Below are 57,671 nucleotides of genomic sequence, written 5' to 3' on the forward strand. Positions count from 1 at the left end.
CCAGCTTTTTCTTCTAATGCTTCATATACTTTTTCTAAAGATGTAATAATTGTTTTTCGTTTTGGATTTGTATTAACAAAATTAATAGCAGCTTCAATTTTTGGCAGCATACTTCCCGCAGCAAATTGCTGTTCCTCAATATATTCTTCTAATTTATTCACTGTTATATGTTCTAATTTTTTTTGATTCGGTTGATTATAATTTACATATACATTATCAACTGCAGTTAAAATTACGAGCGTATCTGCATCTACTAATTCGGCTAATTTTTGCGCAGCGAAATCTTTATCGATAACCGCTTCAGTTCCTTTTAACCCTTCTTCAGAATCAATTACTGGAATTCCACCACCGCCAACAGCTATCACTATATTTCCATCTTCAACCAAAGAATTAATCACTTTATGTTCATGAATACTTACAGGCTTCGGTGATGGAACAACACGTCTCCACCCTCTACCAGCATCTTCTTTAAACAATGCTTTTGTTTCTTCCATTAACCTTCTGGCTTCTTCTTCTGTGTAAAAAGGGCCAATCGGTTTAGTTGGATTTTTAAATGCCTCATCTTTTTTATCCACAACAACGCGTGTTATAACCGTTGCCACGTCTTTTTTTATATTCCGTTTTTTCAATGCCTTTTCAATCGCATTTTCCATCCAATATCCAATCATCCCTTGGCTCATTGCTCCACAAGTATCTAATGGCATTGCAGGTGTCTTTTCCGTTTCTGCAGCTTTTTGCTGTAATAAAATATTCCCCACTTGTGGGCCATTCCCATGCGCAATTACTATATCTACATCATTTTCCATTATTTTCACAAGTTGTTCTGCTGTTTTTTCCAATGCTTCTTGCTGCGCTCCCGCAGTAGCTTTTCCAGACTGTATCGCATTTCCCCCTAGTGCAACTACAATTTTTCTTCGTGCCATATTTCAGCCCTCCAGTTGATTTCGCTTTCACAGCGCTTTATAAAGTAATACCGCCTGTAATTAATCCATAAATCGCAAAGAATGCTAAAGCACCAATTGCTATCGATGATGCTAATTCCACTCGAGTAAATATTTGCTTCGAACTCTTTTGCTTTTGAACATTGTAAAAAATAAAAATACCTGGTGCATATAAAGTCATTGTTAATAATAAATACTCTAAACCAGCTGCATAAACTAACCACACGCCATAAATACTTGCTATCAAGCCAATTATTATATTTTTATTTCGATCTGCTTCTTCAGACTTTAAGCTATGCTTCAGTTGATAAAATGCTGAAAAAGCATATGGGATTAAAATAGCTGAAGATGCTAAAGAGAATGCAAAGTTATACGCCTGATCAGAAACGACGAAAGTTAACAAGAACATTTGAATTAAACTATTTGTTATCCATAATGAATTTACTGGAGCCTTATTTTTATTTTCTTTTGCGAACCATTTTGGAAATACTCCATCTTTAGCCGCTAAATATGGAATTTCAGAAGCGAGCAAAGTCCACCCTAACCAAGCACCTAATACAGAGATGACTAAACCTAAATTAATAAAGATAGCACCCCATTTTCCAACAACACTTTCAAATAAATAAGCCATAGCCGGATTTTTCAAACCAGCAATATCTGCTTGCTGCATAAGTCCAAGAGACAATAATGTGATTAAAATGTAAATAATGAGTGTACCTATTAAGCCAATAACCGTTGCTTTCCCTACATCACTTCTATTTTTTGCTCGACTAGATAAAACAACAGCCCCTTCTACTCCAATGAATACCCATAAAGTTACAAGCATCGTACTTTTAACTTGGCTGCCCACTGCTCCCCATGAAAAAGAACCAGTTTGCCCCCAAAATCCATCTAGGAACGTATCAATATGAAACGCTAAGATTCCTATGACAATAAATACAAATACAGGTACTAATTTCGCGATTGTAGTTACTAAATTCACAAGTGCTGCTGATTGAACTCCACGTAAAATTAACATGTGAACACACCATAATAATACGCTTGCACCAATAATGGATGCTACATTTTGACCACCTTCAAAGATTGGAAAGAAATATCCTAATGAAGAAAACAATAATGTGCCGTAAGCTACATTACCAAGCCAAGCAGATAGCCAGTATCCCCATGCACTATTAAATCCCATAAATTTACCAAAACCTGCTTTTGCATAGCTAAAAATACCACCATCTAAATCTGGCCGTTTTACAGTTAGATTTTGAAAAGATAATCCAAGTGCAATCATCCCAATTCCTGTTATAACCCAACCAATAATAATGGCACCAGCACCAGCACCTTTTGCCATATCACTTGCTAAATTAAATGCTCCACCGCCAATCATAGACCCAACTACAAGAGCCGTTAATGTAAACAACCCTAATTTCTTATCTTCACCCATTCCACTCACCTCTCTTTAATTGCAATAACAATACAAAAGCAATAGTGAATGATAGTGTCTAAAGGAGGAGAAAGAAGAAAGGAAGACTCCCTTTCTTCTTTACTCCATGTTTCCTAAAGTAGCTGCCATAACCGCTTTAATTGTATGCATTCTATTTTCAGCTTGATCAAATACTTTTGAATGTTTACTGCGGAATACTTCGTCAGTTACCTCCATTTCTTTCAACCCATATTTCTCATAAACTTCTTCGCCATACATCGTTTCAACATCATGAAATGCAGGTAAACAATGTAAGAAAATCACGTTTTCATTCCCTGTTTTTTTAATCATTTTCATATTTACTTGATAAGGTTTCAATAACTCGACACGCTCAGCAAATTTTTCTTCTTCCCCCATAGAAACCCATACATCTGTATAAATTACATCTGCATTCGCAACAGCTTCTTCCACATCACTTGTTATCATTACCTGTTCATTATATTTTTTTGCTAAATCAATTACTTCTTGTGCAGGCCATAAAGATTCCGGTGTACAAATACGTACATCCATTCCAACGATTGCTCCACCAACTAGTAAACTATTAGCAACATTATTTCGTCCATCCCCAACGTAGACGAGCTTCACATTTTTTAATTTCCCTACATGTTCTCTAATTGTTAATAAATCTGCTAGTGTTTGTGTTGGATGCCACATATCTGTTAATCCATTCCAAACCGGCACACCAGAATTTTGTGCTAAAGATTCTACAGTTTCATGATTAAATCCACGAAATTCAATTCCGTCAAACATACGCCCTAACACTTTTGCTGTATCCTCTACGGATTCTTTTTTCCCAAGCTGGATATCACCTTTCCCTAAATATTCAGGGTTCGCACCTAAATCTGTACATGCTACTGTAAATGCACAACGCGTACGAGTAGAGGTTTTTTCAAATAAGAGTGCTACATTTTTACCTTCTAAATAATGATGTGGGACACCATTTTTCTTTTTTTCTTTTAATTCTGCTGCTAAATCTAGAAAATATAACAATTCTTCTTGTGTAAAATCTTTTTCTGCTAGAAAGCTTCTTCCTTTTAAATTTGGTCTAGTCATTAACATACTTCATCCCTACTTTCTCCGTTATTTATACTAAATATCTTTACGAACAATTGGCATACTCATGCAACGTGGACCCCCACGACCACGAGATAATTCCGAACTTAGTACCTCAATCACTTCTATTCCGTGTTCCCGTAATAACGTATTGGATACATAGTTGCGATCATATGTAACAACTACACCTGGCGCGATTGCTAATGTGTTCGAGCCATCATTCCATTGTTCACGAGCAGAAGCAATTACATCTCCCCCTCCACATGGAATAAGAACTAATTCACTTAAGCCTAATACTTCTTTTAATGCTTCCATTAAAGAAGTACGATGTGTAATTTTAAGAGTTTCCTCATCTGGACCTTTTTCTAAAATATAAATATTCATATTTCCTTTTGGCCCTTGAATGGCTGGGTGAATTGTAAACTTGTCATAATCAACCATTGTAAATACTGTATCTAAATGCATAAATGCTCGGCATTTTGGAATTTCTATTGCTAACACTTTCTTAATTTTATTTTGTCGGCTAAAGAGATTTTTAGCTAAACGTTCAATTGCTTTAGCTGAAGTACGGACAGATACTCCAATTGCAATTGTTTCTTCATTTAAAATTAGCTCATCGCCACCTTCAATTGGAAACTTATAATCACGATCTAGCCAAATTGGCACATTGTGACTTGAAAATCTTGGATGATATTTAATAATGTACTCCATGAATAATGATTCACGTCTACGCGCCGGCTCTCTCATCTTATTTATCGTTAAGCCATCGCCCATGCTAGCTGCTGGATCACGAGTAAAATATAAATTAGGCATAGGATCTAAGTAAAACGGATAATGATCTTCCATTAATTCGTATAAATGTGTCTTCTTACTTGTTTCAATTTCGCTTTTACGTACACCACCCATAATTTTTTGAATTAATTCTTCATTTGAAAAGGAAAGTAAATATTCTTTTAAAGTTTGATGTGCAACATTTACGTCAGCTTGTCCTTCTTTTAAAATACGATCAACAAATTCTTCTCGAAGTTTTTTATCTACTAACGCCTCAGCAGTTAATTTTTCTAAATAAAGAACTTCAACACCCCGATTGCGTAAAGTTTGTGCAAAATAATCATGCTCTTTTTGAATAATTGGTAAGTATGGAATATCGTCAAATAATAATTGCTGCAAATAATCTGGTGTTAAGTTTTCCACTTCTTTACCAGGTCGTTTTAATAAAACCGTTTGTAATTCCCCAATTTCTGAAGTAACATGTATCGGATGCTTCATTTGTTGTACCTCCTTTTAAATATGTTTGATGTCTTACAAGTACATAATAAATGCTACGCACTTTCACCCTTGTGAAATCATCCACATTATCATTGTGAAATATTAAACAAGTTATTTTTTTAAAATCATATTAATTTGTATTTTTATAACACTCCATCCCGATTTTTTAATAAAAAATACATATATTACGCATATATGTTGCATATTTAACTTCCGTATTTACAAAAAAATCCTGTTTTTAATAAAAATTAAAAACAGGATTTTGCATCTAAATAATTAAATTTAACCTTTCTTCTAAAATCTCCCTATCTGATTTCGACTGAGAAATTATAAGGCATGTATCATTTCCACATATACATCCTATTTTTTCTTTCCAATCTAACTCATCAAATAAAACACCAATAACATGTGCATTTCCAGGTAATGTTTTAATAACCATTAATTGTTCTACACAATCAATTTTCACAACAACCTCTCGTAATTTTTTCTTTAACTTTATATCAGTTTGTAAATGTTCTTCTGAGAAAATTTTATATATCATCAATCCTTCTTGAGAAGGTACCTTCGTTAAGTTTAACTCACGAATATCTCGAGAAACCGTAGCTTGTGTTACTAATACATCTTTTTTTGCTAACAATTCTACTAATCTTTCTTGCTTCTCTATTTCATACTCTTTTACAAATTGTTTAATTAATCGTTGTCTTTTTTCTTTTTTCATAAAAGACACCCCTTTTAATATTATAGCTCGCTATAATTTTCATCCGAAAGGGACAGAAAAGAATGTTGCGGAAACGTTCATAGTTTATATCTTTTAACTATAGATATTAAATCTAGTTAAAAAAAGAGAAGAACAGCATTCTGTTCTTCTCTTTTACATTGAAAATCGTTCAATTGTTTGTTTTAAGTCCGTTGCTTGCTTTTCTAAATCCTTTAACAATTGATCGATTACTACCATATTTTTAGATTGTTGCAACGTCACACGTGCTACTTCTTGTGAACCAGCTGACGTTTCTTCAGCAATTGCTGCTACGGCCTTTGTTTGTGCTCCTGTTTGATGAATGTGGCTCACTTGTTCATTCATATAACTACTAATTTGCTTCGTTGCATCGGCTACTTCCATAACACTTGATGACATTTCTTTTAAAATTAATTCCGTAGCTTCCCCACGTTTCGCCTCTTCTTTAGCTATTTTCACTTGTTCTGTCATTTTCATTGCAACTTGTTGTACTTCCTCTTGCATGTTTCGTAATAACTGCGATATGTTTCTTGCAGAATGATCACTTTCATCAGCAAGTTTCCGTACTTCTTCCGCAACAACCGCAAAGCCTCTTCCATGCTCTCCAGCACGAGCTGCCTCAATAGAAGCATTCAGTGCTAATAAATTCGTTTGACTAGCAATCTCACTCACAACAGATACAATGTGTTCTACTTGTTTCATTCTTTCCTCTAACTTCTGTACATTTTGCATTGAATCTTCATTTTCTTTCGCCAATGTTTGAATACCTTGAATTAAAGACGTAAAGACACGAGTACTATGCCCTAAAGCTTGAACCATTTCTGAAGACAACTCATCAGACTGTTTCGCTTTCTCTTCTACTTCACTTGCAATAGAAGTTGTTGTATCAACAGCAGAAACAATCGCTTGAATTGATGCCGCTGATTGCTCAGCGCCAGAAGAAATCTCTGCAAGTGTTTCAGAAACACCTTGTGCTTGTTTCGTTGCTTCACCTGTTTGTTTTCTAATTTGCTGTACTTGATTGTTTGTATACGAAAATGTTGTATCAATATTTTTTACCATGCCCCTTAAGTTCCCTAGCATCATATTAAATGCAACACTTAAAGATTTAATTTCATCATCAGTCTTCGGTAACGGAACATCTTCTCGAATGTCTCCTTCAGCCGCTTTTCTCGCCGCCTCCTCTAACTTTCGAAGCGGTTTAATTAAAAATACGGCTGCTCCATATGCTAAAATTCCAGACCATACTACCCCTAATAACATAACGATAATATTATATACAGTTTGACTTACATAACTTTGAAAATAATCATATACCACATAAATAAAAAATATGCTTGTTGAATATGTAATTAAAGCTAAAACTGTAGTGAATAGCATAAGTTGTGTACGTAAGCCAAAGGAAAATGTCTTCCTTTCTTTTCCCATCTCTTCTTTCCCCCTTTTTATAAGCAATATAAGTACTACCTATATATTATTATCCATATTTTCATTATAGAAAGATATAGAGATTTTAAAAATCATTATTCCCTTGAATATCAAATCACCCAAAAAAAATAAAGGATTCTGACAATTTATGACTAATAACAGAAATAAGGGGCAACATTTGTAAAATATATTTTTGACTGGGGGTTTTGTATGATTCAGGTTCGAAATCTAGTAAAATCATTCGGGTCACTTGATGTTTTAAAAGGAATTGATTTAAAAGTAAATGAAAAAGAAGTTGTTGTTTTAATTGGTGCCAGTGGTTCCGGTAAAAGTACATTACTTCGCTGTCTTAACTTTTTAGAAATGTACGATGAAGGTGAAATTCACTTACAAGGTGAACGAATTAATCCAAAGCATTCAAATTTAAACAAAGTCCGTGAAAATGTCGGTATGGTTTTTCAGCACTTTAACCTCTTTCCCCATATGACCTCACTAGAAAACATCATAGAAGCACCTATTCATGTAAAAAAATTAGAAGCAGCAAATGCAAAGGAAATCGGAAATCAACTTTTACAAAAAGTCGGTCTACAAGATAAAGCAGATGTAACTCCCCACCTCCTGTCAGGTGGCCAAAAACAGCGTATTGCTATTGCACGAGCTCTTGCTATGAATCCTAAAATTATGCTATTTGATGAACCTACCTCAGCCTTAGACCCTGAACTTGTTGGAGAAGTATTGCAAGTTATGAAAGAACTTGCTGAAGAAGGAATGACCATGGTTATCGTTACTCATGAAATGAATTTCGCAAGAGATGTAGCTGATCGCGTCATATTTATGGATGACGGAAAGATTGTAGAGGACGCTCCGCCAGCACAATTCTTTTCAGCTCCATCACATGAACGAGCAAAACAATTTTTACGCAACGTTTTATAATGTAACTTCTGTTTCAAATGAAAAGAAATACATTCATACGGTGCACAACTAATTGTCCAAATAAAATATCTCAGTAACATACTTAAAACCATCCGTATGATCAATATATAGGAGGGGTTTTATGAAAAGAAAACTATTAACCATTGTTGCGAGTATTACATTATGTACATCCTTCATACTAGGAGCCTGTAGTAAGGAAAGTGCTACTACTTCTTCAAATGGTGAAAAAGAATTTCGTTATGCGATGAGTGGCTTATATAAACCTTTTAACTATAAAGAAAATGACGGAAAGCTTGCCGGTTTTGATGTGGAAATTGGTGAGGCACTTGCGAAAAAAATGAATATGAAACCGACTCCTATTACAAATCCATGGGAAACGCTAATCCAAGGTCTCAAAGCGAAAAAGTATGATGTAATACTGGGCAGTATGGCAATTACAGAAGAACGCTTAAAAGCTGTTAATTTCTCAAATCCTTATTATCGTTCTGGTGCCCAAATTTTTGTAGCTAAAAAGAATACATCTATCTCTTCTCCAGAAGATTTGAAAGGTAAGAAAATTGGTGTTGTAAAAGCTAGTACCTTTAAAGACCTTGTTGCAAAACATACAGATCAAATTACAGAATACGATAGCGATATTACTGCACTTATGGACTTAGAGCCTGGACGTATTGACGCAGTAATCACAGATCAAATGGTTGGTTTGCGCATGATCAAAGAAGGTAAATCAAATATAAAAGAAGCTGGAAAACCATTAAACCTTGATGAAATGGGAATTGCTATTCGTAAAGATGATAAAGAAATGGTTGAAAAAGTAAATAAAGCTTTAGATGAAATCATTAAAGATGGTACGTATGAAAAGATTAGTAAAAAATGGTTTGGGCGTAATATTCTTGGTGAAGAGGAAAAAACAAAGTAAATTAGCTAGTTAAATGTTTCATAAATTATGCCCCACTTTTTATCCCGCTATTTATGGGCAGTAAAACTCCCAATTGGTGTGGGCTAATAATCAGTGGGGTATTTCATTCCCTACCAAAATCCATACAATATGAGGTGACACATATGTTTGAAATTTTTATGTCTACTTATCCCACACTCTTAAAGGCTACTATTGTCACACTACAATTAACACTAACATCCCTATTACTCGGTTCACTAATTGGATTACTATTCGCTTTTTTTCGAATCTCTAACAATAAAGTTTTAAATAGTATTGCTCATGTATATATCGCCATTATTCGTGGTACACCTTTAATTGTTCAAATCGCCATTCTCTATTTCGGTATTACATCTATTATTGTTTTCACCCCTTTTTGGGCAGGAGCAATTGCTTTAGCAATCCATAACGGTGCATATATTACTGAAATTTTCCGCGGATCCATCCAATCTGTTGACCGTGGACAATTAGAAGCTGCTCGCTCTCTAGGTATGCCGTATCCTTTAGCGATGCGCCGCATCGTATTACCGCAAGCGTTTCGTCAATCTCTTCCTCCTTTAGGAAATCAGTTTATTATTGGATTAAAAGATTCTTCACTTGTTGCTTACGTAGGAATGTCCGAATTATGGGGATCAGGTTTATCTATTGCTGCAGGTAACTTCCAACAATTAGATACATATATAATCGTTGGTTTATATTATCTCGTGCTTGTTCTCCTATTCACTTACCTTGTTAACCTTTTGGAAAAACGACTACAACGAAAAGAAACAAATTCAGTTCAAGTTAGTGCAAAGAATAAAAAAGAAGTCTCTTTATAAGAAAAAGCAAGCCAGAGATGGCTTGCTTTTTCACTGCAAAAATATATTAATTTTTATTGATTTGCTTTTTTAATGCTCTCTTCTTCCTCTATATGTTCCTCGCGATATGAAATATTATGAGGATCTAGTCCATTTCCTAAAGAACCATAGAAATGCTCTCTATGCGGATCCACTAATTCACTTCCTTGATAATACACACGTGGTGTATTCCATAGTGCTGCCAAAGCTTTTGTCATTGGCATCTCATGATAGCGTTCCGGCCACATTTCTTTAATTTTCTCTTTTACTAACGGATAGTATTTAGAGCTCATAGCAGGGAACAAATGATGTTCTGTATGATATGAGAAATTGAAATGTAAAACGTCTACCCAGCGCGGCACTGTTACTGATAAACAGTTTGCTAACGGATCATTTACTGGCACAATTGGATTTAAGCGGTGATTTGTTGCGATATACGCCATTACAATAAAGTTAGCAATTAACAACGGAATCACATATGCAAATAACCATTTTCCAGGTCCCATAATAAACAATAAACTAATCCAAACTGTCCAAGGCAAAAGAAGTTGAAGCCATACAGATTTTTGATTGGATGACTTAAATTCTTTTATGAAATGAAAGAACATTCGAGTCGAATGCAATGTAAATTGAATTGTTAGTGACAGAAAACTAAAGAATGAACGTACATGAAGAGGCATACGATATACCCAGCTCAAAAACTTACTCTTCTTAAGCTTCTCAAGTGTCGGCCATGCATCTGGATCATTCTCTTCATGTTGTGTATGAACGTGATGCGTTGCATTATGCCACTTTCTCCAAAGTTTAGGACCTGTTGATAACGGCATAAATGCAATCGCTCCTAAGAAATCACGAAGCCACGCCTTTCTCACAACAGTTCCATGTAAAATTTCATGCCCTAAAAACCCAAGTGAAGCAAAACATAATCCAAGAACAATCGCAATTCCTAGATTTGCCCACACATTCAATTCAAATACACCAATTGCTATTAACCCCGCCAATGCCACAAGCAAATAAGCCAGTCCACCAAACAAACGAGTAGGAACTGGTTTAAATGCTTTTTTCGGCAAATGTGGTGATACACGTGCTGCATACCACCCAAACGTATGAAGCTCCTTCATCCTTTTGCCCCTTTCTTATGCCGCGCCTTGCGCAACTTACATATATCAATTCTTGCTTCCAGATTGATTTTACTAGGTGATTAAAAAAAGCATCTATTATAAGGAAAATATACTCACTCTATCGTCACTTATTTTTCGCTTTTATTATCAATGAAAAACATTTCTCTTTTTACTCTCTATCAACCTTTCCACATGATGAATCATATCAATAGAATTTCTATATTGTCAACAAATTTTATGACCTAGTAATAAAAGTTGGTTATACTTTTATAATTATACTTTATTTTACTAAAGAAAAAACATAGATTTTATAAGGTTTTATCCATTATTCATATACATACGCGGACATACTACAGACTCTATCTTATTCAAGAACTCTCGGTGTAAAACAACAAATACACTCACCTAAACCTAGCTTTACACAACTTCTACCTCTTCATACCGACAACACTTAACAATTATATTAAAATAATTTTATCTTTCTTTTAATAAAAATAGGCTCCTTCTAAAAAAGCACACATGAATTTCATATAATATGGAAATATTAAAAGGAAAATTGTTCTAAAATCAGGAGGTTTCCACAATGACAAGTGATACATTTCCACAATTGCCACTATCTTATTGGATTGAATCTACTCAGTTCCCTACTTTCCCTCGTTTATCCGAAAATATAAAGACGAAAGTTGCTGTTATCGGTGCTGGTATTACAGGTATTACTACTGCCTATTTACTTGCAAAAGAAGGCATCGATGTTGTGTTAATTGATTCTGGCCTTATTTTAAATGGAACGACTGGGCATACAACAGCAAAGGTAACAGCACAACATGATCTTATTTATGATGAATTAATAAATCATTTCGGTGTGGAAAAGGCCGGGCTTTACTATGAATCAAATAATCATGCTCTACAATTCATAAATGAAACTGTGCAAACATATAAAATCGACTGTAATTTCTCAAATGAAGATTCATATTTATATACAACTACCGATAATGGATTAAGAAATTTATCGAAAGAATATGAAGCCTATCAAAAATTAAATATACCTTGTGACTATGTTCAATCTCTATCGATTCCGATTCCAGTGCAATCTGCACTTGTCATGAAAAATCAAGCACAATTCCATCCCCTTCTTTATTTGAAAACACTTCTAGAAAAGTTTGTGGAGATGGGCGGAAAAGTTTACGAACAAACAACAGCTATGGATGTGGAAAAAGGAGATTCTCCACAAGTCATTACAAAGGAGGGTCATCGTATCACTTGTGAATATGTTGTCTCTTGTTCACATTTTCCTTTTTATGATGCGAATAGCTTTTTCTTTACGCGCATGTATGCTGAACGCTCTTATGCTCTTGCAATTAAAGCAAAAACGGATTATCCAGGTGGCATGTACTTAAGTATTGATGATCCAAAACGTTCCCTACGCTATACAACAAACAATGGAGAACAATTAATTTTAATTGGTGGAGAAAGTCATAAAACAGGACAAGGAATAAACACAATGCTTCATTACGAAGCACTGTATTCTTTTGCGGAAGCAACTTTTGGAGTAGACGAAGTTCCTTATAGATGGTCAGCACAAGATTTAATCACGCTAGATAAGCTTCCTTATATCGGGCATATTAACGAAAGAAATCCAAATATATTTGTTGCAACTGGATATCGTAAATGGGGAATGACAACCGGAACTGCTGCCGCTCATTTACTAAAGGATTCCATTCTAAAAGTCCACAGTCCCTATAAAGAACTGTATGCACCATCACGTTTCCATGCAAATCCAGATATAAAAACGTTCCTTTCTCAGAACATTGATGTTGCGAAACATTTAATTGAAGGAAAGATTGAAACCGCATTACGTAAGCCAGAAGATCTCGAAGTTGGTGAAGGATCTGTTGTACATGTTAACGGGAAACGAGCAGGTGCTTATAAGGACAAAGATGGAAAATTACATATTGTTGATACAACTTGTACACATCTCGGCTGCGAAGTTGAATGGAATAATGGTGATTGCACTTGGGACTGTCCTTGCCACGGTTCCCGATTTTCAATTGAGGGAGATGTTATTGAAGGGCCAGCAGATCAACCGTTAAAGCGAGTTGATCACGAGTAAATAAAGAAGTTCAACAGAGTTCCTGTTGAACTTCTTTATTTGTTATAAAACCTTTTCAGATAAATTCCGACACAAGAAGGAAAATATTAACACAAAATAAAATAATATATTCATCTACAAATAAAAGGGGTGAATACTATGCAACCTTCTGCTCCACCTCATCCAGAATCTACAGAAACTATCTTTTCAAGCTCTATCACAAAACTTGTTGTTTTTATTTGTTGGTTAGCCATTCTAGCTGATGGATATGATTTAGGTATTTACGGCGCCGTTCTGCCAAAGCTCCTGGAAGACACAAGCTGGGCACTTTCACCGGCACACGCTGGTACAATCGCCAGCTACGCTTTGTTTGGGATGTTTATTGGTGCTATTCTAGTGGGAACCATTACAGATCTAATTGGACGAAAATGGACACTTATATGCTGTTTAGCACTTTTTTCTATCACAATGGGCCTAGCTGCTATTGCTCCTTCTCCTGAATTATTTGGGCTATGGCGATTTATCGGCGGAATTGGATTAGGCGGTGTTATTCCAACAGCCTCAGCACTTACTGTTGAATATTCACCAAAAAAGCGACAATCTTTTATTTATGCTCTTATGTTTACTGGCTATCCTTTAGGTATCGTGTTAGGTGCTATTTTGTCTATGTTTATGTTAGAAGATTTCGGATGGAGGATTATGTTTGGCATCGGAATGATTCCACTACTCCTCATTCCATTCATTGTTCGTTATTTACCCGAATCCATTCAATTTTTATTATCACGTAATCGCCAAGAAGAAGTGGACCAAATTCTTAATCGCTTTAAAATTGAATTCTATGCAAAAGATGAAACTCATCAAGCCCCATCTAATATACGAAAGAAAAATGGATTTCTTACCTTATTCTCAAAAGAATACATAAAAGCAACGCTGCTTTTTTGGATTACTTATATAATGGGAATGTTTTTGATATATGGTTTAAATACTTGGTTACCGCAGATGATGCGCCAAGCAGGATACCCTCTTGGATCTAGTTTATCATTTCTACTTATGCTAAATATTACTGCCGCTATCGGTGCATTGTTTGCTGGAGCAATCGCGGATCGTATAGGAGCCAAAATTGTTATTAGCATCTCCTATCTTATGGCAGCTATCTGTATCGGACTATTAACAATTCAACCATCTGTTACAATCATTTATCTTTTAATTGGTCTTGCTGGCATTGGATCAGTCGGTATTACTCAAATATTAAATGCATATGTAACACAATACTTCCCATCCCATATCCGAGCTACTTCCTTAGGTTGGGGACTTGGACTTGGCCGAGTTGGTGCGATTGCTGGTCCTATCCTTGTCGGTATTATTATGACAATACAATATGACTTAGCATGGAATTTTTACTTATTCTCATTCGCAGGTCTTCTCGCAGCTATATCTGTTTTCTTTATTCCTTCAAAATAAAAAAGAGCACAAATTTATTTGTGCTCTTTCTTTTATTCTGCAAACAACATATCTCGAAACAATGTATTTAAACTCTCAATATCGATCCCTGATCCCTTTTCAATTCCTTTTACATATTGCTGATAGTAATGAATTTGTTCTTCTAAAAATCGATTCAACACCTCAATTTTCAATCCAATATCTAATTCAGTACCTGCTTTTTTCTTTATTAACAACTTTTCAATTTCATCTAATACGCTACGTTCTAATGATAACTCTGTAATCAATCGATCAAATTCTACTGGAGGCAAAGTTGTTTTCTCCTCTAGCCACTTACAAGCTAAAATAGGACGCAATACATAAAAGTACTTTTTTAACTTTACATTCTCACCTTGCAAAAATTCACGATAATTTTTCGAAGCCATATGTAAATAATGATATATCGTTGCTTTTGGATCAAAATTCTTTTCACTCATTTGCTGAAGCTGTTCTGGAAAATTAGAGTTTTTCGAGTAAAAAATTGGTGATCGAATCCATTCAAGTAATGCTGGATTCGACTTTGCGAATAGTTGTAACGCCTTTTTAATATCCCATCCGCTTATATCTAAATCATCACTAATCGGATATTCAATTACATCACGTTTATCCTGAATTGATAAATACCATTCTACAGGGTGTATATAAACGAACCTAACATCATAATCACTATCTTTCGATGGAAATCCCCAAGCACGGCTCCCGGATTCCACCGCAAATAAAATTTTTACATCATTCTCTTTTTCAATTCTTTCTAACTCTGCCCTAATTTTCTCTCTCATTTCATACCCTCTCCATTTTTTGATTATTTCCTTGGAAATTCGACAAATATACTACTAAGTTTACTACATACTAAAATAGCTGTCAGAAAATTCCCGACAGCCTGTCAAAATTCCTCATTTTTTTATTTGTTCTTTTCTGTTACACTAACCGCAATTCGTTCAAACTCTTTTTGAATCTCCTCTTTATATGCGTCTACTTTTGAAAAATCCATAGCAGCAATATAAATTCGTTCTAATTTATCACGAACCGATTTTGCTTTCGCTAAGAAAGACATTGCCTCATTCATTTTTGCTTTATATTGAATCGACACGTCTCGAATTTCTGCCGCATACTTCTCATCTGTCCCTGGTGTCACAATCAGGGCATACATATCTATAATCTCATCACCTTCGCGGCTTGGAAAATATTCATGTGGTGCGGTGCTATCAAAAATTGCAAACCCTAATTCTCTTACGATAACCATATCAAGACTATTTGGATCAAATCCACAATGATATACTTCAACTTCAAATCCTTTTTCTTCTGCCGCTTTAGCTAATTTTTTGAGCATTGTTGATTTCCCAGAGCCTGGGCGCCCTTTTATAAAATAACGATGTGGTAATCTTTCTGTTAAATTAGGAACAAAATCAACTGCTCCTTTCGGTGTAGCTGCTCCTAAAAAGCGATGTTTCACAAGAGATTGTTTCCCGCCTTTATCTGTAAACAATTTTTGAATCAGCTGATCTGTTAGTTTATTTGCTTTATTAAAATCAATATTATTAATATATATTTTCTCCCACTCATCATGTATAACTAATGCCTCGTTAAAACAAGCGTACGCTGTTTGAAAAGCTTTGCTTGCTTCTGAAACAAATCGTTCAATTTCCACCTTTTGCTTTCTTAATTTATCTGAGTCCCAAGCAACCCCTAAATTGATATATTCCTCGACGACTCCTGGCATTTTCGGCTCAATCACATGCGGTGATGTTCCATCAACAATTCCTACTTTTAACTTCGGGATAATTACACCGTCAACCGATTTGTTATCAGAAGAACAGTGTAAAAATTCAATATCATACCCTTTTTCAACCCATTCACGACCTATTGCCTTAATTAAAGAAGATTTCCCCGTTCCAGGGCCACCCTTTAAAATAAATAACCTGTTTAGCCCTTTTAAATTCTCTTCGTATAAATTATGAAATCCTCTAGCTGTATTTCCACCAGCATAATAATTCAATACATTTCCTGTCACTGCACTCACTCCTTCGCAGCATTCTATTTACATAAGCTACAATATGCGAGCAACTTTATTTGGGTGAATACCTATTTTGTATTGCAGAAAAAAAGGAAATGAATTACAATTTTATTATCATGAAAATTCAGAATTTAAAATTGAATATACCTTTATCAAGAGAGGCAGAGGGATCGGCCCTTTGAAGCCCAGCAACCTCAGTTTATACAAACTGAATAGGTGCTAATTCCTGCAAAATGCATTGCATTTTGGAAGATAAGACTCAATTAGTATGTAAAGCTCATCTTTCTTGATTATGAAGGATGTTTTTTTTATATTTTAAAACGTATATTGGAGGTATTTAAAGTGAAAGTAATTGACCTATCACAAACATTTGAAAACAATATGTCTCAATTCCCTGGAACACCAAAAATCAATCTAGAAGCCATTACAAGCGTTGAAGAGACCGGCTATCAAGTTACAGATTTTCATTCTGTCGTTCATGTTGGTACGCATTGTGATGCTCCTGCGCATTTCATTTCAGGCGCAACGACCATCGATCAATTACCCCTTGATCAATTTGTAGGCGAAGCCGTTCTTATCGATGTAACTCATATTCAAGAGAGAAAGTTACATAAGGAAGTACTGCATGATGTTGATATACAAGAAGGCGATATTGTTATTTTCCATTCCAATCTATCTACTAAATGGAATACAGAGGCGTATGAGAAAGAAGCTTTTTATCTTTCTGAAGAATTAGCTGAAGAACTAGTTCAATTAAAAGTAAAATCTGTCGGTTTAGATTTCATTTCTCCTGATGAGGTAACGACAGAAACATCACCGATTCATCATATACTACTTGGGAATAATATTTATTTAATTGAAAACTTAACAAACTTAAATGCCATTAACACGGAACGTTTCTTTTTCTCTGCTGCACCTTTAAAAATTAAAGATAGTGACGGTGCTTTTGCAAGAGCATTCGCTGTTATTTTTTAAACAAATTACACAAAAAAGCAAAGGTCATCATTGACCTTTGCTTCTATATTTTTTATTTAAATTAAGAAAGAATTGCTCGACACGAGGACGTACCCAAGCTAAATAATCTTTCTCTTTCTTCTTTGTACAAGCTATTTCTTCCCCATCTACCATCTCGACAAGCTCTAGCTCTAACAGTTGCCTCGTAAATGCTAACATATTTATTTCTTCGGCCGGATACTCTTCTTTCAATTTCTCCTCAATTTCCCCCAATAAAAAACCGTCACGCATCATTGCCAATGCATCAATCCAAAGTGGCGGCATTTCATATTTTTCTCCTGTAATTGTATCTTTTACAATATAATTCTTTTGCTCTTTTCGAAATTGAATCGTGTGCAAGCATACAGTCGAATTTAATGTTAATTCCATCATACCACCCCTTTCATCATATCTGCATAGAAAAAAGGATGCGCGTGCACCCCTTACTACCGTAACCGTTACATGAATAACAAATCTCATGTCGATATTTTCCTCCATTATAAACGAAGTATTTTATAAAAAAAACCCTTCTTGAAACATTTTATAAAATGTTTATATTTACACAACAAGAACACTTTTCTGAAAAATATTTTCTTCTAGCACATTATACTATCGGTAAAAAAATCTCCACTTTCGTTCCTATTCCCACGCTACTTTGAATCGCAGTACTTCCTTGATGTTCCTTAATAATTTTATATGTGATCATCAATCCAAGTCGTCCCGTACCATTCTCCTTTGTTGTGTAAACAACTTTTCCAACCTTCTCTATACCAAAACCTTGATCTTCAACAGAAATACACAAATGCCTTTCAGTTTTTTGATATGCACGAATATGAATATCTCCACCTTCTGGCATTGATTCTATTCCATTTTTAATAACACTTGTTTTAATTGTTTATCATCACCATTTATAACAGGTAGATTTCTATCTACTTGCACATGAAATTTCACTCTATATCGTGCTGCATAACTTTCCATTAGCTGTACAACATATAAAAGGATTTCCGTATATTACACCATTCATAATTCGTTGGTTTCGGTTTTCCTAATAACATCAATTCACTAACAAACCCGTTAATTCTTTCAAATACTTTTAAGGCTTCTTTTTCCTCATAGATAAAGCTTTTAAATTTGTTCATATAAATACTCCTCATGTTCTATACAAACACTCTACATATTATTTCCTTAAATTATCAGTATGAAATTGCTTTCAGGACAATACGAAAAGGAAAGGGATCCCCATCCCCCTCCCTTTTCGCTATAACTTATATCCATCTTATCCGATCATGTAGCAGCCCATCCGTAAAATCATTACTCCCCACTATAAAGTCCTTCATATATAAATTTAAATATTCTCCATACTTACTTTCTGTATTTAATAATAATTCCTCTATATAATAGGCACCTTGTTTAAAGTTATCGAACAGTAAACTACACAAGCCAGCATAAATTCCGCACCCTACTTGGAAGTAAGTTGCATTCGTTTTATATTTACGAAAAACTTGGCTACTATTCATTACGTTATACATATATGTCTCGCTATTTTCATAAACGAGTAATACACCAACTAGATCCTCGCCAGCAATCTCTTCTTCTGCTGGATTAAATACTTTACGATTCCAGTTCCATAAATCTTCTACCTTATCTAAATTCTGCCTAATTACATTTGTTGTATACTCATTAATTCGGTAAAGAAACCCAACTTCCATATTGAAGTTTTTCCCTAAAATTAAAACTTCCTCATGTGGCATTAAGCAACCATAAAACTCTTTCTCTCCTAACTTTACTTTATACTCTGAAGCATATACATCTTCATAAAAATAAAGGGGACGATGATGACTCATATACATCGGATAACTCCATATCGCTTCATCTAGAAATCGCTCTACTGCCCATGAAGCATAAAGTGTATGAGGCTTTATTAGTGCTGTATCATTCAAAAATGACGTATCATGTTCTACTATATAGCATGCTCTTGGCTTTTCATTTGGGCGTTCCTTCATAAGTTCAACAACCATCCACTGAACAACACCTGGATTCATACCTGAGCCTATAATTGCTTTTGTATTTGTAAACTTCCCTTTCTCCTTCTCAAACCTCGTATATCTTTCCGTAAGCTGAAAGCCGATTAAACTATCGTCCTGATCTACTGCCTCATTTTCCAAAGCTGAATTAATATAACAAATTCCAAGTTCATTACAACAGTTTAATACTCTAATCGTATCTGCTCCTGAAACATCAATAACAACACTCGTACTACTTTCTTTTAAATGCTGTTTAAATGTCACGACATCTTGTAGGTCTATTTCATATAAAAACAATTGATTTTTTAAATTTGGAAACAACTCATCATAATAAGTCCTATCTTTTTGTTTTATATCAACTAAATGAAATGTAACATTCTTTATCGCCTCATAAATCGGGTCTTTTTCATTTACTATCGCTTGATTTAAAATTGCTAAAACTGCTTTTGCTGCTCCACCAGCACTACCAAGTAATGTAATCGATAACGAATTTGGAAACTGCTCCACCAACAAAACCCCTTTAATAAATTAGTTAAGCAGTTCTCCCTCAAAAAATAAATTGAATAAATCAAAAGATAACTCGTACATATTTTTTATAATTTAGCACAAGATTTCCTCTTCAATGATCACACTAACATATTTATATTCAATTTATTTTTCCCCTCATATTCAAATCGAGCTAAACAAATAGGCTCGACTTTTTCTTCTGCATATAAAAGAAAAAGCCAGCCCTTTCAACTAGCTTACGGACAGTGGACAGATTTTACATGTTGAATATTTACATACATTTTCGCATCACGCGCTTTTAATATTTCAATATGCCCTTCGTCAATCTTCGCCATCTTTCCGATTTTATTATATTCCTCACCTAAATCGAACACCATGATTTTGCCAGCCATTTTAATAAGTTGTTCTTCAAAAGTTCGAGCTAACGTAATATTTAACGGATTCACGGGGAGTTCATTTTTATTGAGGGCATAAGGCACTTGATTTTCTTTATACGGAATTAACCACTTCAAGTGTTTTAAAGATATATATACAGTTTTATAAACTGGACTATAAAAAACAATATAATCGTTCATTACACTTGTAACATACCCATGTATTGGAGCATTTCCAGCTACATAAATCTCTGTAAAAACCCCTTTAGAGGTACTTAATACTTTCCTCAAAGAAATTGAAGGGGATTCCCTCTTAATTACAGAATCAACATCTGGTTTTGATATTTCTTCATCATATGGTCTTAAAAATTTATAATATTGTACATGGTATAAAGATATATACACGTAGTCTTGTCCATTATAAAGAACAACAATATCATTTCCTACGTCTATTAATACACCTTTAAATCTTTTTTCACCGATTAATTTAACATATATATTTTCTCCAATACTTTTGTTTAACTCATTCATCTATATCCTCCTTCCTATGAAATTACAATTTCCCTTTCTTTTATTCTAAAAATAATCAGGGGCAATGTTCTGTTTTTTAATAGTAAGAAACCCTTTTTCATATATCCAAAAATAATTACAGAGAAATATGAAATCATTCTTCACTTTCAATCATAATGCCCCTTTTATTTATTAAACATTATTCTTCTTCATTCTTTTTGTTTTTAACTATTTGACTCACACTCTTAACATGGGAATTAATTACATAAATGACCTCATCACCGTTAATTAGTGTAATATTTCCATCATGTATATCACTTAATAAACCTTCCACACACTCTGGTCCACCACGATTAATCTTTATCCATTTATACTTCAAGTCATTTAATACATCTAAAAAAGTATCTTCTTCCGCATAAAAACATGAACCATATTCTCCTTGTGCCTCTTTCACTTTTCTGACTAGACTCTTCACATGTTTCAGCTGATAATACACTAATTCTCCATGAGGTAATTGTAGTGTAAGGTAATCTTTTCCTAACAATGACAGTACACCTACTCGACTTTCCGGTCCACGAAGATTTACTTTTACATTCTCACCAACTAAACCTTTGATTTGATCACAGCATAATACATCCTTCAAATTCATACCCTCCTTTCTGTTTTATCTTCCTCTACTTGATTGTCTTAGTGCGCGAGCTCGACTTGAATTATTGCTGTTTTCATTACTTTTCTCATTGCTACTCTCATCACTACTCTCATCACTCTCTCCACTTACAGATGCATTATAATTAACACTCTTAATATGAGATAGTGCAATTAATACAACTTCTTCTTTAATAATCAATGTTACATAACCGCCAGAAACATCTTGTAAAATACCTTCAATTTTCTCTGGTCCACCACGGTTAATTTTCACCCAGCGGTATTTGAAGCTTTGAAGTAGCGTTTCAAAGTCTTCTGCAATGTCTTCTTCTCCCCATTCTAAATCACCTACTCCACCATCTTTCGTATTTCGGGTAATGCTTTTCAGATGGCGAAGCTGGTAGTAATGGTTCTCTCCTTTTTCATTCTCTAATCCGAAGTAGTCCACACCTAATGATACTATTGTTCCTTTTTGAGATTCTGGTCCACCTCTGTTTACTCTTACATAAGATCCAATTAAACCTTCCAAAAAATCCCAATGAAATAAACTCACGAGAAAACCCCTTCCATTAATTTATAAGCTTTTCATTAATTTATAAGCTTTTGCACTGATAGTATATGTATCTGTACAGGTTACGTTCTCTATGTTTGTCCTAGCTATAAAAAAATATGCTTTTAACATGGTAGACTACTACCTATCAAATTCCAAAAAAATCCTGGGGACTCCTTAAAATTTTGATATCTTGAAACTAAAAATCCCGTATGAAGACACATTTCTGCATATCTTCATACGGGATTTCCATAGTTTAATCTTCGTCTTTAACATCCATATCTTCTGGAATTGGTTCGTTCAATATTTCTTCCACTAATTGCTTATATTTCTCCATTTGTTCTAAATGTGTATTGAATTGTTCTTTATTTAATAAATATTGATCTCCATCAAATAGTGCACGAATTTTCTTTTGCTGAATTAGCTCTTCAATATACGACTTTGGTAAATTCAAATACTCCGCAGCTTCTTCTACTGTTATATACAACGCGTTCATTCCTTTATTATTTTTTCATATATACTGTATCTTACTTTATTTTTGTAAACAAATAAAAAAGATTTTGTAAATGCGACTTAAAAAGCAGGTAGATGCATTCCATATATTGTATAATAGTATATAGTAAGAATTTTTTAAATATAGAATGGTATTACCCATTTACACAAAGGAGAGTTAACATATGGCTACTCGTCACATCATTACAATGTTAGAAAAAACATTACAAGTTGAAACAGAAAACACAATTTCTCATTTAACTACATCTTTATCTAATCGTATTCTTTCTCAAAGCGCAGCAATACAGGAAAACAATTGTTACCGTACAATTGGGGAATGGTACAAGAATCATTTCTTATTCCAACAAGATGATTTCCTTTGGGCTAAATACGTTTTCTATGACGCATATTGTGAGGAAATAAAAAAACAAGGTCATCTTACAAAACGTGTTCGCCAAATATTAGAATCATTAGCTCGAATGCACGGAAAACAGTACATTGCTTCTATATTAAATATGCCATTTCCTAACGAACGAGCTAAAGGAACAGCATAATTTAATACTGTTCTGCGTCAGCAAAACATAGATTCATTGTTTTCTAGGAAGATTTACAAATAAAACGTTCATGTCACATGAACTGATGAAACCGGTGTCATTATAATGAGTGAAAATATAGTAAACAGGAAAACCCCCATTTACCTCTCTCGTCACTCGAATAGAGAAGTAAATGGGGGTTCTACTTGCCCCTTTATTATTTCATCATCTGCTTAATCAATTCACGATTTCTCTTCTTAAATACTTCATTATGCGAAGAAACCATTCCGTATTCACTTGCATCTGGTTGAATGAATTGTTTCGCTTTATTTACAGCATTTCCAGCATCTTGGAATGCTCCCGCAATTAAATGTAATTTTCCTTCATGCTTTAAGATATCCCCAGCAGCATATAATCCATCTACTGAAGACTCACTGTTTGCATTACCAGCAATATAATAATTATCTATAATCGCAACGTCTAACTCGCTGTTTTCTAATAATGTAATGTCACGCTCATATCCATGGTTAATAATAACTTCATCAATAGGTAAATGAGACACTTCACCTGTTTCATGGTTCGTTAGTTCTACATATTCAATCGCTTCATGGTTATCACCAGCAATTAATTTTGTAATAGAGGTATTAAAGAAACAATCCGCTGAGCTGTTCAGCAGCTGCTTCACTTGTGCTTCATGACCAGATAACTCTTCTTTTCTATATGTTACATACACCTTTTTTGCGATTGGTTCTAATTCATTTGCCCAATCAACGGCAGAATTACCTCCACCAGAAATAATGACTGTCTTATCTTTAAAACGCTTTAAAGATTTCACTGTATAATTTAAATTTGATACTTCAAATCGCTCAGCACCTTCAATTGATAACTTTTGCGGTTTCAATATACCACTTCCAGTTGCAACAATAACTGTTTTTGAAAAATGTTCTTCTCCAGTGCTTGTTTTTAATGTAAAAGTACCATCTTCATTGCGAATAATCGATTCTATTTTTGTATCTAATACCACTTCCGGCTTAAATGTTAGCCCTTGTTGTACAAGTTGTTCAATTAATTTATCACCTGTAACTGGTAATAGTCCACCTACATCCCAAATCATTTTCTCTGGATAAACATGTATTTTTCCACCTAGCTGTGGTTGAAATTCTATTATTTTCGTTTTCATCTCTCTGAGTCCACTATAAAAAGCTGAATAAAGCCCTGCAGGTCCTCCGCCTATCACAGTTACATCAAACAATTCTTCTCGATTCATTCGTGCTCACTCCTCAGCTACTAATCATTGATTATCATTCTCAATAAAATATAACCTGTTTCTGCAAAATTTACAATCAAAATTACTATTGACAATACACCTATATAAAATTATATTATTTAAAGAATCAATAGTGATAATCATTATCAATTTGTTAATAATTAGCAAATTTGAGATTACATCTTCTTTCATTAATATGGCTAATACTATATTGTGAAATCTCATATTCAAGATTTTTAATAAACATTTTGCATTACCACTACTCATTCAAAAAAATTGCAGTTAAACAAATTATTGTATACACATATCATCTATGTTAAAGGAGAAAGACGATGAAAAAGTTATTTATTTCACTAACAGTTCTTTTCGTTCTTGTTATGAGCGCTTGTAGCAATGGCTCTACTGACAAAAAGAACGATGCAAAAGGTAGTAAATCAGAAACAATTACATACCAATCTGAAAATGGTAAAGTAGAAGTTCCTGCAAATCCAAAACGCGTTGTTGTTTTATCATCATTCGCTGGTAACGTAATGTCATTAGGTATAAATCTTGTTGGGGTAGATTCATGGTCTAAACAAAACCCACGTTTTGATAGCAAACTTAAAGATGTTGCTGAAGTATCAGATGAAAATGTTGAAAAAATCGCTGAACTAAATCCAGATTTAATCATTGGTTTATCAAATATTAAAAATGTTGATAAGTTAAAGAAAATCGCTCCTACTGTAACATACACTTACGGAAAAGTTGATTACTTAACACAGCATTTAGAAATCGGTAAATTATTAAACAAAGAAAAAGAAGCAAAAACTTGGGTTGATGACTTCAAGAAACGTGCACAAGAAGCTGGTAAAGAAATTAAAGCAAAAATCGGTGAAGATGCAACAGTTTCTGTTGTAGAAAACTTCAACAAACAGCTTTATGTTTACGGCGAGAACTGGGGCCGTGGAACAGAAATTCTGTACCAAGAAATGAAATTAAAAATGCCTGAAAAAGTAAAAGAAAAAGCATTAAAAGAAGGTTATTACGCATTATCTACTGAGGTATTACCTGAGTTTGCTGGTGATTACTTAATCGTAAGTAAAAACAAAGAGACTGATAACTCATTCCAAGAGACAGAATCATATAAAAACATCCCAGCAGTAAAAAATAATCGCGTATACGAAGCAAACATGATGGAATTCTATTTCAATGATCCACTTACATTAGATTTCCAACTAGACTTCTTTAAGAAGAGCTTTCTTGGTAAATAATACAAACATGAGGAATTCTTAATTTAAGAATTCCTCTTCCTTTATTCTATGAACAGAAAAGATGTGAAACGAATGACAAAAGATCATGATAATCCACGTTCTATTGCTTTTACATACAAACTAATTTTGAGCATAATTGCATTCTTTCTTATTTTTATGGTTGCAATGGTGGTAGGTGCTGCTGATACTTCTATAAAAGACGTATGGTTAGCACTCACTTCCTCCGCTAAAGGAGACAAAATATCTATCATTCGCGAGATACGTTTGCCACGTGAAGTTGCTGCTATTTTTGTAGGATCTGGACTTGCTGTTTCTGGAGCAATTATGCAAGGATTGACACGAAATCCACTTGCAGATCCTGGATTACTAGGGCTATCTGGTGGAGCCAATGCTGCGCTTGCACTTACACTTGCTTTCAATCCTTCCATTAGCTACCTTTACTTAACATTAGCTTGCTTTATCGGGGCTGCTGTTGGCGCAATTATGGTATTTGGAATTGGTATGGTGAAAAAAGGTGGGCTCTCCCCTCTTCGAATTGTATTAGCTGGTGCTGCCGTTTCAGCATTTCTACTCGCAATTTCAGAAGGTGTCGGCATTTACTTCAAAATTTCACAAGATGTATCACTTTGGACTGCTGGAGGCGTTATTGGAACAACTTGGAGCCAATTAAAAGTTATTATTCCAGTTATTTCAATCAGTATCTTTATCGCTATCTTACTAGCAAAAAAATTAACAGTCCTTAGTTTCAGTGAAGAAGTAGCTATTGGACTCGGTCAAAAAATTATCTTCATTAAAACCATTTTATTTATCATTATCATCTTACTTGCTGGTGCTTCTGTAGCGCTTGTCGGAAATATGGCATTTATCGGTTTAATGGTGCCTCATATGGTGCGCCCTATTGTCGGTCCAGATTACCGATTTGTTATACCGATGTCAGCAATTGCTGGCGCTTCCTTTATGCTACTGGCAGATACAATCGGACGTACGATTAACGCTCCGTACGAAACACCAGTTGCCGCTATTGTCGCAATTGTAGGGTTACCATTCTTCCTATTCATTGTTCGTAAAGGAGGAAAAACGTTCTCATGATGCCATCTATTTTAAGAAAACAACGTCTTATCATACTCGCTTTACTTATAATAACCATTACAACCATTGTAATTGGAATGGGACTCGGTTCAGCCTCTTTATCTTATGATCGGCTACTCCCAACACTAATGGGACAAGGAACCTTTAAAGAAGAGTTTGTTTTATACTCTTTAAGGCTACCTAGAATTATCATTACATTATTAGCTGGTATGGCTCTCGCTTTATCAGGGGCTATTCTGCAAGGAATTACCCGAAATGATTTAGCTGAACCTGGTATTCTCGGAATTAACTCTGGGGCCGGTGTTGCTGTCGCTATTTTCTTTTTATACTTTCCAATAGATGTAGGTTCATTTCTTTACTTACTACCTGTCGTTGGATTTATCGGGGCATTTCTGACAGCTGTTCTAATTTACGTATTTTCATATAGCAAATCAACAGGACTTCAGCCGGTACGATTAACATTAACCGGTATCGGTTTTGCATTTGCACTATCTGGAACGATGATTGTCCTTATTTCATCCGCAGATCGTATGAAAGTAGACTTTATTTCAAAATGGATTGCCGGAAATATTTGGGGAGATGACTGGATCTTCATTTTCGCAATGCTCCCATGGCTAATCGTATTAATTCCGTTTGTTTTCTATAAAGCAAATCGATTAAACATTCTAGCATTAAACGAACCAGTCGCAATTGGCGTTGGAATTGAAATTGAAAAAGAACGCAGATACTTATTAGTTGCAGCCGTTGCGCTTGCAGCTGCTGCTGTTTCCGTAACAGGAGGAATTAGCTTTATCGGGCTGATGGCTCCTCACATCGCAAAATCTTTAGTAGGTCCAAGGCATCAAATCTTCATGCCTATTGCCCTTTTAATCGGCGGGTGGCTATTACTATTAGCAGACACAATCGGACGAAATATCGTTGAACCTAACGGTATCCCGGCAGGTATTGTTGTTGCTTTAATTGGTGCTCCTTACTTTATGTATTTGTTGCTTAAAAAGGCGTAAAAAACACCCTCAAGATCTTCTTGAGGGTGTTTTTATTCTACTGCTGCCCATATCCTTCAAACTTCTTCGCCAAATTCTCCATCTCGTCTTCTGGCAATAGCTTCGGCTCCCCAACACTTTTCGTTTGATAATAAATTTGCGCACAAAACTCAATCTCTTCCGCAACAGTAAATGCCATTTTTATATGATTTGCCCCTGCAATTAAACCGTGATTGGCAAGTAACACGGCACGTCGATCAATCATACCTTCAAAAGCAGCCTCCGCTAATTGCTTCGTACCAAATGTTTCATACGGCGCACAGCGAACATTCGGACCTGCGAAAGCAATTAAATACGATACAGCAGGAAGTTCCCATCCTAATGATGCAATCGTCTTCGCGTAAGGAGAGTGTGTATGCACAAGTGCATTTATATCTTCACGATTTCTATAATAAATAAGATGCATATCAAGCTCACTTGATGGTTTTCTCTCTCCCTCTACTACTTCACCATCTAAGTTTAATATAACTACATCTTCAGGTTTTGTTTCATAATACTCTAAACCACTTGGGCTAATTGCAACAAGCCCTTGTTCGCGATTAAAAATACTAATATTACCACCGGTCCCCTTTGTTAAACCGCTAGAAATCATTTTCTTTCCATACGCTACAATTTCTTCTCTTTCTTTTTGTAATAACATATACATCCCCCTAAGTATGAAGCTTATGATGACTGACTTTGTATCTATCTACTTATTGAAATAGCTTTTTTAAGTTTTCCGTAAATGGTGCCTTTACAATCCCTTTTTCCGTAATAATTGCTGTTACATTTTCATGTGGCGTGACATCAAATGCTGGATTATATACTTTACTTTCTTTCGGAGCAGAATATTGTCCAAAGCAATTAATCACTTCAGAAGCATCTCTTTCCTCGATTGGAATTTCTTTTCCTGTCAGTGTTTTTAAATCAATTGTTGGTATTGGTGCTGCTACATAAAATGGAATGTTGTAGTATTTCGCTAAAATAGATACGCCTAATGTTCCAATTTTATTTGCTACATCACCGTTTGCTGCCACACGGTCACATCCAACGATTACAGCGTCAATCTTCCCTTGTGACATGACCATAGCCGCCATATTATCCGTAATGACAGTGACGTCAATTCCCGCTCGCTGTAGTTCTAATGCTGTTAACGTTGAACCTTGTAATCTAGGGCGTGTTTCATCAGAATAGATTTTTAAGTCCCATCCTTTTTCTTTCGCTAAGTACATTGGAGCTGTCGCAGTACCATACTTAGTCGTCGCTAACGCACCCGCATTACAATGTGTTAATACTCCCATTCCATCGTGGAATAATGTTAATGCATGCTCTCCAATCTGACGGTTAATTTCTTCATCTTCTCTATGAATCTCTTTTGCCTCTTCTAGTAATCTATCTTTCAACTGAGAGATTGATAAGTGGGTATTTTCTTTCGCCACATTCTCCATTCTTTCAAGTGCCCAAAATAAATTTACCGCCGTCGGTCTCGATGTTGCCAAATATGCACATACTTTTTTGACTTCCTCTATAAATTCTTCCACCGTACTTTGAGGAACTGCCTTGGCTCCTAAATACACACCGTAAGCTGCTGAAACACCAATCGCTGGAGCTCCTCTTACTTTCATTACTTGAATCGCATCCCACACACTTTCAGCTGTTTTAAAAGATTCATAGACAACTTCATTCGGTAATACTGTTTGATCTAATAAAACTAAAGCATCATCTTTCCACTGGATTGGTATTAATTGCTCTTCCATCATCTTCTCCCCTTACTTCGCATAGTGCATTGACTGTTCTTTTAACGTTTCTACAAAGCTTGTACCTGTTTTATATTGATTCGCTCGTAAAATAAATTTCTTTGCAACTTGAAGACAAATGCGTTCCGCTCTAGCACGTACTTCCTCATTCTCAATACAAGTAATATCTTTTACTTTCGCTAGCCCAACAATACGACGAATTAACTCAAGGCCTGTCACTGCAGCTGTATCCTCTAATACAGATTGTAAATAGATTTCGTTAAAGCCTTCTTCCTTCGCCATAATCTCTGTCACATGAATATTCCAAGCATCTAAAAACTTCTTCTTAAATAGATCAATTACCTCTACCATTGTAGATTGTAACCAATCCATATACGTATCCTTCTCAGCTCCATCTGACATCGTTGCATCTGCATTTACCCAAGCAAACATTAAATTCGCCATTACATTCCCGACGTCATATCCCATAGGTCCATAAAAGGCAAACTCAGGATCAATTATCTTTGTGGAATCACTTTTTACAAAAACAGAACCAGTATGCAAATCACCGTGAATAAGCGCCTGTGCATTCGTCATAAAAGAAAACTTAAGTTTTGCTACTTCGATACGAAGCTCTTTATCACTATAAATATGCTCTCTAATCCATCCATCATTTAATGGAAATAACTCATTACGCTTATTATGATTTGTAAATGGCTCAGCGTATACGAGGTCTTCTGTAATCTCACATAACTCAGGATTTATATAATTCTTCACAAGTTCCTTCTTCTCTTTATGATTCATTACAACATCCGATGTTAATAAGAGTGTATTTACCAAAAAGGTCGTTAAATCATCCGCAAGCCTCGGAAATATTTGATGATTTATAAGTGCTGTACGTAATATTGTATGATCCGATAAATCTTCCATTACGCAACAATTCATCACACTATCAAACAAATACACCTTTGGAACAAGCCCAGGTGCTAGCTCCTCCTCCAACTGCAAAACATCTGATTCTATACGAATTCGATTCGTCGACAACTTAAACTCATCTGAAATACGTGCTGTATCCCCAGCTTGCTTTACAATAACAGAAATGTTCTCCTTTTCATCCCAAACGCGAAACACATAATTTAAATTACCATCACCTATTTCTTTACACTGTAACCCCTTTGCATCCTCAAACTTAGATAATTTCTCTTTCACATATACAATCACATCGTTAGCTTCCATTAAAAAATACTTTGTGAACTTAGACATGGTTTCCCCTCCACACTAATTGTAAGCGTTTTCTAAAAGCTATAAAAAATAATATGGTTAAATTTTTTATCCTATAATATATGTTCTTCTTTTTGAAATGTATATCTAGATTTTATTATATCTTGTTAGCAATTTGAGTCAATGTTTCTAATTATCATTACAATATACTTCCTAATTATATATTTGAGATGACAAAAATTGTTCAAAAAAATTCCGATTCATTTTATTTTCTTTATCGCACAATTCTTTGTAGAATAGAAGTAAGCAGTTCCTTTTCAAATCCACAACTTCTAAGAAATATTTCCTTCCTATGAATTTATACTTACAACATACCTCTAACATACACACTACTCTTTCAAACACTCATTGAAAATTTATAAACTTAAAATTACCTTTCAATTCCCTAATAGCCTTAATTGAGAATAAATATTAATTAAATTGATATAAAGTTGGTTTATTCTCTTGACAAAATAACCAATTCTATATGATAATTAATATCGAATTAGAATTATTATAGTTAATTAAAAAATATATTTTATGAGCAAACTATTTTTTGATGCTCAAAACCAACATTTAGGAGGAATTTTAATATGTTATTAATCGGCACAGAAGTAAAACCGTTTAAAGCTAATGCTTACCATAATGGAGAATTTATCCAAGTTACTGACGAAAGTTTAAAAGGAAAATGGAGTGTAGTTTGTTTCTACCCAGCTGACTTCACATTCGTTTGCCCAACTGAACTTGAAGACTTACAAAACCAATACGCAACTCTTAAAGAGTTAGGCGTTGAAGTATACTCTGTATCTACAGACACTCACTTCACTCACAAAGCATGGCATGATAGCTCAGAAACTATCGGCAAAATCGAGTACATCATGATTGGTGACCCAACTCGCACAATCACTACAAACTTCAACGTTTTAATGGAAGAAGAAGGTCTTGCTGCTCGTGGTACATTCATCATCGATCCAGACGGCGTTATCCAATCTATGGAAATCAATGCTGACGGTATCGGTCGTGACGCAAGCATTCTTGTTAACAAAATTAAAGCAGCTCAATACGTACGTAACAACCCAGGTGAAGTTTGCCCAGCTAAATGGCAAGAGGGTTCTGCTACACTTAAACCAAGCCTTGACCTTGTAGGCAAAATCTAAGGAGTTCGATCAAAATGATACTAGATGCAGATATAAAAACACAACTATCCCAATACCTTCAGTTAATGGAGAACGATATTTTACTTAAAGTAAGCGCTGGAGACGACAACGTATCTAAAGATATGTTAGCTCTAGTAGATGAATTAGCTACTATGTCATCTAAGATTACAGTAGAAAAAGTTGAACTAGAGAGAACACCAAGCTTTAGCGTAAATCGCCCTGGTGAAGACACTGGTGTCGTATTCGCTGGTATTCCATTAGGACACGAATTTACTTCATTAGTGTTAGCTTTACTACAAGTAAGTGGACGCGCTCCAAAAGTTGAACAAAAACTAATCGATCAAATTAAAAACATTCAAGGCGAATATCATTTTGAATCTTATATCAGCCTAAGTTGTCATAACTGTCCTGATGTTGTACAAGCTCTTAACGTAATGAGCGTTCTTAACTCTGGTATTACACATACTATGATTGATGGCGCTGCATTCAAAGAGGAAGTAGAAAGCAAAGACATCATGGCAGTACCTACTGTTTACCTAAACGGCGAATCTTTCGGAAGCGGTCGTATGACACTTGAAGAAATTTTAGCTAAAATGGGTAACGGTCCAGATGCATCAGAGCTTTCTGATAAAGATCCATACGATGTTCTTGTTGTTGGTGGCGGCCCTGCTGGTGCAAGTGCAGCAATTTATGCAGCACGTAAAGGCATCCGCACTGGTATCGTTGCTGAGCGCTTCGGTGGTCAAGTAATGGATACTATGGGTATTGAGAACTTCATTAGCGTAAAACGCACTGAAGGTCCTAAGCTAGTAGCAAGCCTTGAAGAGCACGTAAAAGAATACGACATCGATGTAATGAATCTACAACGTGCGAAACGTTTAGAGAAAAAAGAACTTATTGAAGTGGAACTTGAAAACGGCGCTATTCTGAAAAGTAAGAGCGTAATCGTTTCAACAGGTGCTCGCTGGCGTAACGTTGGCGTACCAGGTGAAGCTGAGTTCAAAAACAAAGGTGTAGCATACTGCCCACACTGTGACGGTCCATTATTCATTGGAAAAGACGTAGCAGTTATCGGCGGCGGTAACTCTGGTATTGAAGCAGCTATCGACTTAGCAGGTATTGTTAAGCACGTAACTGTTCTTGAATTCATGCCAGAATTAAAAGCTGATGCTGTATTACAAGAGCGTCTTAACAGCTTACCAAACGTAACTGTTCTGAAAAACGTTCAAACGAAGGAAATCACTGGTACTGATAAAGTAAACGGTATTTCTTACATCGATCGTGAAACTGAAGAAGTTCATCACGTTGAATTACAAGGTGTATTCGTACAAATCGGTCTTGTGCCAAACACAGACTGGTTAGGCGAAACAGTTGAACGCGCTCGCGGTGAAATCGTAATAGACAAGCACGGCGCTACAAACGTACCAGGAGTGTTTGCTGCAGGTGACTGTACAAATAATCCGTACAAACAAATCATCATCTCTATGGGTTCAGGTGCAAACGCAGCTTTAGGTGCATTTGATTACTTAATCCGTAACTAATATATAGACGTGAGTAAAAAAAGCAGGTGCCTTGGCACCTGCTTTTTTATAATCTTAATGTATAAACTAAAAATCTCTCATTTCCATTCTTCTCATAAGCCCCAGGCAATCTTACTTCCCTCTTCAGCTCAAACCCAGTCTGGTTCTCTAAGAAGAAAATATAATCTTCAGAAGGATAGTATAAAATAATATCCACTTCTCTCTCCGCTTCTTCTACCGAAAGTAAAATGTTATTTACTACGTTCATAAATACTTGTACAGAAAATGGATTAAAGAAATAAAACCGGTTATCACGTGGATCAATCTCATATTCCTGCGCTAAACAACATTCAAACCCAATCTTATCTTTACTGTTTCGTACCTTTCGTGCATAACGATCAAGATTATCCATTGCTTCTTTATAAAACTCTTCATTCATTTCAATTCCAACCGCTGAAGCACCACACTTATGGTGCATGTAAAAGTTTAATCGTCCTTTTCCGCATCCAAAGTCTACAATTCGGTCACTACTTCGTATTTCATATTGATTCAGTAACTCATCTAACCCGCTATACGGCGTCGGTTCATAACGATGATAGTGCATAGACTTGTTAAACCCTTTTTGCTCACCGACTGTTTTTATGTTTAAAACTGCATCATAATATTGTTCGTTCATTGATTTTCTCCTATTAAAAAATGGTACTTATTATTATACACCATGTACTGGAGACTCATTTTCCATCAAGTTAACTGATACGTGAAATTATATAAACGATTTTCTGAATATATCTATCGTAACTTCGAATATATCAACGATTTTTTCAATATATCGACGTTTCGACAAAGGATATCGACTTAACGACAAATTACCACAAAAAAACAGGAGCTCTCTAGCCCCTGTCTTCTAACACTTTCAATACAGTTTGTTTTAATATTTCTACCCCATCCATAATACAACTATGATCGAACTTCATATACGGATGGTGTAATCCAGGTTGTAGATTTGCCCCTAGTCCAAGCATGACAGCTTTTAAATGTGGTCTCTTCACTGTGTAGTAATGGAAATCATCGCTTCCTGTCGTATACAGTGGCCCAGTGCACCCCTCTTCCCCGTACACTTCAAGAATGCCTTTTCGCATAAAGCGCTCAGCTTCTTCTGAAACTTCAGCTCCTGGTGCAAGATCAATCCACTCATAAGATACTTTAGATCCCATTGATTCAGCTGACAGAATTACTTGCTCTATTTTTTGCTTTAATTCATTTAGTAATATATTATTTTCTGCTCTAACATCTAAGCTAAAATGCCCGTTACCTGGAATGATATTTAGGTTATCTCCACCAGCTTGGCACCTCGTCATCTTCACTGAATATGAACTTTGCGGTGGTAGCCATATATTTTTTAAACCGATATTGATCATAGAAATGACATCAATTGCATTTATCCCTTGATGCGGGCGTGCCCCATGCGCATCATCTCCGTGAATCGTTCCTTCTAAAAATCCTGCTGCTCCGTGACGAATAGATGGGGCAGCTTGTTTCAAAGGCAGTTCTTCAATTGGGCGTAAATGAACACCGAATAAGAAATCAGCATCATCCACAGCACCCTTCTCTACCATCTTTAAAGAACCATTTCCTTTTTCCTCTGCTGGCTGAAAAATAAACCTAACTGTTCCACTATCCCATCTCATATTTTTCAATTGTAAAATAAGTCCCATCACAATTGTCATATGAGCATCGTGACCACATGAATGATTCGCTTTAAACTCTCCATCCACTTCTTGCCACAGTGCATCCATATCAGCACGAATTGCAATAACTGGATTTCCGCTTCCAATTTCAGCAATCACGCCTGGGCAATCATCAAATACTTTATATGAAATTCCTTCTTCTTTTAAAAAGTTAGTAATATACGCTGTCGTTTCATACTCTTTCCAACTCACTTCAGGGTTTTCATGTAAATGCTGAAAAATTTCAGTTAAACGCTCTTGTAATTCTAATGTTTTCAAAGCTACATTCTCCTTCCCAAATTCCAAAACCATTCAGGTTAATTATACTTATGAAAAACAGATGTTTTTATGAACATATTGAATTTTAAGAAAAAAGTCAATTGTTTATTTTTAAATACTTTAAGGCTTCACTCTGCATCGACATTACAAACTAAACGAACAACTAGAACATTCCTTATTTTCTGTTTTTTGTTGACGCTTACATTGATTTCTAGTTATTATAATTTAATAACGTCTATTTTACGACAATTCTAAAAATACAAACAAACATACGTAACAAGGAGGAACTTTATGAAAAAAGAAATACCTTTTGGAATAGCGATTATCCCTATTATCATTACCGTTGCAGTTATGATGGTTACAATTGTTGTATTAAAACAAAGCCCTCATGTTCCACTTATTATCGGTACAACCGTTGCTTCTACCGTCGCTTGGCGTTACGGTTACAAGTGGAACGATCTTGAAGAAGCAATGTATAAGGGGATTCGTCTTGCATTACCTGCTATCGTTATTATTATTCTTGTTGGCTTAACAATCGGTGCTTGGATTGGTGGCGGAATCGTCGCAACAATGATTTATTACGGTTTAAATCTTTTAACTCCATCACTATTTCTCGTTTCAATTACAATTATTTGTTCTATTGTTGCATTAGCAATTGGTAGCTCTTGGTCTACAATGGGGACAATTGGTGTTGCAGGAATGGGAATTGGCCTAAGTATGGGAATTCCAGCTCCAATGGTGGCTGGTGCTATCATTTCCGGTTCTTACTTCGGCGATAAAATGTCACCGCTTTCAGACACAACAAACTTAGCCGCAGGATTAACAAATACAGATTTATTTACACATATTCGTCATATGTTATTTACTACAATTCCAGGTTTAATTATTACTCTTATCGTTTATGCATTATTAGGAAGAAGCTTCGGAGCTAACAATATTGATGCAAAAAGCATCGATCAAACGTTACAAGTATTGCAACAAAACTTTGTTATCTCACCTTTCCTATTAATCATACCTGTAGTCGTTATGGTATTGGTCGCTAAAAAAGTTCCTGCCATCCCAGCTATTCTTGTAGGTATTATTTTAGGATTTTTATCACAAGTCTTTATTCAAGGTGGTTCTGTCTCTGCATCTGTCGGTGCACTCCAAACTGGATTTGTTATAGACACTGGAAACAAGCTAGTAGACGAACTATTTAACCGTGGCGGCTTAGATTCAATGATGAATACAGTCTCTATGACAATTGTCGCTATGACTTTCGGAGGAGTATTAGAACATACAGGTATCCTTCGCTCAATTGTAAATCAAATTTTAAAGTTAGCGACATCAGCAAAAGGGCTTATCGCCTCTACTATTGCTTCTTGCTTTGCAACAAACCTTACTTGCTCTGAACAATATATTTCGATTGTTGTTCCTTCAAGAATGTACGCAAATGCATACACAGAAAAAGGACTACATTCTAAAAATTTATCCAGAGCATTAGAAGATGGTGGAACTTTAACTTCTGTCTTCGTACCTTGGAATACGTGCGGTGTATTTATTCTTGCAACACTTGGCGTAGGTGCATTTGAATATGCTCCTTATGCTATATTAAATTTCATTGTACCTATTATCTCAATCATTTACGGCATAACTGGTCTCACAATTACGAAACTATCTGACATTGAAAAAGCGGAACTACTAAAAAAACAAAAAGCTCAATTAGAAGCTTAAAGATAACGGTAAATTCAGTTCATATATTGCGCGAGGGCGTCCTTGTTGATAAGGCATTTCCTCGCCGCAAATATGAGCATACCCATACTCAACTAGTTTCTTTAATAACCTTTCAGTTGATCGCCGAGTCACTTGTAAGTATTCAGAAAGATCTGCTGCCGTAAACTTCAATGACGGATGTGATTGACTAAATTGAATAATTTTTGATAAATTTGCTGGACTAAGCTTCGTTTCCTTCGCTATTTTCATTAGTGCCGGGTTGTCATTCTTCAAGCTTTGTACTCTCTGTTCTTTCGGGAACGGACCAAATAGTTCTTTATCACTTGTTAGTATATAAAAACAGTGGTCTATTGGATTATTCTTCGCGAAACCTTGAGCGATTTTAGCATTTTGCTCTGCTTCCTTCACAGTTTTTCCGTAACCAAATCCAATAGCTATCGTTCCTTCTATACTCGCAAATAAATTATTTATCATATTTGTTTTTATAATCGATTCAATATCACCACGAGTCGTATACAAAATGAACGTCATTTCATCAATTTTTTTAAATGAGCCACGTAGTTCTTTTGAAATGACATCTAATTGCTCAAGCAAACCTTCTCGTAATTCTAAAGAAGAAATCATACAAGCACCAACAGTAGCTGAATGGCTTTTTGCTAACTCAGCTTTTATTTTTGCATCTTTTAACCCATGTATAATGGATTGCTTTGGATCTATCATACGTTTTGAAGGGATACCTATTTTTTGAAGTTCATCATAGACAGCATGAATACTAGTTAAAGCTAACTGAGCTTCTCCAGATTGATATTTAGCTACATGAAAATCAATAACTCTATTTATTTCATCTTTACTCCACAGCATATTTTCATAATCAAACACTTGTGGACTTTCTTTTATACCGATATCTTGGAACACATTTATAATAAATGAGCGGTCTACTAAATCAATTGAAATTTTATGTGGTTGAATTCCTTGGTGATACATGACAGAAAGAATGGAAGATGCGACAGTTGTCTCGTCTTGCTGTAAGTACGTACTTGGAATTCGTAATTGTTCTCTTATTTCTTTTGCCATATAATAAGGTAAAGCACCTGAGAAAAAGATGACATCACAAGGCTTTAAACGCTTTAATAGTTCAGAAGATTCTGCAGGATGAAGGTAAATATATGGATCAATCTCTATTTCTTCTAGTTTATGAGCAACAGGTAAAAGTGTCTCCATAAACTCTTTTGAACCGACAACTGCAATTTTTATCATCATTTTCTCTAACTCCTTATCATTAATTAACGACTATTTAACGTCAACTATATCAAATGTACAAAACCATTGTAAACAGGAAGGGGTCTTTATTCAATGAAAATTACCGCTATTCACCTTTATGCAATTCGTTTACCGCTTCGCGATCCGTTTATTATTAGTTATGGTTCTTATTCTGATATGCCTTCTATTATCGTAAAAATGGAAACAGATGAAGGCATTATCGGTTATGGTGAAGGCGTTGCTGATGATCACGTTACAGGCGAATCATGGGAAAGTACTTTCCATACTTTAAAACATACACTTGCTCCTGCGCTCATTGGGCAAAATCCAATGAATATCGAGAAAATACACGATATGATGGACAATACAATTTACGGTGTGCCTACTGCGAAGGCCGCAATTGATATCGCTTGTTTCGATATAATGGGTAAAAAACTAAATCAACCTGTATATCAATTAATTGGCGGGCGCTATCATGAAGAATTCCCTGTCACTCACGTTTTAAGTATTGCCGATCCTGAAGATATGGCTGAAGAAGCTGCTTCTATGATTCAAAAAGGTTACCAATCTTTCAAAATGAAAGTTGGTACAAATGTAAAAGAAGATGTAAAACGTATTGAAGCTGTACGAGAACGTGTAGGAAATGACATCGCTATTCGCGTTGATGTAAACCAAGGGTGGAAAAATAGCGCAAACACATTAACGGCACTTCGTTCATTAGGTCATTTAAACATCGACTGGATTGAACAGCCTGTTATAGCGGATGATATTGACGCAATGGCTCACATTCGTTCTAAAACAGACCTTCCGCTTATGATTGATGAGGGATTAAAGGCCTCTCGTGAAATGCGCCAAATCATTAAATTAGACGCGGCTGATAAAGTAAATATAAAACTAATGAAATGCGGTGGCATATATCCAGCTGTAAAACTCGCTCATCAAGCCGAAATGGCAGGCATTGAATGCCAAGTTGGATCCATGGTCGAATCATCTATTGCCTCTTCCGCAGGATTCCATGTCGCTTTCTCGAAAAAGATCATTACGAGCGTCGAGCTAACAGGTCCATTAAAGTTCACGAAAGACATCGGAGACTTACATTACGACGTACCATTTATTCGCTTAAACGAAAAGCCAGGACTCGGCATTGAAATAAATGAAGATACCCTACAAGAACTAACCGTCTTTCAAGACGTTGTACGCTAAAGGAGGACTAACGCATGACAGTTCTATACAAAGGATCATTAAAACAAAATAACGATCCATTTCACGTTACATTACTATCACTAGAGCACATCGAGCAAATTTTATTACTGCAGAACGTCGTAGTTGAAGCACTAGAAGATAAAAGCCGTTTACAGCCGCTCTCACAAGAAGAATTTCAATACATTTTAGAAGGAAACGGCATGATGATTGGTGCTTTTATCGAAAATGAACTTATCGCATTTCGGGCCCTACTCGTCCCTCCTATCGACGATGAACATTTAGGACTTGATATTGGCTTAACAGAAAGCGAACTACACCGCGTCATCTATCAAGAAATATCAAACGTTCACCCGAACTGTCGAGGAAATGGGATGCAAAAAATATTAGCAAAAGTCATTATGGAAGAATTGCAAAAAGAAGACAGCAAATATGATTATGTATGCTGCACCGTTGCTCCTTTTAACATTCCGAGTTTGAAGGATAAGTTTGCGCAAGGGATGGAGATTGCTGCGCTGAAGGAGAAGTATGGTGGTAGTCTGCGGTATGTTTTTGTGAAGGAATTGCATGAGGACAATGAAAGGGATTGGACGGATATTAAGAGCGTTCCAATGAACAATGCTGGTGGACAGCAGGCGTTGCTTTCGGATGGGTATCGTGGGTATGAACTGGAGAAAGTGGACGGAGATTTTGTTGTGAAGTTTGGGCGATGATCTATATGCTCGAAAAAAGGAGATGTCCCTTGTGACATCTCCTTTTTTTCAATCCTTTGAACAATTCTGTGGTAAATGAAATTATATCAACGATTTTTCGAATATATCTATCATAACTCACAATATATCAACGATTCGACAAGGAATATCGATTTACCAACAAAAATCGATATCCCTTCCTAAACCGTCATCTTCCAACTAGATAACGCTAACCAGTTCTCCATTTCCTTATAATCAGGCATTATCTTCCCGACAAGACGCCAGAAAGAGCGATCATGATTTAAATGAACCATATGGCACATTTCGTGAACGACTACATAATCAATTACTCGCTGTGGTGCCATCGCTAGCTTCCAATTGAATGTTAGTTGTAAATTCGAATCACAAGTACCCCACGTACGACTACTATCTGTAATACGAATAGAGCGTGGTTTTGTTTTGAAATTACTTTGATGCGCTTTAATACTCTTCTCTACTAATGACTTACACTGCTTATAGTAAAATCGTTTTAAAGCTTGCTGTACTTTCTCATCCTTAAGCTCTTTCACATAAATATGTAGCTTATCTCCCTCAAATACTGCATTATCTTGCGTAATGCTTGCATCTTGAGAAATTTGTATCGGATACGTATTTCCTAAATATAGAAAGCCCTCTCCTTGATCGTAATCCTTTTCCTGTGATCCAAGCGCTCGCTCCTGCATTTCCTTACGGGTTGTCTGAATCCAATCCCACTTCTCCTCTAGCAACTGGACTAAGTATTCAACAGGTGTCCCTTTTGGAGCTTGCACTTCCACATTTCCGTACGAATCTACAAAAAGACGCACAGACTTTTTCTTTTTATAAGTTATATGAAAATGAATTGTCTCACCTAAATATGTATGTACCATTTCATCACCTAGTGTATTATTTTTACAAGTAAAAAAGAGTAGGATACAAACGTCCTACTCTACCTATTATATCATTTGCTGCTTTAACAAACTCATTACCCTCTATACTTTACACCTAATCCCTTAATGAAATTCCTTGCGTATCTATCGCCGCACTCTTTGTAATTTTTATGGCCTTTTTTTCTTAATAGAGCGCCTAACTCTCCTTTTGTTACCGTAACACCTACGCTATCTAATATATCAAGTACATCCTCACTCGTTAATGATAGTGCGATTTTCATCTTCTTTAGAAGAAGGTTATTGGCACTCTCCTTGCTCTGTACAGGTGCCGGTTGTCCTGGTTTCGGATCTTGCTTCCCTCTTTTTAAAGTAATAAATCCATTTAAAAATGCCTCTAACATCATCATGTCGCATGTTAATACGTACTCATCTTCGATTACATCATCATTTTCAGCTTCATGCTGAGGCGCTCTTTTTATTTTTGTAAGCATATCAACTACGTCTTCTTTCGTTACTTCCATCCCGCCAAGTTCAAAGATTTCTACCATATCTATATCTTTTATATCTAAAGCGTACCTTACTCTTTTTAATATATCGTTGTTGCTCATTGCCATTGTTTTGCCTCCAGAAATGTTGATTATAGTAATGCTTTTAGCATGTGTAAATGAATGTCGTTAAGTTACTACTTTAACATTTTAGGGGGAGGTTTTGTAGTCTTGGGTGGATTATTGCTTGTGGAGGTTATAACCAGAAACCAAGAAAATAGTGTAACCGTGGAGAAAAGGTAGTATATTTCTTATCCATCGTGTCATTTGAATACCCTATAGTTTTTATCAAATAAAACAGTAGCCATTTTACAAATATTCTATTTCCCTCATACACCTAGTTAATTATTTTTATAAGTTTTTTTAATTTCAAATAGACTATTAAAAATTTTTTCATTCATCTTTGATTTTTCGCCTAATGTGTCCTCTATTATATAATCATATCCATCTGTATAATAATCATATGAAAAACCCCCAAGCAATGTAGATTTACATTCGCGCTGGATTTCTTCAAGTAATTTGTATTTATTTTCCGCCTCCGTTTGAATATCATCTTTTAATTCTTCTTCTGTAAAATAGTAATCTGTTTTATGAAATACTAATTTGGCTACTCCCTTTGTTAGCTCCGTACCATCGTTCTGCCATATAAATAATTCTTTTTCCAAGCATTCTTGAGGATCATTATACAAAGTATTTAAATTTTTGTTCCCACCTTTACCAACATTCCAATCTTCATATGTTATACAGTGTGATTCAAACTCTTCATAGCTCGCAACTTTTTCTTCTAAGTCTGCTTTTTTCTCTTCGGGTGTCTTATAGATCCAATTAATAACTACAATTGCTATTAGCATATATATTAAAATTTTCATAACTGATAGCTTTTTCTTCTTTTTCACTTCAACCTTCCCCATTCACTCTAATTACTTGCCTTTATATATACTGTAAAGCATAAAAGACAACTCTCCAAAAGGAAAGTTGCCTCATTTTAAACTAAATTCAATCAAACCAAACACCCCACATATACAAAGTATATGTTACAACAAAAAGATACTGATAGCTTTATTCATTCTTAAGAAATTTCCCTTTCAGTTATCGTCTAAAAAAGACCTCAAAACTAAATAAAACAACTCCCCATAAATGAATAAAATCCATCCCCTCTACCTTTCAAAAGTTACACCGTTTCACTACCTTCTACCACATTAACATTCGCCTCAAACTTATCAAGCAATGTACGCACTTCATCAGTCGACTTCGTGCTCATCAATTGATTTCTTAGTTCAGCAGCTCCAGGGAAGCCTTTTACATAAATTTTGAAGAAGCGATGTAGTCCTGTGATAGAGCGTGGTAATACTTCTGCATATTGATCTTGAAGATCAAGCTGTAGCCTTAAAAGATCTAGATGTTCTTTACTACTATGCTCTCTTGGTTCTTTTTCAAAAGCAAATGGATTTTTGAAAATGCCTCGTCCAATCATTACGCCATCTATGCCGTATTTTTCAGCAAGCTCCAGCCCTGTTTTACGGTCAGGGATATCTCCGTTTATTGTTAGAAGCGTATTTGGTGCAATACGATCACGTAATTTTTTAATTTCCGGAATTAGCTCCCAGTGCGCATCCACTTGACTCATTTCTTCTCTTGTACGTAAGTGAATAGAAAGGTTTGCGATATCTTGTTTGAAAATATGCGTTAACCAATCTTCCCACTCGCTTAACTCTTTAAAGCCAAGTCTTGTTTTTACGCTGACAGGTAGTCCGCCTGCTTTTGCTGCTTGAATCAGTTCTGCCGCAACGTCTGGACGTAGAATAAGGCCACTACCTTTTCCCCTTGATGCTACGTTCGGTACAGGGCAGCCCATGTTAATATCGATGCCTTTAAATCCTAGTTCCGCCATACCAATACTCATTTGACGGAAATATTCAGGGTTATCTCCCCAAATATGTGCTACCATCGGTTGTTCATCTTCTGTAAAAATTAAACGGCCACGTACACTTTTCATACCTTCTGGATGACAATAGCTATCCGAGTTTGTGAACTCTGTAAAGAATACATCTGGACGACCAGCCTCACTTACTACGTGACGGAAAACAACGTCTGTCACATCTTCCATTGGTGCAAGTACGAAAAATGGTCGTGGTAAATCACGCCAAAAATTATCTATCATTTCAAATTCAAATCCTCTCACTATGAATACAATTTAAAAATATAAAGCCAAATAACAATAGTACATTTATAATTTACGAAAATCAGCAATATTTATTTTAACTAAAATCATTGCTAAATGGCATTTTGATAAACCAAAAAGCAGATGGTATAGATTTTCCTATATCAACTGCTTGTTTATTATACCAACTTAAGCCAAGCTACACACTCTACATGAGTCGTATGCGGGAACATATCAACAGGCTGTACTTCCTGCGTTTTATATCCGCCTTCTTCTAGTACTTTTAAGTCACGTGCTAATGTTGCTGGGTTACACGATACGTATACGACGCGTTTTGGTTTCATATCGATGATTGTGTTTAGTAATGCTTCATCACAGCCTTTACGCGGTGGATCTACGACCATTGTGTCAGCGATTACGCCTTCTTTGTACCATTTTGGAATGACTACTTCTGCTTCTCCTACGCCAAATTCAGCGTTTGTCATGTTGTTTAGTGCTGCGTTACGATTTGCGTCTTCGATTGCTTCTGGGACGATTTCAACGCCGTACACTTTTTTCGCTTTTTGTGCTAGGAATAAGGAGATTGATCCAATTCCACAATAGGCATCAATTACTGTTTCGTTACCATCTAATTTTGCGTACTCTAACGTTTTATCGTATAACACTTTCGTTTGTTCTGGATTTACTTGATAGAATGAACGTGCTGAAATCGCAAATTTAATGTCACCGATAAAGTCATAAATATATTCTGATCCGTACAGTACTGTCGTTGTGTCTCCGAAGATTACATTTGTACGTTTCGGGTTTACGTTTTGAACAATTGATTTTACTTCTGGGAATTTCGCAGCAATTTCTTCAATGATTGCTTTTTTGTTTGGCAATTCTGCTGTACGAGTAATAAAGACAAGCATGATTTCCCCTGTTACTTGTCCGTAACGAGCCATTACGTGGCGAAGTATTCCTTTGTTACGCTCTTCGTTGTACGCCGAAATACCGTGTTTTTCACAAATACGTTTTACTTCTTGAATTAATGTATCGTTCTCTTCTGCTTGAATTAAACATGATTCCATATTAATGATGTCATGCGTTCCTTGACGATAGAAACCAGCTACAAGTCCGCCTTCACGTTCTCCGATTGGTACTTGTGCTTTATTACGGTATACCCATGGGTTCTTCATGCCAAGTACAGGATGCACAGGAACATCGCTTAGTCCGCCAATGCGCTGCATAACGTCACGTACTTGTTTTTCTTTCGCTTGTAATTGCCCTTCATATGTTAAGTGCTGAAGCTGGCAACCACCGCACTGATTGTACACTGGGCATTCTGCATCTTTACGATATGGGCTCTCTGTATGAAGCTTCATTAAACGACCGAACGCGAAGTTTTTCTTCACTTTAATAATTTTAATTTGGGCTTCTTCACCTGGTAATCCGTTTTTAACGAAAATAGGATATCCTTTTACTTTCGCAACACCGGCACCATCATGTGTTAAATCTTCAAATACTACATCTATAAACTCGTTTTTCTCAACTGGTGGCGTCATTTTTGTACTCATTTTCCGACCTCTCTTTTTCATAACACTGCGTTACATTTTATCATACTTATATGGTCTATTTCTATCGGAAGAAAAAAAGCTATTGACGATAGTTCTCTGTTAATGTTACGCTACTACTAATTTAATACGGACGATGTTACCTCATATATACTCGATAATATGGATCGAGAGTTTCTACCCGGCAACCTTAAATTGCTGGACTATGGGGAAAACTAATGAATATTAGCCTACGTGCAAAAAAGGACTCATATTGATTAGCTTTCTCTCATAGATGAAAGTGAATCCATATGGGTCTTTTTTTATTTTTATTTTTCTAAAAGGTCAGACATCTTACGTATGACATAAAACCTCTTTGTTTTATTTTTAGTAATATAACGGGAGTTTTATGTACAAACTTTATACGAACTTCTGAAAGGGGCAACTACATGCAATATGTAATGAGCATTATCGGTATTCTTGTCGTTTTAGGTTTATGTTTTGCTTTGTCAAACAACAAAAGTAAAATCAACTTCCGTGCAATTGCTATTATGATTGGTTTCCAAATTTTAATCGGTTGGTTTATGTTTGGCACAAAGATTGGTCAACAAATCATTATTTTCATTGGTAAAGTTTTCAACAAACTAATTAAGCTTGGTACGACAGGTGTCGATTTTCTCTTTAATGGAATTCAAAGAGATTTTGTCTTTTTCTTAAACGTACTATTAATTATCGTATTTTTCTCAGCACTACTTTCTATCTTTAGTTATTTAGGTGTTTTACCATTCATCGTTCGCGTTGTCGGCGGTGCAATTTCAAAAATCACTGGTTTACCACGCGTTGAATCATTCCACGCAGTAAACTCTGTATTCTTCGGTTCAAGTGAAGCGTTAATCGTTATTAAAAATGATTTACAGCATTTTAACAAAAACCGTATGTTTATCATTTGTTGTTCTGCAATGAGTTCAGTTTCTGCTTCTGTTACAGCATCATACGTAATGATGTTAGATGCAAAATATGTACTAGCAGCTCTTCCACTAAACTTATTCTCAAGCTTAATTGTTTGTTCGTTATTAACACCTGTTGATACGAAGAAAGAAGATGAAGTGATTCAAAAATTTGATAGAACTTTATTCGGAGACAGTTTTATCGGCGCAATGATTAACGGTGCGCTTGACGGCTTAAAAGTAGCAGGTATCGTTGCTGCATTAATGATCGCCTTCATCGGTGTGATGGAAGTTGTCAACTACGTAATTAGCGCCGCTTCAGGTGCAATGGGATATGCTGTTACGTTACAACAAATCTTCGGTTATATACTTGCTCCATTCGCATTCTTAATGGGTATTCCAACTCAAGATATTATCCCAGCTGGTGGTATTATGGGTACGAAGATTGTATTAAACGAATTTGTAGCAATCCTTGATTTAAAAGATGTTGCATCAACATTATCTCCACGTACAGTTGGAATCGTTACAGTATTCTTAATTAGCTTCGCAAGTATTAGCCAAATTGGTGCGATTGTCGGTACAATCCGTGCCCTTTCTGAAAAACAAGGAAGCATCGTTTCTAAATTCGGCTGGAAAATGTTATTTGCATCAACACTTGCTTCTATTTTATCTGCAACAATCGCTGGATTGTTTATTTAATAAAAAACTCCACCTTACTTCTCCTTTTTCTAAAGGAAGTTTAGGTGGAGTTTTTTCATCTTCCAAATGTATTTTTATGTAAATCTCACCAGAAAAAAATAAGGTATTCCTTCCGAAATATTCCAAAATTGTATTCCCCTATATATTCTATAGTGATATGATGGACAAGGGTATAATTCAAATTTTTAAAATCAAAAATTTGAATTAGTTTCACTTATAAGAGCGATCGTTTCATGACATAAGTGATGATAATTAAAACACAATAGAAGGATGATAGAATGAAAAAGTATACATATATCGCTTTACTTTCTTCTGCTATTCTCGTAGGTTGTAACACTAGTAGCTCTAGTGATAAACAAATAAAAGAAGCAACGGCGAAACAAACAGTTGAACAGAAAAAAGCGAAAGCAGTTGAAATTCCTTTAACACAAGGAGTTATTACATGGGATCCGTATGAATATAACGCACAAAACACCACGCTTTATACCAAAGATTTAAGAGATTCATTCAAACAAGTACGTTACAATATTTGGCGTACTGCTGATGGTCCTGAAAGCAAACAAACTTTTACTTCACAAGAAAAAGATCGTGACTTTGCCCTCCCACTACATTTAAAATCATTTCATTTAAAACGTGGCGAATTTCAAATTGAAACAGTAGGAATCAAAGAAGATAATACTGAAACAAATCTAGTAACATCTAAAATTACATTCCAGCAACGTGTACCCGTTTTAATGTACCATGCGATTGAGAAATACCCTGGGCCAAGTGATGGGGATTATGGCTTATATGTACCACCTGAGCAATTCGAAAAGCATATGCAACATTTGAAAGATAACGGTTATACGATGCTAACGTTTGAACGTTGGAATGATATAAACCGTGTAAATAAACCTGTTTTTGTAACCATGGATGATGGTCGAAAAAATAATATGAACGCTCTTCATATCTTACAAAAACTAAAGGATGATACATTTCAACCTACAGCTACTGAGTTTCTTACTGCAAATGAGATAGACAAACCAAATCGTCTATCAACAGATGATATAAAACAAATGATGGATTCAGGCATTTTTTCTATTCAATCTCATACTGCTAATCATACGATGATGGCTCATTCAAGCAATTATGATGAGGAATTACGTGGTTCGAAAGAAAAAATTGAAGCTCTTACTGGTAAAAAGGTCATCGCTCTCGCCTATCCAGTAGGTTCCTATAATGATCCAGCTGTTGAAGAAACAAAAAAACATTATGAATTCGCAGTAACTACTGATCATGGTAATCACATTACAAAAGGGATGCCAAACGAACAGTACTTAATTAAACGCCATTTTGTAGGGCCTAATACATCTATGGAAAAATTCATATCTCTTATAAAGTAAACTTTACTAAAAGACGAAAGAATATTTCTATCGAAAGCCACTAACCTATCTCATAATTAAAAATGATATGATGAACAAGGGTATATCCCCACCGCTCTTACAGCGGTGGGGATTTTAAATATAAGTATGCAATATAATACACAATAGAAGGTGATTTTATGAAAAAATATACAGCAATTGCTTTATGTACATCTGCTATTCTAGCAGGTTGTAATACTAGCAATGTAAGCCAGGAACCTAAAAAAGAGAAAAAGGTTCAAGAAGTTAAGAAACAAGCAAAAACTGTGCAAGAACAAGGTAAAATTTCTTATAGCCCAATTACACACGAATCTACAAATACTACTATTCATATGACAGATATAAAAGATACTTTAACTGAAGTACAATATAAGATTTGGCGCACAGCTGATGGAAAGGAACACACTAAATCTTTGTTTTCTAAAGAAAAGGAAACACAATTTTCACTTCCTTTTGACATAAAAGAATTTGAAGGAAAACGCGGTGAGTTCCAAATTGAAGCAATAGGCATAAAAGAAGATGGGAAAACTATTCCACTCACAAAATCTGCTATTACTTTCGAGCAAAAGGTTCCCGTTCTTATGTACCATGCAATCGATGATTATCCCGGACAAGGCATTAAAGATTTATTCGTATCACCTGCTAACTTTGAAGCCCAAATGAAATATTTAAAAGACAACGGCTATACCTTACTAACCTTTGAACGCTGGGGCGATATTAATAAAGTGAATAAACCTATCTTTGTTACGTTTGATGACGGTATGCAAAATAATATGAATGCCTTTCATATTTTACAAAAGTTAAAAGATGATACGTTTAAACCAACAGCAACAGAATATATGATTGCTAATAATGTCGATACTGAAGGATCCCTTTCTACATCTGAAATAAAAGAAATGGTTGATTCGGGCATTTTCTCCATGCAATCTCATACTGCAACACATGCCGACTTGCCGAAGATTACAAACTACGAAGAAGAATTAAAGGGATCGAAAGAAAAACTAGAAAAAATAACAGGTAAGCCCATTATCGCAGTTGCTTATCCATTCGGTCATGTAGATGATAAAGTCGTTGCAGAAACGAAGAAATATTATCAATTTGCAACGACAACAAAACCCGGAAAGTTCATTACAAAAGGTGAACCCGATGAGTTGTTAAAAATGAAGCGTGTTCGCATACACCATACGACAACCGTAGAACAATTTGCTTCTTCGATTAAATAACGATGAGAGCTCAATATATTTTGAGCTCTCTTTTTATGCTATATTTATATATATTTTTTGAATTTTCTTGTATTATATATAGTAAGAAATCTTTCAAATTAAAGGAGATTATACATATGTCATTTGAAAAAACGTTAGAGAAATATGCTGCCCTTGCAGTCAATGTTGGTGTTAATATTCAACCAGGACAAACTTTATCCATTAGTGCACCTCTTGAAGCTGTACAATTTGTACGCCTCGTTACAGAAAAGGCATATAAATCTGGTGCAAAACACGTATATGTGGATTGGAATGATGAAACGTTAACACGTCTAAAGTTCGATCTAGCTCCTGAGGAAGCTTTCTCTGAATTCCCTTCTTGGAAAGCACACGCTCGTGAAGAGTTAGCAAAAGAAGGCGCTGCATTTATGTCTATTTATGCAGAAAACCCTGATTTATTAAAAGGTGTAGATTCAACGCGTATTGCAGCAGCTCATAAAGTAGCTGGTGAAGCAATGAAAGTATACCGTGATTACGTACAAGCCGATAAAGTAAGCTGGTGTGTCATTTCTGTTCCTACGAAAGAATGGGCTGCGAAGGTATTCCCTGACGTTGCACCGGAAGAACAAGAAGCAAAACTATGGGATGCTATCTTCAAAGCGACTCGCGCTGATTTAGCAAACCCTGTAGAAGCATGGAAAGAACACGATGAAACATTACATACAAAAGTTGATTACTTAAACGAAAAACATTATAAAGCTCTTCACTATACGGGTCCTGGAACAGATTTAACAATCGAACTTCCTGAAAAACATGTATGGGCTGGTGCTGGTAGCTTAAATGAGAAGAACGTACCATTTATGGCAAACATTCCAACTGAAGAAGTATTTACAATGCCACTTAAAACAGGTGTAAACGGCCAAGTATCTAGCACAAAACCGTTAGCATTTGCAGGTAACATTATTGATAACTTCACGTTAACATTTGAAAACGGACGTATCGTAGATTATAAAGCGGAAACTGGTGAAGAAGCTTTAAAACATTTAGTAGAAACAGATGAAGGTTCTCACTTCTTAGGCGAGGTTGCTTTAGTACCTCATGATTCACCAATTTCAAACACAAATATTTTATTCTACAATACGCTATTTGACGAAAATGCATCTTGCCACCTTGCAATCGGAAGTGCTTATGCATTTAACTTAGTTGGCGGAAAAACAATGTCTAAAGAAGAACTTGCTGAAAATGGTGCAAATACTAGTATTACACACAACGACTTCATGATTGGATCAGCTGAGCTTGATATCGACGGTATTACAGCTGATGGCAGACATGAACCAATCTTCCGTAAAGGTAACTGGGCGTTTTAACAAAAGCAAAAGGCTATCTCCCGCAGCGGAAGATAGCCTTTTATGATGCCGATGAAACCTTAAGCCCAATTACTCCTAAAACAATAAAGAGAATGCAAAATGCTTGGAATAAGCTAATGTGCTCTTTGAAAAAATACACGCTAATGATTGTAATAAGTAATGTTCCTACACCAGACCAAATCGCATAAGCGATACTTAAATGAATTTTTTTGACAACGATAGCAAATACGCTGAAACAAATTCCATAAAATACGAAAATAAGTACACTGGGAACAAGCTTTGTTAAACCATTTGATAGTTTCATCGCAATTGTTCCAGCTACTTCAAAAATAATTGTAACAAGTAATAATAGCCAATATACCATACTAGAATCTCCTTCTCTGTTACCTTATAGAGATTCTAGTATACTACTTATAGTCCTAATGAAATATATTTAATTTCTAAATATTCCTCGATACCGAAATGGCCTCCTTCACGGCCAATACCACTTTCTTTAAAGCCACCAAACGGTGCTTGTGCAACTGATGGAAGTCCATCATTTAATCCGATAATACCGTACTCTAATGCCTCGCTAACTTGGAATGCTTGACTAATATCTTTTGTGAAAATATAAGCAGCTAAGCCATATGGTGTATGATTTGCACGTTCGATTACTTCTTCAACCGTTTTAAATTTCGCAACTGGTGCAACTGGACCGAATGTTTCTTCATTCATACAAAGCATCGTATCGTTCGCCAATCCAATTACAGTTGGTTGCATAAAGTGTCCATCTAGCTCTGCAACCTTTTGGCCACCAAATAAAACTGTTCCACCCTTTTGAATAGCATCTTCGATATGTTCCTGTACTTTCGAAACTGCATTCTCGTCAATAAGTGGTCCTACAGTAGTTCCGTCACCGAAACCGTCTCCTACTTTCAACTGCCCTACTGCCTTTTGGAACTTCTCTACAAACACTTCATACACTTCTTCCTGAACAAATACTCGGTTTGTACATATACACGTTTGTCCTGCGTTACGGAATTTCGAACCGATTACCGCCTCTACCGCTTTATCTAAGTCCGCATCATTCATAACAATAAACGGCGCGTGACCACCTAACTCAAGTGAAACCTTTTTCATCGTTTGTGCAGCACTGGCCATTAATTCCTTCCCAATTTCCGTTGATCCTGTAAAAGAAACTTTTCGAACACGTCCATCTTCCATCCACGTATCAGCAATTGCTTTCGCACTGCCTGTTACAATATTTATTACGCCTTTTGGAATGTCCGCTTCATGAGCTAATTCGGCTAATTTCAGTGCAGTCAATGGCGTTTGACTTGCTGGTTTTACAACCGCCGTACAGCCTGCTGCAAGTGCCGGAGCTACCTTTCTCGTAATCATAGCAGCTGGGAAGTTCCAAGGCGTAATAGCTGCCATAACTCCAACTGGTTGCTTCATAACTAAAATACGTTTATTCGGATGAGAAGCAGGAATCATTTCGCCATATACGCGCTTTCCTTCTTCTGCATACCATTCAACAAAGCTATTTGCATAATTCACTTCACCAAGTGCTTCTAGAAACGGCTTTCCTTGCTCTTTCGTCATAATTGCTGCAATCTCTTCTTTATTTTCATCGATAAGTGTAAACCATTTTTTTAACTTCACTGCACGGTCTGCTGCTGTTAACTTAGACCATGATTTAAAAGCTTCATGTGCTGCATCAACAGCTTGCTTTGCCTCTGTTATTCCGCCCTTTGGTACCGTCGCAAATATTTCCTTCGTTGCTGGATTATTTACTTCGATTTGATCCTGCAATGTAATCCACTCACCATTTATATACATCGCCTTTTTCTCTACATTTACAAACGTCGCTTTTTTATCCAATGTTTTCTTCCCCCTCTATAAGTTTCTTTATCTTCCTCGTGGCAGCAGATTGACTTATTTTTAAAAACTCCGCTACTTTATAACTTGATCCATATGTTTTATATGCTTTCAAAATAATATTCCGTTCTACTTCTTCTAACATTTTATAAAGACTTTGACCGGACTGTTCAACCGTTGATTCTTGCATCGCTATTGGCAAATCCTCTATCGTAACGACATCGTCAGCAGTTATAACAAGTCGCTCAATCACATTTTCAATTTCTCTATTATTTCCTTCCCACGGGTAACCAACAAACATTTGCAATGTGCTAGGCGCTAATTTTATATTCCGACCATATTTCTCGTTAAAGTCCTTTAAATAATGATAAATGAGTGGCAAAATGTCTTCTGTTCTTTCCCGAAGAGGCGGAATTACAATTGGAATGACATTCAGACGATAATATAAATCTTTCCGGAATGTTCCTTGTTTCACCATCATACTTAAATCTCTATTTGTTGCCGCTACAATTCTAACATCCACCTTTTTTAATTCTCTTCCGCCTATAGGACGAAACGTTTTTTCTTGCAACACTTGCAAAAGCTTCGCTTGAATTTCAAGCGGCATTTCGCCTATTTCATCTAAGAACAGAGTTCCTCTATGCGCTGATTCTAATAGTCCTTTTTTCCCTTCACGATTCGCACCTGTAAAAGATCCACCTGAGTATCCAAAAAGTTCTGATTCAATTAAATTCGTTGGCAATGCCGCACAGTTAATCTCATAGAAACTTTCATTCTTCCGATTACTCACTTCATGTAAATGACGTACTAATCGACTCTTCCCTACTCCTGTCTCACCTAAAACGAGAACTGTACTATCTACCACAGATACTTTCTTAATTGTTTCGACTATTTTTTGCATAGCGATACTTTTAAAAATAAGTCCTTCATGCTCATACGTTTCTCTTAATTCTTTTTTATATGTTTTTAACTGATTATCCATTTCTTCTACCTTTTGACGTAGTTGGTAGAGTTCTGTAAGATCACGAGAGTAACTAATCACTCTTCGTAAATTTCCCTCATCATCAAAAACAGGCCTTGTACGAACGTGTAAATACTCTCCTGATTTTGTCGTTTGAACGAGTTCAACCGGTCTCTTTTTTTCAATTACTTCTAACGTTGCCGATGGATAAAAGATACCATCCTTTTGTAGTTCTTTTACATGTTTACCTACTAACTCTTTAGCAGCTAGTTGGTAGTGTCTTTCACATGTACTATTTACACGCACAACGATTCCCTTTTCATCAGTCACAAAAATTTCGTCAAACGCATATTCAAATACATCTTGTAAATCCATTAACACTCGTTCCTTTTCTGCAACCATCCTAGCCACCCCTAACTTCCAATCCATCGATTCACTTCACTACCCTCATTATAAAGCGAATTTTCTGCATTTAATATAGAGATAGCTAGAATGTTTGTGATTTATCATTCAGTTTTTAAACACGAGCGATATCTGCTTGCTCATAACAAGCTTGTAATGATTCTTCAATGATTGTTAAACCTTCCTCGAGTTGCTCATCTGTAATAACTAACGGCATTAACACACGAATAACATTACCGTATGTTCCTGCTGATAATAGAAGTAATCCGCGTTTATTTGCTTCTGTACATAAATTACCTGTTAACGTTTTATCAGGTGTTTTCTTCTTATGATCTTGAACGAGCTCGAATGCACACATTGCTCCTAAGCCACGCACATCACCGATGCAATTATATTTATTTTTCATCTCTTCGAATCGGTTCATTACGACTTTTCCTAATTCTATCGCTCTATCATTTAAATTCTCTTTTTCTATTACATCAAGTACTGCTAATGCTGCCGCACATCCTAGTGGGCTTCCTGCATACGTTCCGCCAAGCTCTCCCGGTGCAGACTCATTCATAATTTCTTTACGTCCAATCACACCACTTATCGGTACACCAGCACCTAACGATTTAGATACCGTAATTAGGTCTGGAACGACATCATAATGATCAATAGCAAAATACTTTCCTGTACGGCTAAATCCTGTTTGAATTTCATCCGCTACAAATAAAATGCCATGTTCTGAACAAATATTGCGTACTTCTTGCACAAACTTCTTACTTGGGACGATAAATCCGCCTTCCCCTTGAACAGGTTCCATTACAACAGCTGCAATTGTTTCTGGTGCTACTTCTGATATGAAGAAATTCTTAAACTCTTCAATCATAAAGTCATCGTACTGCTCTTCCGTTAGTCCTTCTGGGCGACGATATTCATACGGGAATGGCGCTTTATATACTTCTGGAGCAAATGGGCCAAATCCAAATTTATATGGTTTTACTTTACTTGTCATCGTCATTGTCATTAATGTACGCCCGTGGAAACCTTTAGAAAATGCGATAATACCAGGTCTTTTTGTATATTTGCGAGCGATTTTCACCGCATTCTCAACTGCTTCTGCACCACTATTTAAAAATAGTACTTGCTTATCAAAACTTCCTGGCGCTAATGCCGCAAGTTTTTCCGCTAATTCAATATATGGTTCATACATCATGACATTAAATCCAGTATGAATGTATTGATCTACTTGTTTATGGAGCGCTTCTTTAACAGCTGGATGACAATGCCCAACGTTAATTGTTCCTATTGCTCCTGCGAAGTCAATGTACTGATTACCATCAACATCTGTTACAAGAGCACCGTTTGCAGATTGTACAAACGTTGGGATGCCGTTACTTACTCCTTTTGGTACTATATTTTGGCGGCGTTCTAACAAAGACGCCGCTTTCGGTCCAGGAATTTGTTCATTTACTTTAGCAAATTTTTTTGTGTTCATTACGTACCCCATCCTTTTCTTTACATTGTTTTCTCTTTTTATTGCAAAATGTATGCCAACATTCTTTTCCGACATTCATCCTACATGCCTTCTATTTCAACATAAAAAATAAGTCTATAAAGACTCATTAAGAGTCCCTATAGACTTATTTTTCTTACACATTAGACTTTCCTTGTTCCCAAATAAACTCACCTGAATAAGAAATAAAATCCCCAACAGATTGTACTACTAAATCTGCAAGTGGTTCTAATGTTTGACGATCTCCTGTGCCAGACAGTACTCCAATCGCATAGCAATCGCCGCCATTTTTAGCTAAATATAAATCAGTTGGTGTATCTCCAACGACTGCCACTTCACATGCCTCTAAATGAAACCTTTCACAAAACGATTCTACAATTCTTTTATCTGGTTTTTGTGCTGGAAACGTATCCGAAGCTACAACATAATCAAAATAAGACTCTAATTGATACTGTTTTAAAAATAATTCTGTCGGTGCGAAATCATCAGCTGTAACAACACCTAAAATAAATCCTCTATCCTTTAAACTTTGTAAAATTCTCGGTAAATCCGCCGTCATTCTCATATAGGAACGATGTTCGTACATAAGGGAAAATAACTTCTCACTTACCCAATGGTGCATCTCCTCTTCTTTAGATGACGGAATATACTTACAAAGCCCCTTTGCAACATCAAGGCTTGTTCCTGCCGCTATTGCGCTACGAGGGTTCACAACCACCCCCTCCACGCCGATTTCTTTTAATAAAGTAGGCTGCATTGACTGTGGAAGTTGATATAATTTTATACATTCAGCCACAAGTTCTTCAGCTACTTTTATCCAAATTGAGTGAAAATCCATTAATGTTCCATCTTTATCAAATAGTATTGCCTTTACCTTCTCCATAGCATCCTACCTCTCGTTTCTTATCTCCTCCAGTGTATCAATAAAGTATGGATATAAAATAAACGAATTGTAAAAATACCATAAAAATCAAACTAACTTCCAATTTACAATTCCTCTATATAATAAAAAGGATGCCTTTACAGGGCATCCTCTTGATGTTCAGGAACAAATAGTTCAAGACAATGATATATATTTTCGAATTCCATCGGTGCATCTCCACCGTATTCACCATCTAAATTAATCATTAGTTTATCTGGTGAATGTACTTTAATTCGATTTGCTTGTGTGTACAGCACTTTTGGATTGTTAATATGTTCACCACGCTGCGCTTGTGTTGCTGCTTTAATTAAGTCAGCGATAGAACCTTTTTTCAGCACTAATAAATCAAATAATCCATCATTAATTGATGCATATGGTGCTACCTTTTCAAAACCGCCCACTGAACGAGTATTCGTAATTAAAAACATCGTAATTTCTTCTTGTAGTAATTTTCCATCATACTCAATTTCAACATATGTTGGATGTAATGACGGTAACATTTCGATTCCTTTTAAATAGTAAGCAAGTTGGCCTAATACCGTTTTTAGCTTACTCGGTACTTCATATGTTAATTCGGTAATACGGCCACCACCAGCGATGTTAATGAAATATGTATCGTTCGCTCTACCAAGGTCTAATGGTACTGTTTTTCCTTCGCAAATAATATCCGCTGCCTCTTCAATAGAACGAGGTACACCGATTGCTCGTGCAAAGTCATTTGTCGTTCCAACTGGAATAATTCCAAACTTCGGACGATGCTCATGTCCTACTAAACCATTGACCACTTCATTTAACGTACCGTCGCCACCAGCCGCAATAACAACATCAAATTTACGATCCGCAGCTTGCCTCGCCGCCACGGTTGCATCTCCAGGACCGGTTGTTGCATGACAAGACGCTTCATATCCAGCTTGTTCTAATTTTTGTAATACTTCTGGTAAGCTCTTCTTAAATAGCTCACGCCCAGAAGTAGGATTATAAATAATTCTTGCTCGCTTCATCATTTATTAGCACAGGAAATTTCTTTATATATCGAAAAAGAACATACCGAACTTCTATTCAGTATTCCCATGCCTACCTCCTCTCATCTTCCTATCCTTCTTTTATCCCGCTCAAACAGGCAGTAAGAACCCGATTCGTGTAGTCCATCAAAAGTAAAT

General features: G+C 35.8%; 51 protein-coding genes, 3 pseudogenes and 2 riboswitches (1 of these 56 cut by a window edge). Of the genes and pseudogenes, 19 read left to right on the top strand and 35 right to left on the bottom strand.

The window, feature by feature from the left end:
• From arcC to ACYVEC_RS03825, 7 genes and pseudogenes are all read right to left on the bottom strand, one after another.
• A protein-coding gene (gene arcC / locus ACYVEC_RS03795; protein ID WP_098555153.1) for a carbamate kinase crosses the window boundary here: on the bottom strand, positions 1-923 show its 5' portion. Its footprint begins 40 nt before the window's first position; only the first 923 of its 963 coding nucleotides appear in the window; it begins with the start codon at positions 921-923; its stop codon lies off the left edge, out of view.
• 37 nt (positions 924-960) lie between these two features.
• On the bottom strand, positions 961-2,376 hold the full coding sequence (arcD, locus tag ACYVEC_RS03800; RefSeq protein WP_063221618.1) for an arginine-ornithine antiporter: 1,416 nt from the start codon (positions 2,374-2,376) through the stop codon (positions 961-963).
• Between the two features lie 99 nt (positions 2,377-2,475).
• The gene (argF, locus tag ACYVEC_RS03805; protein ID WP_063221617.1) at positions 2,476-3,474 is read right to left on the bottom strand and encodes an ornithine carbamoyltransferase; all 999 of its coding nucleotides are present in this window, start codon (positions 3,472-3,474) and stop codon (positions 2,476-2,478) included.
• Between the two features lie 30 nt (positions 3,475-3,504).
• Complete coding sequence (gene arcA / locus ACYVEC_RS03810) at positions 3,505-4,737, bottom strand: arginine deiminase (protein WP_063221616.1); 1,233 nt, start codon at positions 4,735-4,737, stop codon at positions 3,505-3,507.
• A 268-nt stretch (positions 4,738-5,005) separates the two neighbouring features.
• Positions 5,006-5,455 carry an arginine repressor gene (gene argR / locus ACYVEC_RS03815; protein ID WP_000711842.1) on the bottom strand — a complete coding sequence of 150 codons (450 nt, stop codon included), beginning with the start codon at positions 5,453-5,455 and terminating at the stop codon, positions 5,006-5,008.
• Between the two features lie 153 nt (positions 5,456-5,608).
• Positions 5,609-6,181, bottom strand: a pseudogene (locus ACYVEC_RS03820) (methyl-accepting chemotaxis protein); the annotation flags it as partial.
• 369 nt (positions 6,182-6,550) lie between these two features.
• Positions 6,551-6,901, bottom strand: a pseudogene (locus tag ACYVEC_RS03825) (HAMP domain-containing protein); the annotation flags it as partial.
• 210 nt (positions 6,902-7,111) lie between these two features.
• Here ACYVEC_RS03825 and ACYVEC_RS03830 point away from each other — a divergent pair.
• The 3 genes from ACYVEC_RS03830 (at position 7,112) to ACYVEC_RS03840 (ending at position 9,586) form a co-directional block, all read left to right on the top strand.
• On the top strand, positions 7,112-7,834 hold the full coding sequence (locus ACYVEC_RS03830; protein WP_063221614.1) for an amino acid ABC transporter ATP-binding protein: 723 nt from the start codon (positions 7,112-7,114) through the stop codon (positions 7,832-7,834).
• A gap of 121 nt (positions 7,835-7,955) precedes the next feature.
• Positions 7,956-8,750 carry an ABC transporter substrate-binding protein gene (locus tag ACYVEC_RS03835; protein WP_063221613.1) on the top strand — a complete coding sequence of 265 codons (795 nt, stop codon included), beginning with the start codon at positions 7,956-7,958 and terminating at the stop codon, positions 8,748-8,750.
• A 143-nt stretch (positions 8,751-8,893) separates the two neighbouring features.
• Positions 8,894-9,586 carry an amino acid ABC transporter permease gene (locus tag ACYVEC_RS03840; protein WP_063221612.1) on the top strand — a complete coding sequence of 231 codons (693 nt, stop codon included), beginning with the start codon at positions 8,894-8,896 and terminating at the stop codon, positions 9,584-9,586.
• Positions 9,587-9,639: 53 nt separating this feature from the next.
• On the opposite strand, the gene desB is transcribed toward ACYVEC_RS03840, so the two are convergent.
• Positions 9,640-10,725, bottom strand: coding sequence for a Delta(10) desaturase DesB (desB, locus tag ACYVEC_RS03845; RefSeq protein WP_063221611.1), 1,086 nt, complete (start codon positions 10,723-10,725; stop codon positions 9,640-9,642).
• Between the two features lie 583 nt (positions 10,726-11,308).
• Here desB and ACYVEC_RS03850 point away from each other — a divergent pair.
• Together ACYVEC_RS03850 and ACYVEC_RS03855 are read left to right on the top strand one after the other, a co-directional pair.
• Positions 11,309-12,835 (top strand): FAD-dependent oxidoreductase, encoded by a 1,527-nt coding sequence (locus tag ACYVEC_RS03850; RefSeq protein WP_063221610.1) that lies wholly within the window; start codon positions 11,309-11,311, stop codon positions 12,833-12,835.
• Between the two features lie 138 nt (positions 12,836-12,973).
• Entirely contained in the window at positions 12,974-14,275 is a 1,302-nt protein-coding gene (locus tag ACYVEC_RS03855) for an MFS transporter (RefSeq protein ID WP_063221609.1), read from the top strand.
• 32 nt (positions 14,276-14,307) lie between these two features.
• On the opposite strand, the gene ACYVEC_RS03860 is transcribed toward ACYVEC_RS03855, so the two are convergent.
• Positions 14,308-15,072, bottom strand: coding sequence for a nucleotidyltransferase domain-containing protein (locus ACYVEC_RS03860; RefSeq protein ID WP_063221608.1), 765 nt, complete (start codon positions 15,070-15,072; stop codon positions 14,308-14,310).
• Between the two features lie 122 nt (positions 15,073-15,194).
• Entirely contained in the window at positions 15,195-16,304 is a 1,110-nt protein-coding gene (locus tag ACYVEC_RS03865; RefSeq protein ID WP_063221607.1) for a PRK06851 family protein, read from the bottom strand.
• A 149-nt stretch (positions 16,305-16,453) separates the two neighbouring features.
• A riboswitch (SAM riboswitch) is annotated at positions 16,454-16,566 on the top strand.
• A gap of 83 nt (positions 16,567-16,649) precedes the next feature.
• On the opposite strand from ACYVEC_RS03865, the gene ACYVEC_RS03870 reads away from it, so the two are divergent.
• Positions 16,650-17,282 (top strand): cyclase family protein, encoded by a 633-nt coding sequence (locus tag ACYVEC_RS03870; RefSeq protein ID WP_063221606.1) that lies wholly within the window; start codon positions 16,650-16,652, stop codon positions 17,280-17,282.
• Between the two features lie 27 nt (positions 17,283-17,309).
• Here the strand turns inward: ACYVEC_RS03870 and ACYVEC_RS03875 are convergent, their stop codons facing one another.
• The 7 genes and pseudogenes from ACYVEC_RS03875 to ACYVEC_RS03905 form a co-directional block, all read right to left on the bottom strand.
• Positions 17,310-17,690: a hypothetical protein gene (locus ACYVEC_RS03875; protein WP_063221702.1), complete on the bottom strand. Its 381-nt coding sequence runs from the start codon at positions 17,688-17,690 to the stop codon at positions 17,310-17,312.
• Between the two features lie 214 nt (positions 17,691-17,904).
• Positions 17,905-18,397, bottom strand: a pseudogene (locus ACYVEC_RS03880) (ATP-binding protein); the annotation flags it as partial.
• Between the two features lie 168 nt (positions 18,398-18,565).
• On the bottom strand, positions 18,566-19,831 hold the full coding sequence (locus ACYVEC_RS03885; protein ID WP_063221605.1) for an S-adenosylmethionine decarboxylase related protein: 1,266 nt from the start codon (positions 19,829-19,831) through the stop codon (positions 18,566-18,568).
• A gap of 236 nt (positions 19,832-20,067) precedes the next feature.
• Entirely contained in the window at positions 20,068-20,736 is a 669-nt protein-coding gene (locus tag ACYVEC_RS03890) for an LSm family protein (protein ID WP_063221604.1), read from the bottom strand.
• Positions 20,737-20,914: 178 nt separating this feature from the next.
• Positions 20,915-21,358, bottom strand: a complete 444-nt coding sequence (locus tag ACYVEC_RS03895; RefSeq protein WP_063221603.1) for a hypothetical protein — start codon at positions 21,356-21,358, stop codon at positions 20,915-20,917.
• 21 nt (positions 21,359-21,379) lie between these two features.
• The gene (locus ACYVEC_RS03900; protein ID WP_063221602.1) at positions 21,380-21,913 is read right to left on the bottom strand and encodes an LSm family protein; all 534 of its coding nucleotides are present in this window, start codon (positions 21,911-21,913) and stop codon (positions 21,380-21,382) included.
• A gap of 253 nt (positions 21,914-22,166) precedes the next feature.
• Positions 22,167-22,406, bottom strand: a complete 240-nt coding sequence (locus ACYVEC_RS03905; RefSeq protein WP_080468318.1) for a helix-turn-helix domain-containing protein — start codon at positions 22,404-22,406, stop codon at positions 22,167-22,169.
• A gap of 181 nt (positions 22,407-22,587) precedes the next feature.
• Here ACYVEC_RS03905 and ACYVEC_RS03910 point away from each other — a divergent pair, with 181 nt between their 5' ends.
• Entirely contained in the window at positions 22,588-22,956 is a 369-nt protein-coding gene (locus ACYVEC_RS03910; protein ID WP_063221600.1) for a hypothetical protein, read from the top strand.
• 196 nt (positions 22,957-23,152) lie between these two features.
• Here the strand turns inward: ACYVEC_RS03910 and ACYVEC_RS03915 are convergent, their stop codons facing one another.
• Positions 23,153-24,202: an NAD(P)/FAD-dependent oxidoreductase gene (locus ACYVEC_RS03915; RefSeq protein WP_063221599.1), complete on the bottom strand. Its 1,050-nt coding sequence runs from the start codon at positions 24,200-24,202 to the stop codon at positions 23,153-23,155.
• A 332-nt stretch (positions 24,203-24,534) separates the two neighbouring features.
• On the opposite strand from ACYVEC_RS03915, the gene ACYVEC_RS03920 reads away from it, so the two are divergent.
• Genes ACYVEC_RS03920 through ACYVEC_RS03930 form a run of 3 tightly spaced genes read left to right on the top strand, consistent with a single transcriptional unit; the run spans position 24,535 to position 27,545 of the window.
• On the top strand, positions 24,535-25,452 hold the full coding sequence (locus ACYVEC_RS03920) for an iron-hydroxamate ABC transporter substrate-binding protein (RefSeq protein WP_098555156.1): 918 nt from the start codon (positions 24,535-24,537) through the stop codon (positions 25,450-25,452).
• A gap of 48 nt (positions 25,453-25,500) precedes the next feature.
• Entirely contained in the window at positions 25,501-26,541 is a 1,041-nt protein-coding gene (locus tag ACYVEC_RS03925) for a FecCD family ABC transporter permease (protein WP_142332671.1), read from the top strand.
• Positions 26,538-27,545: a FecCD family ABC transporter permease gene (locus tag ACYVEC_RS03930; RefSeq protein WP_098555160.1), complete on the top strand. Its 1,008-nt coding sequence runs from the start codon at positions 26,538-26,540 to the stop codon at positions 27,543-27,545. The genes ACYVEC_RS03925 and ACYVEC_RS03930 overlap by 4 nt, the downstream gene beginning before the upstream one ends.
• Positions 27,546-27,582: 37 nt before the next feature.
• Here the strand turns inward: ACYVEC_RS03930 and ACYVEC_RS03935 are convergent, their stop codons facing one another.
• From ACYVEC_RS03935 to mtnK, 3 genes are read right to left on the bottom strand one after another with little or no spacing between them, the layout of a single operon-like run.
• Positions 27,583-28,224: an L-fuculose-phosphate aldolase gene (locus tag ACYVEC_RS03935; RefSeq protein WP_016133508.1), complete on the bottom strand. Its 642-nt coding sequence runs from the start codon at positions 28,222-28,224 to the stop codon at positions 27,583-27,585.
• 52 nt (positions 28,225-28,276) lie between these two features.
• On the bottom strand, positions 28,277-29,320 hold the full coding sequence (gene mtnA / locus ACYVEC_RS03940; RefSeq protein WP_063221595.1) for an S-methyl-5-thioribose-1-phosphate isomerase: 1,044 nt from the start codon (positions 29,318-29,320) through the stop codon (positions 28,277-28,279).
• Positions 29,321-29,332: 12 nt separating this feature from the next.
• On the bottom strand, positions 29,333-30,562 hold the full coding sequence (gene mtnK, locus ACYVEC_RS03945; RefSeq protein WP_063221594.1) for an S-methyl-5-thioribose kinase: 1,230 nt from the start codon (positions 30,560-30,562) through the stop codon (positions 29,333-29,335).
• Between the two features lie 590 nt (positions 30,563-31,152).
• Between mtnK and ahpC the strand changes: the two genes are divergently transcribed.
• Both ahpC and ahpF read left to right on the top strand, forming a co-directional pair.
• Positions 31,153-31,716, top strand: coding sequence for an alkyl hydroperoxide reductase subunit C (gene ahpC, locus ACYVEC_RS03950; RefSeq protein WP_000924422.1), 564 nt, complete (start codon positions 31,153-31,155; stop codon positions 31,714-31,716).
• Positions 31,717-31,730: 14 nt separating this feature from the next.
• On the top strand, positions 31,731-33,257 hold the full coding sequence (ahpF, locus tag ACYVEC_RS03955) for an alkyl hydroperoxide reductase subunit F (protein ID WP_098556874.1): 1,527 nt from the start codon (positions 31,731-31,733) through the stop codon (positions 33,255-33,257).
• 46 nt (positions 33,258-33,303) lie between these two features.
• Here the strand turns inward: ahpF and ACYVEC_RS03960 are convergent, their stop codons facing one another.
• Positions 33,304-33,912 carry an SAM-dependent methyltransferase gene (locus ACYVEC_RS03960; protein WP_098556872.1) on the bottom strand — a complete coding sequence of 203 codons (609 nt, stop codon included), beginning with the start codon at positions 33,910-33,912 and terminating at the stop codon, positions 33,304-33,306.
• A 214-nt stretch (positions 33,913-34,126) separates the two neighbouring features.
• The gene (locus ACYVEC_RS03965) at positions 34,127-35,242 is read right to left on the bottom strand and encodes a M20 peptidase aminoacylase family protein (RefSeq protein WP_063221591.1); all 1,116 of its coding nucleotides are present in this window, start codon (positions 35,240-35,242) and stop codon (positions 34,127-34,129) included.
• A 291-nt stretch (positions 35,243-35,533) separates the two neighbouring features.
• Between ACYVEC_RS03965 and nhaC the strand changes: the two genes are divergently transcribed.
• On the top strand, positions 35,534-36,955 hold the full coding sequence (gene nhaC / locus ACYVEC_RS03970) for a Na+/H+ antiporter NhaC (RefSeq protein ID WP_063221590.1): 1,422 nt from the start codon (positions 35,534-35,536) through the stop codon (positions 36,953-36,955).
• On the opposite strand, the gene ACYVEC_RS03975 is transcribed toward nhaC, so the two are convergent.
• A complete protein-coding gene (locus ACYVEC_RS03975; protein ID WP_098556870.1) occupies positions 36,944-38,215 on the bottom strand; it encodes a transcriptional regulator in 1,272 nt (423 codons plus the stop codon). The two genes, nhaC and ACYVEC_RS03975, sit on opposite strands and share 12 nt — an antisense overlap.
• Positions 38,216-38,308: 93 nt before the next feature.
• On the opposite strand from ACYVEC_RS03975, the gene ACYVEC_RS03980 reads away from it, so the two are divergent.
• Positions 38,309-39,418 (top strand): mandelate racemase/muconate lactonizing enzyme family protein, encoded by a 1,110-nt coding sequence (locus ACYVEC_RS03980; protein ID WP_063221588.1) that lies wholly within the window; start codon positions 38,309-38,311, stop codon positions 39,416-39,418.
• A 14-nt stretch (positions 39,419-39,432) separates the two neighbouring features.
• Positions 39,433-40,128: a hypothetical protein gene (locus ACYVEC_RS03985; protein WP_063221587.1), complete on the top strand. Its 696-nt coding sequence runs from the start codon at positions 39,433-39,435 to the stop codon at positions 40,126-40,128.
• 179 nt (positions 40,129-40,307) lie between these two features.
• On the opposite strand, the gene ACYVEC_RS03990 is transcribed toward ACYVEC_RS03985, so the two are convergent.
• From ACYVEC_RS03990 to rlmD, 5 genes are all read right to left on the bottom strand, one after another.
• The gene (locus ACYVEC_RS03990; protein ID WP_063221586.1) at positions 40,308-41,015 is read right to left on the bottom strand and encodes a M48 family metallopeptidase; all 708 of its coding nucleotides are present in this window, start codon (positions 41,013-41,015) and stop codon (positions 40,308-40,310) included.
• Positions 41,016-41,110: 95 nt separating this feature from the next.
• Complete coding sequence (locus ACYVEC_RS03995) at positions 41,111-41,629, bottom strand: YehS family protein (protein WP_060629344.1); 519 nt, start codon at positions 41,627-41,629, stop codon at positions 41,111-41,113.
• A 272-nt stretch (positions 41,630-41,901) separates the two neighbouring features.
• Positions 41,902-42,456, bottom strand: coding sequence for a hypothetical protein (locus ACYVEC_RS04000; protein ID WP_231428391.1), 555 nt, complete (start codon positions 42,454-42,456; stop codon positions 41,902-41,904).
• A gap of 275 nt (positions 42,457-42,731) precedes the next feature.
• The gene (locus tag ACYVEC_RS04005) at positions 42,732-43,721 is read right to left on the bottom strand and encodes a tRNA dihydrouridine synthase (protein WP_199677707.1); all 990 of its coding nucleotides are present in this window, start codon (positions 43,719-43,721) and stop codon (positions 42,732-42,734) included.
• 179 nt (positions 43,722-43,900) lie between these two features.
• Positions 43,901-45,277 (bottom strand): 23S rRNA (uracil(1939)-C(5))-methyltransferase RlmD, encoded by a 1,377-nt coding sequence (rlmD, locus tag ACYVEC_RS04010; RefSeq protein ID WP_063221583.1) that lies wholly within the window; start codon positions 45,275-45,277, stop codon positions 43,901-43,903.
• Between the two features lie 121 nt (positions 45,278-45,398).
• A riboswitch (purine riboswitch) is annotated at positions 45,399-45,500 on the top strand.
• A gap of 202 nt (positions 45,501-45,702) precedes the next feature.
• Between rlmD and ACYVEC_RS04015 the strand changes: the two genes are divergently transcribed.
• The 4 genes from ACYVEC_RS04015 (at position 45,703) to ACYVEC_RS04030 (ending at position 50,868) form a co-directional block, all read left to right on the top strand.
• Positions 45,703-46,899 (top strand): NupC/NupG family nucleoside CNT transporter, encoded by a 1,197-nt coding sequence (locus ACYVEC_RS04015; RefSeq protein WP_060629340.1) that lies wholly within the window; start codon positions 45,703-45,705, stop codon positions 46,897-46,899.
• A 278-nt stretch (positions 46,900-47,177) separates the two neighbouring features.
• On the top strand, positions 47,178-48,281 hold the full coding sequence (locus ACYVEC_RS04020) for a polysaccharide deacetylase family protein (protein WP_063221582.1): 1,104 nt from the start codon (positions 47,178-47,180) through the stop codon (positions 48,279-48,281).
• Between the two features lie 158 nt (positions 48,282-48,439).
• Positions 48,440-49,522 carry a polysaccharide deacetylase family protein gene (locus ACYVEC_RS04025; protein ID WP_063221581.1) on the top strand — a complete coding sequence of 361 codons (1,083 nt, stop codon included), beginning with the start codon at positions 48,440-48,442 and terminating at the stop codon, positions 49,520-49,522.
• Positions 49,523-49,638: 116 nt separating this feature from the next.
• Entirely contained in the window at positions 49,639-50,868 is a 1,230-nt protein-coding gene (locus ACYVEC_RS04030; RefSeq protein WP_063221580.1) for an aminopeptidase, read from the top strand.
• Between the two features lie 40 nt (positions 50,869-50,908).
• Here ACYVEC_RS04030 and ACYVEC_RS04035 read toward each other — a convergent pair whose 3' ends face one another.
• From ACYVEC_RS04035 to ACYVEC_RS04060, 6 genes are all read right to left on the bottom strand, one after another.
• A complete protein-coding gene (locus ACYVEC_RS04035) occupies positions 50,909-51,232 on the bottom strand; it encodes a DMT family transporter (RefSeq protein WP_000263262.1) in 324 nt (107 codons plus the stop codon).
• A gap of 47 nt (positions 51,233-51,279) precedes the next feature.
• On the bottom strand, positions 51,280-52,731 hold the full coding sequence (gene gabD / locus ACYVEC_RS04040) for an NADP-dependent succinate-semialdehyde dehydrogenase (protein ID WP_063221579.1): 1,452 nt from the start codon (positions 52,729-52,731) through the stop codon (positions 51,280-51,282).
• Positions 52,724-54,091 carry a sigma-54 interaction domain-containing protein gene (locus ACYVEC_RS04045; RefSeq protein WP_063221578.1) on the bottom strand — a complete coding sequence of 456 codons (1,368 nt, stop codon included), beginning with the start codon at positions 54,089-54,091 and terminating at the stop codon, positions 52,724-52,726. The genes gabD and ACYVEC_RS04045 overlap by 8 nt, the downstream gene beginning before the upstream one ends.
• 115 nt (positions 54,092-54,206) lie before the next feature.
• Positions 54,207-55,571, bottom strand: coding sequence for a 4-aminobutyrate--2-oxoglutarate transaminase (gene gabT, locus ACYVEC_RS04050; protein ID WP_063221701.1), 1,365 nt, complete (start codon positions 55,569-55,571; stop codon positions 54,207-54,209).
• Positions 55,572-55,725: 154 nt separating this feature from the next.
• Entirely contained in the window at positions 55,726-56,472 is a 747-nt protein-coding gene (locus ACYVEC_RS04055) for an HAD family hydrolase (protein ID WP_063221577.1), read from the bottom strand.
• Between the two features lie 137 nt (positions 56,473-56,609).
• Complete coding sequence (locus tag ACYVEC_RS04060) at positions 56,610-57,515, bottom strand: diacylglycerol kinase (protein WP_000977671.1); 906 nt, start codon at positions 57,513-57,515, stop codon at positions 56,610-56,612.
• Positions 57,516-57,671 lie beyond the last annotated feature (156 nt).

This window comes from Bacillus sp. MN7755 (assembly GCF_054771475.1).

Coding starts and splice junctions, on each gene's coding strand:
- ACYVEC_RS04020 (WP_063221582.1), top strand. CDS start 47,178: ATGAAAAAGTATACATATATCGCTTTACTTTCTTCTGCTATTCTCGTA.
- ACYVEC_RS04015 (WP_060629340.1), top strand. CDS start 45,703: ATGCAATATGTAATGAGCATTATCGGTATTCTTGTCGTTTTAGGTTTA.
- arcD (WP_063221618.1), bottom strand. CDS start 2,376: ATGGGTGAAGATAAGAAATTAGGGTTGTTTACATTAACGGCTCTTGTA.
- ACYVEC_RS03930 (WP_098555160.1), top strand. CDS start 26,538: ATGATGCCATCTATTTTAAGAAAACAACGTCTTATCATACTCGCTTTA.
- ACYVEC_RS03925 (WP_142332671.1), top strand. CDS start 25,501: ATGAACAGAAAAGATGTGAAACGAATGACAAAAGATCATGATAATCCA.
- ACYVEC_RS03990 (WP_063221586.1), bottom strand. CDS start 41,015: ATGGTACATACATATTTAGGTGAGACAATTCATTTTCATATAACTTAT.
- ACYVEC_RS03860 (WP_063221608.1), bottom strand. CDS start 15,072: ATGAGAGAGAAAATTAGGGCAGAGTTAGAAAGAATTGAAAAAGAGAAT.
- ACYVEC_RS03915 (WP_063221599.1), bottom strand. CDS start 24,202: ATGAATCGAGAAGAATTGTTTGATGTAACTGTGATAGGCGGAGGACCT.
- ACYVEC_RS03850 (WP_063221610.1), top strand. CDS start 11,309: ATGACAAGTGATACATTTCCACAATTGCCACTATCTTATTGGATTGAA.
- ACYVEC_RS04025 (WP_063221581.1), top strand. CDS start 48,440: ATGAAAAAATATACAGCAATTGCTTTATGTACATCTGCTATTCTAGCA.
- ACYVEC_RS04060 (WP_000977671.1), bottom strand. CDS start 57,515: ATGATGAAGCGAGCAAGAATTATTTATAATCCTACTTCTGGGCGTGAG.
- arcA (WP_063221616.1), bottom strand. CDS start 4,737: ATGAAGCATCCGATACATGTTACTTCAGAAATTGGGGAATTACAAACG.
- ACYVEC_RS03975 (WP_098556870.1), bottom strand. CDS start 38,215: ATGATGATAAAAATTGCAGTTGTCGGTTCAAAAGAGTTTATGGAGACA.
- ACYVEC_RS04045 (WP_063221578.1), bottom strand. CDS start 54,091: ATGGTTGCAGAAAAGGAACGAGTGTTAATGGATTTACAAGATGTATTT.
- ACYVEC_RS04055 (WP_063221577.1), bottom strand. CDS start 56,472: ATGGAGAAGGTAAAGGCAATACTATTTGATAAAGATGGAACATTAATG.
- ACYVEC_RS03985 (WP_063221587.1), top strand. CDS start 39,433: ATGACAGTTCTATACAAAGGATCATTAAAACAAAATAACGATCCATTT.
- ahpF (WP_098556874.1), top strand. CDS start 31,731: ATGATACTAGATGCAGATATAAAAACACAACTATCCCAATACCTTCAG.
- ACYVEC_RS03995 (WP_060629344.1), bottom strand. CDS start 41,629: ATGGCAATGAGCAACAACGATATATTAAAAAGAGTAAGGTACGCTTTA.
- ACYVEC_RS03830 (WP_063221614.1), top strand. CDS start 7,112: ATGATTCAGGTTCGAAATCTAGTAAAATCATTCGGGTCACTTGATGTT.
- ACYVEC_RS04005 (WP_199677707.1), bottom strand. CDS start 43,721: ATGATAGATAATTTTTGGCGTGATTTACCACGACCATTTTTCGTACTT.
- argR (WP_000711842.1), bottom strand. CDS start 5,455: ATGAAAAAAGAAAAAAGACAACGATTAATTAAACAATTTGTAAAAGAG.
- ACYVEC_RS03910 (WP_063221600.1), top strand. CDS start 22,588: ATGGCTACTCGTCACATCATTACAATGTTAGAAAAAACATTACAAGTT.
- ACYVEC_RS03920 (WP_098555156.1), top strand. CDS start 24,535: ATGAAAAAGTTATTTATTTCACTAACAGTTCTTTTCGTTCTTGTTATG.
- ACYVEC_RS03980 (WP_063221588.1), top strand. CDS start 38,309: ATGAAAATTACCGCTATTCACCTTTATGCAATTCGTTTACCGCTTCGC.
- desB (WP_063221611.1), bottom strand. CDS start 10,725: ATGAAGGAGCTTCATACGTTTGGGTGGTATGCAGCACGTGTATCACCA.
- mtnA (WP_063221595.1), bottom strand. CDS start 29,320: ATGGAAGAGCAATTAATACCAATCCAGTGGAAAGATGATGCTTTAGTT.
- ACYVEC_RS03960 (WP_098556872.1), bottom strand. CDS start 33,912: ATGAACGAACAATATTATGATGCAGTTTTAAACATAAAAACAGTCGGT.
- ACYVEC_RS03935 (WP_016133508.1), bottom strand. CDS start 28,224: ATGTTATTACAAAAAGAAAGAGAAGAAATTGTAGCGTATGGAAAGAAA.
- rlmD (WP_063221583.1), bottom strand. CDS start 45,277: ATGAGTACAAAAATGACGCCACCAGTTGAGAAAAACGAGTTTATAGAT.
- ACYVEC_RS03855 (WP_063221609.1), top strand. CDS start 12,974: ATGCAACCTTCTGCTCCACCTCATCCAGAATCTACAGAAACTATCTTT.
- ACYVEC_RS03905 (WP_080468318.1), bottom strand. CDS start 22,406: ATGAACGCGTTGTATATAACAGTAGAAGAAGCTGCGGAGTATTTGAAT.
- ahpC (WP_000924422.1), top strand. CDS start 31,153: ATGTTATTAATCGGCACAGAAGTAAAACCGTTTAAAGCTAATGCTTAC.
- ACYVEC_RS03890 (WP_063221604.1), bottom strand. CDS start 20,736: ATGAATGAGTTAAACAAAAGTATTGGAGAAAATATATATGTTAAATTA.
- mtnK (WP_063221594.1), bottom strand. CDS start 30,562: ATGTCTAAGTTCACAAAGTATTTTTTAATGGAAGCTAACGATGTGATT.
- argF (WP_063221617.1), bottom strand. CDS start 3,474: ATGTTAATGACTAGACCAAATTTAAAAGGAAGAAGCTTTCTAGCAGAA.
- ACYVEC_RS04035 (WP_000263262.1), bottom strand. CDS start 51,232: ATGGTATATTGGCTATTATTACTTGTTACAATTATTTTTGAAGTAGCT.
- gabT (WP_063221701.1), bottom strand. CDS start 55,571: ATGAACACAAAAAAATTTGCTAAAGTAAATGAACAAATTCCTGGACCG.
- nhaC (WP_063221590.1), top strand. CDS start 35,534: ATGAAAAAAGAAATACCTTTTGGAATAGCGATTATCCCTATTATCATT.
- ACYVEC_RS03875 (WP_063221702.1), bottom strand. CDS start 17,690: ATGGAATTAACATTAAATTCGACTGTATGCTTGCACACGATTCAATTT.
- ACYVEC_RS04030 (WP_063221580.1), top strand. CDS start 49,639: ATGTCATTTGAAAAAACGTTAGAGAAATATGCTGCCCTTGCAGTCAAT.
- ACYVEC_RS03840 (WP_063221612.1), top strand. CDS start 8,894: ATGTTTGAAATTTTTATGTCTACTTATCCCACACTCTTAAAGGCTACT.
- ACYVEC_RS03835 (WP_063221613.1), top strand. CDS start 7,956: ATGAAAAGAAAACTATTAACCATTGTTGCGAGTATTACATTATGTACA.